Here is a 56535-nt window from a genome sequence, read left to right as displayed (position 1 = left end):
GGGCAGGCGCAGGCGGGTCAGCAATTCCCGCCGATAGGCGGAGCTTGAGGCAAGTAACAGAGGCAGCATGCGGTTCTCCTGAAGAAGGCCGTCGATTCTAGTCGGCTCTCCTGCTGACGGACAGGGCCTAATTTCCTTTGACAGTGGCGGGGGGCATCCCTAGAATGCTGCGCCTATGTTGAATGACCCGATTCCACCTCACGTTGACCCGCGCAAATTGGCTGATCGTGGCACCACCCTTCAAGGTGAACTGCTGCTGGCCGATTTGGAGAGACTCTGCGACTCGCTTTCCGACACTGTCGGTACGGTGCAGGCTAAATTCGTTTTTGAACGAGATGAACGTAAAACTGTGACGATTCACAGCTTTATCGACACCGAAGTCAAAATGGTTTGCCAGCGTTGTCTTGAGCTGGTCACCCTGCCGATCCACAGCGAATGCAGTTACGCTGTGGTGAAGGAGGGTGCGAATACCCAGTCGTTACCGAAAGGTTATGACGTGCTGGAACTGGGCGAAGATCCTTTGGATCTGCAGGCATTGATCGAGGAAGAGCTTCTGCTCGCCTTGCCCATTGTGCCTGCTCATCATCCGGAAGAATGCCAGCAGCCGGCGGGGCTCGATGAGCCCGAACCGAGCGAGGACGAGGTAACGCGGTCCAACCCGTTCAGTGTATTGGCGCAGTTAAAGCGTGACCCAAACGTTTAGGAGTTAATCAATTATGGCTGTTCAGCAGAACAAAAAATCCCGCTCTGCCCGTGACATGCGTCGTTCCCACGATGCTCTCGAGGCTAGCACCCTGTCCGTGGAAAAGACCACCGGTGAAGTTCACCTGCGTCACCACGTATCGCCAGAAGGCGTATACCGTGGCCGTAAAGTGATCGACAAGGGCGCTGACGAGTAAATCTTGTCCGCTCAGATCATCGCGATCGACGCAATGGGCGGGGACTTCGGTCCCCGCAGCATTGTCCAGGCCAGTATTGCCTGCCTGTCCGCCACGCCCTCGCTGCACCTGACCCTTGTCGGTCAACCTTCCCAGCTTGAACCCCTGATCGCCAGCCATCCGGCTGTGGATCGCGCGCGCCTGACCATTACCCCTGCCGCCGAAGTCATCACCATGGACGAGCGTCCGTCCCAGGCCCTGCGTGGCAAGCCGGATTCGTCGATGCGCGTGGCTTTGCAGTTGCTGCGTGATGGCAAGGTCCAGGCCTGTGTCAGTGCCGGCAATACCGGAGCCTTGATGGCCTTGTCGCGGTATGTGCTCAAGACGTTGCCGGGGATCGATCGTCCGGCCATGGTCGCGGCCATTCCGACCCAGCGTGGCTATTGCCAGTTGCTGGACCTGGGGGCGAATGTCGATTGCAGTGCCGAGCACCTGTTCCAGTTCGCCGTGATGGGCGCGGTGGCCGCCGAGGCCCTCGGCGTGGTGCGGCCCCGGGTCGCCTTGCTCAATGTCGGCACCGAGGACATCAAGGGCAACCAGCAGGTCAAGCTGGCGGCGAATCTGTTGCAACAGGCGCGGGGGCTGAACTACATCGGCTTCATCGAGGGTGACGGGCTGTATCGCGGCGAGGCCGATGTGGTGGTGTGCGACGGTTTTGTCGGCAACATCCTGCTCAAGTCCAGCGAAGGCCTGGCGACCATGATCGCCGCGCGGATCGAGACGCTGTTCCGGCGGAACCTGGCTTCGCGGCTGGTCGGCGCCCTGGCCTTGCCGTTGTTCAAGCGCCTCAAGGCCGATCTCACTCCGGCGCGGCACAACGGTGCGAGTTTTCTCGGCCTGCAGGGGATTGTCATCAAGAGCCACGGCTCCGCCGGGGCCGAGGGCTTCCAGAGTGCGATTGCCCGGGCCTTGATCGAGATCCAGGAAAACCTCCCTGAGCGCCTTCACGGTCGCCTGGAGGATCTATTGCTTTAGGCGTTTTCCCGTGGGAATGCTTAAATGTGACCGCTCAGTTCGATCAGCCATCCAAACTGACAGTTTCTTGCGTCCGCCAAGGCGGGACGTCAATTTTTCGACGACAAGATCATTAGGGGCTTGTTACATGTCTACATCCCTCGCATTCGTCTTTCCAGGGCAGGGCTCGCAGTCCCTCGGCATGCTGGCCGAGTTGGGCGCGCAATACCCGCTGATCCTGGAGACCTTCAAAGAAGCCTCCGATGCCCTGGGCTATGACCTCTGGGCACTGACCCAGCAGGGGCCGGAAGAGCAGCTCAACCAGACTGACAAGACCCAGCCGGCCATCCTCACGGCCTCCATTGCCTTGTGGCGCCTGTGGCTGGCCGAGGGCGGTGCGCGTCCGGCCTATGTCGCCGGGCACAGCCTGGGCGAGTACAGCGCGCTGGTCGCCGCCGGCAGCCTGAGCCTGGGCGATGCGGTGAAGCTGGTGGAGCGTCGTGGCCAGTTGATGCAGGAAGCGGTGCCGGCCGGGCAGGGCGCCATGGCGGCGATCCTCGGGCTGGACGATGCCGATGTGGTTGCCGCCTGCGCCGACTCCGCCCAGGGCGAGGTGGTGAGCGCGGTGAACTTCAACTCGCCGGGCCAGGTGGTGATCGCCGGCGCCAAGGCGGCCGTCGAGCGCGCCATGGAAGCCTGCAAGGCCAAGGGCGCCAAGCGTGCCCTGCCGCTGCCGGTCAGCGTACCGTCCCATTGCGAGCTGATGCGTCCGGCCGCCGAGCGCTTTGCCGAGTCCATCGCCGCCATCGACTGGCAGGCCCCGCAGATCCCGCTGGTACAGAACGTCAGCGCCCAGGTGGCCGCCGACCTCGCGACCCTCAAGCGCGACCTGCTGGAACAACTCTACAAGCCGGTGCGCTGGGTCGAGTCGGTCCAGTGCCTGGCGGCCAACGGCGCCACCGAACTGGTCGAGTGCGGCCCTGGCAAGGTGCTGGCCGGCCTGAACAAGCGTTGCGCCGATGGCGTCAACACGTCCAACCTCAATACCCCGGATGCCTTCGCCGCCACGCGCGCGGCGCGGGCCTGAATCAGGAGAAGCCTGCATGAGTCTGCAAGGTAAAGTTGCACTGGTCACCGGCGCCAGCCGTGGCATCGGCCAAGCCATCGCCCTCGAGCTGGGGCGTCTCGGCGCCGTGGTCGTCGGCACCGCGACCTCGGCCTCGGGCGCCGAGCGTATTGCCGCAACCCTCAAGGAGCACGGGATTCAGGGCACCGGCCTGGAACTTAATGTAACCAGCGATGAATCCGTTGCCGCGGTACTGGCCAGCATCACCGAGCAGTTCGGTGCGCCGGCGATCCTGGTCAATAATGCCGGTATCACCCGCGATAACCTGATGATGCGGATGAAAGACGACGAGTGGTACGACGTGGTCGATACCAACCTCAACAGCCTGTTCCGCCTGTCCAAGGGCGTTCTGCGCGGCATGACCAAGGCGCGTTGGGGGCGAATCGTCAATATTGGTTCGGTTGTGGGTGCCATGGGCAACGCAGGCCAAGTAAACTACGCGGCAGCCAAGGCCGGCCTCGAAGGTTTCAGCCGCGCGCTGGCGCGTGAAGTCGGTTCGCGCTCGATTACGGTAAACTCGGTGGCCCCAGGGTTCATCGACACCGATATGACCCGCGAATTGCCCGAGGCGCAGCGTGAAGCCTTGCTGACGCAGATTCCGCTGGGCCGTCTGGGCCAGGCTCAAGAGATCGCGCAAGTGGTCGCTTTTCTGGCCTCGGACGGTGCGGCTTACGTGACTGGGGCTACAATCCCGGTGAACGGCGGGATGTACATGTGATTCAAATGTGACGGATTGCTTCAAAAAAATGTCATACGAGCGGTCTAAAATCCGTTATAAAGCTGCAACTTATTGACGGGCAGGGGGCAAAGGGGGGACGAAGGCTGAAGCTTTCGGTTGAAAAGCTGAAAAGCCTTTCTATACACTTACCCACCGGCCAGCTGCCTGAATTTTTCCATTAGGAGTGAAAACAAGGTATGAGCACCATCGAAGAACGCGTCAAGAAAATCGTTGCCGAGCAACTGGGCGTCAAGGAAGAAGAAGTGGTCAACACTGCTTCGTTCGTTGAAGACCTGGGTGCCGACTCCCTTGACACCGTTGAGCTTGTGATGGCTCTGGAAGAGGAATTCGAGACCGAAATCCCTGACGAAGAAGCTGAAAAAATCACCACCGTACAAGCCGCTATCGATTACGTTAACAGCCATCAGGCTTAATCGTTTGTAATCGTTGCCTGCTGTCATGGAAAAACCGCACTGCCATTACGGCGTGCGGTTTTTTCTTTAGGTGTGAGGCAAAGTGTCGTCAACAGGATAAAGGAGAGTGCTGTGTCGCGTAGACGCGTCGTAGTCACCGGTATGGGGATGCTGTCGCCATTGGGTACCGATGTTCCGAGTACCTGGCAAGGCATTCTGGCTGGCCGCAGTGGCATTGGTCTGATCGAACACACGGACCTTTCTGCCTATACCACCCGTTTTGGCGGCTCGGTAAAAGGCTTCAACGTCGAAGAATACTTGTCGGCCAAAGAAGCCCGCAAACTCGACCTGTTCATTCAATACGGCCTGGCAGCCGGTTTCCAGGCGGTGCGCAACGCCGGCCTCGAAGTCACCGATGCCAACCGTGAGCGCATCGGCGTGGCCATGGGTTCGGGTATTGGCGGTCTGACCAATATCGAGCAAACCTGCCGCACGCTGCACGACCAGGGGCCACGGCGCATTTCGCCGTTCTTCGTCCCCGGTTCGATCATCAATATGATTTCCGGTTTCCTGTCCATCCACCTGGGTGCCCAGGGGCCGAACTATGCCATTGCGACGGCGTGCACCACCGGCACCCATTGCATCGGCATGGCCGCGCGCAACATTGCCTACGATGAAGCCGATGTGATGATTGCCGGCGGTGCCGAAATGGCTGCCTGCGGCCTCGGCATGGGTGGTTTCGGCGCATCCCGTGCGTTGTCCACGCGCAACGACGAGCCAACCCGTGCCAGCCGTCCCTGGGACCAGGGTCGTGACGGCTTCGTGCTGTCCGACGGTGCCGGTGCCCTGGTGCTCGAAGAGCTGGAGCATGCCAAGGCCCGTGGCGCCACCATCTACGCCGAGCTGATCGGCTTCGGCATGAGCGGCGACGCCTACCACATGACCTCGCCACCCGAGGACGGCGCCGGCGCCGCGCGCTGCATTGCCAACGCGATGCGCGATGCGAAGCTGAACCTGGACCAGGTGCAGTACATCAATGCCCATGGCACTTCGACTCCGGCCGGCGACCTGGCCGAAGCCCAGGCGATCAAGCAGGTGTTCGGCGAGCACGCCTACAAGCTGGCGGTCAGCTCCACCAAATCGATGACCGGCCACCTGTTGGGCGCCGCCGGTGCCGTCGAGGCGATTTTCAGTGTGCTGGCCATTGCCGACCAGGTGGCGCCGCCGACCATCAACCTCGACGAGCCCGGTGAAGGCTGCGACCTGGATTTCGTGCCCCACGAAGCCCGGCGCATGCCCATCGACGTGGTGCTGTCCAACTCCTTCGGCTTTGGCGGTACCAACGGCTCCCTGGTGTTCCGCCGGTTCGCCGAGTGATGGACAGCTGGGTCGACGGCCAGCCGGGCGATTCGTTGTCCATCAAGGACCGTGGCCTGGCCTACGGCGACGGTCTGTTCGAGACCCTCGCCGTGAAAGCCGGCCAGCCGGTGCTGCTGGAGCGGCACCTGCAACGCCTGGCGGACGGCTGTCGGCGCCTGGGCATCGTGGCGGATCACCTGCTGATTCGCCGTGAGCTGCTCGCCTACAGCGCCGCATTGGGGGAGGGCGTGCTCAAGCTGATCCTCACCCGTGGCGATAGTCAGCGTGGCTACGCGGCGTCGGCGGATGCCTCGGCGCGGCGTATCCTGCAAGGCAACCCGCCGTCCAGTTATCCACAGGCGTACCAGCAGCAAGGTATCCGCCTTTTCCCCTGCGCCACGCGTTTGTCCGAACAGCCCTTGCTGGCCGGGCTCAAGCATCTCAATCGCCTGGAGCAGGTCCTGGCCCGTGCCGAGTGGCAGGATGCCGAGCATGCCGAAGGCTTGATGCTCGACACCTCGGGTCGGGTGATCGAAGGGGTGTTCAGCAATCTGTTCCTGGTGCATCAGGGTGTGCTCTTCACCGCCGATCTGAGTCGTTGCGGCGTGGCGGGGGTGATGCGCGCGCAACTGCTGGAAGAAGCGAAAGCGCTGGCGATCCCTGTCGATATTTCCGACATCAGCCTGGAGCAACTCCGGCAAGCTGATGAAGTCTTTCTCTGTAACAGCGTCTATGGCGTCTGGCCCGTCCGGGCTTTTGCCGACCTGAGCTGGTCGGTTGGCCCGCTCACCCGTAAACTGCAAAGTATTGCCCGCGCGCTATTGGAAGTTTGAATTGAGACGTAAATTCTTGGTGCTGCTGCAATCCGTTCTGGTGCTGGGCGGTTTGTCGCTGGGCGGTTCTGCCTGGAAACTGCATTCGGCGCTGGAGCAACCCCTCAACCTGGCGCAGGAACAACTGCTGGACGTACCGGCCGGTGCGACACCGAGCGGTACCTTCAATCGCCTTGAGGCCGACGGCCTGCTCAAGGACGCCTTCTGGCTGCGCCTCTACTGGCGCTTCAATTCGGCCGGCGTGCCGTTCCACAGCGGCGAGTATCGACTCACGCCGGGCATGGACGTGCGTGGGTTGTTGGCCCTGTGGCAGCGTGGTGAAGTGGTGCAGTACAGCCTGACCCTGGTCGAAGGCTGGAATTTCCGCCAGGTACGCAGTGCCCTGGCCAAGACCGAAAAGCTCCAGCAGACCCTGACCGGTCTCAGTGACAGCGAAGTCATGACCAAGCTGGGGCACAAGGATGTCTTCGCCGAAGGCCGCTTCTTCCCGGACACCTACCGCTTCGTGCGCGGCATGACCGACGCCGAGCTGCTGGAGAAGGCCTACGAGCGCCTGGATAGTGTCCTGGCCCAGGAGTGGCAGAAACGTTCCGCCGATGCGCCCTATACCGAGCCTTACCAGGCCCTGATCATGGCCTCGCTGGTGGAGAAGGAAACCGGCGTGCCCCAGGAGCGTGGGTTGATTGCCGGGGTGTTTGTCCGGCGGATGCAGCAGGGCATGCTGTTGCAGACCGACCCGACGGTGATCTATGGCCTGGGCGAGCGCTACACCGGCAAGCTCACCCGTGCCCACCTGCGTGAAGCAACGCCCTACAATACTTATGTGAACGCCGGCCTGCCGCCGACCCCGATTGCCATGGTCGGGCGCGAGTCGATCCATGCCGCGTTGAACCCGGTGCCGGGCAACAGCCTGTACTTTGTCGCGCGCGGCGACGGCAGCCATGTCTTCTCCGACGACCTGGACTCGCATAACAACGCCGTGCGCGAGTTCCAGCTCAAGCGCCGGGCCGACTACCGCTCCAGCCCCGCGCCGACGGCAGCTCCAGCGGCTACACCGGCTCCGGCGGCTGCCTCTGCACCTGGCCCGGCGCCGGTGCAGACCCCGGCTGTCGGCGTGCCCGAGACGGCGCCTGCACCCGCCGCCGCACCGGCCCCGGAGCCGACCGTCGCACCTGCACCCGCGGCACCGGCGCCAACCGACGCCGAGGCGAAAGACTCGCAATGAACCTGAATAAGGACTGCCCGTGACTGGCTTGTTTATCACCCTGGAAGGCCCGGAAGGCGCCGGCAAAAGCACCAACCGCGACTACCTGGCCGAGTGCCTGCGGGCTCGCGGCATCGATGTGCTGCTGACCCGCGAGCCCGGCGGCACGCCGCTGGCCGAGCGGATCCGCGAACTGCTGCTGGCGACCAGCGATGAAACCATGTGTGCCGACACCGAGCTGCTGCTGGTCTTTGCCGCACGGGCCCAGCATCTGGCCACGGTGATCCGCCCGGCCCTGGCCCGTGGCGCCGTGGTGCTGTGCGACCGTTTTACCGATGCCACCTATGCCTACCAGGGCGGCGGTCGCGGCCTGTCCGGGGAGCGTATCGCCACCCTGGAAAACTTTGTCCAGGGCGAACTGCGTCCGGACCTGACCCTGGTCTTCGACCTGCCGGTGGAAGTCGGTCTGTCCCGGGCCAGCGCCCGTGGGCGGCTGGATCGTTTCGAGCAGGAAGGCCGGGTGTTCTTCGACGCCGTGCGCAGCACCTACCTCAAGCGCGCCGAAGCCGATCCGTCGCGCTATCGCCTGGTGGATGCGGCCCAGCCGTTGGCCCAGGTGCAACAGTCCCTCGACCGCCTGCTGCCGGAAATCCTGGAGCGGCACCGTGGCTGAAGCCTATCCCTGGCAGGACGGCCTCTGGCAGCAACTGGCCGGGCGCACCCAGCATGCCCACGCCTACCTGCTCCATGGGCCGGCGGGCATCGGCAAGCGCGCCCTGGCCGAACGGCTGATGGCCCTGCTGCTGTGCAAGAGCCCGGAACACCTCGAGGCCTGTGGGCACTGCAAGTCCTGTCTGTTGCTGGCCGCGGGCAGCCATCCGGACAACTACATCCTGGAGCCGGAAGAGGCCGACAAGGCGATCAAGGTCGACCAGGTGCGCGATCTGGTCGGCTTCGTGGTCCAGACCGCGCAACTGGGCGGGCGCAAGGTGGTGCTCATCGAGCCGGTGGAGTCGATGAACATCAACGCCGCCAACGCCTTGCTCAAGAGCCTCGAGGAGCCTTCCGGCGATACCGTCCTGTTGCTGGTCAGCCATCAGTCCAGCCGTTTGCTACCGACCATCCGCAGCCGTTGCGTGCAACAGGCCTGTCCGCTGCCGAGCGAGGCCATGAGCCTGCAATGGCTGGCCGGTGCCTTGCCGGACAGCAGCGAAGAAGAACGTGTCGAATTGCTGACCCTGGCGGCGGGCTCGCCCCTGGCCGCGGTCAGTCTCAAGGAACAGGGTGTTCTCGAACAGCGGGCGCAGGTGGTCGATGGGGTGAAGAAATTGCTCAAGCAGCAGCAATCGGCCACCCAACTGGCAGAGGGCTGGAATGCCATCCCGTTGCTGTTGCTGTTCGACTGGTTCTGCGATTGGTCGAATTTGATCCTGCGCTATCAACTGACCGAGGACGAGGCCGGCCTGGGTCTGGGCGACATGCGCAAAGTGGTGCAATACCTGGCGCAGAAAACCGCCCGGGACAAGGTCCTGTCGATCCAGGACTGGATTCTCGCCCAGCGCCAGAAGGTGCTGGGCAAGGCCAACCTCAACCGGGTGCTGTTGCTCGAGGCGCTGTTGGTGCAATGGGCAGCTTTACCTACCCAACACTGAGGCGATGGGCCTAGAATCGGCTATCTGCATGACCGGAGCGAGTATGAACGAACCCATTGGTCCCGGCCCGCGCAACGGCATCCTGTCCCTGACCATCAAGGACAAGTCCGTGCTGTATGCGGCCTATATGCCCTTTATCAAGAATGGTGGCCTGTTCATCCCCACCTCCAAAAGCTACAAGCTGGGCGACGAGGTGTTCATGTTGCTCAACCTGATGGACGAGCCGGAAAAGATCCCGGTCGCCGGCAGGGTCGCCTGGATCACGCCGAAGGGGGCCCAGGGCAACCGCGCGGCGGGTGTCGGCGTGCAATTCAACGAAGGCGACAACACCGCCCGCAGCAAGATCGAAACCCACCTGGCCGGCGCCCTGAAGTCCGACCGTCCCACCCATACGATGTAGTTGTTGCCTTTTTATGCTTGTAGATTCCCATTGCCACCTCGACCGTCTTGATCTCGCCGAACATTCGGGTTCCCTGGATGCGGCACTCGACGCGGCGCGCCAGCGCGGTGTCGGGCACTTCCTGTGTATCGGGGTGAGTGCCGACAATGCCGCCGAGGTGAAGGCCCTGGCCGAGCGTTATGCCGATGTCGATTGTTCGGTCGGCGTCCATCCGCTGGACATCAAGCCCGACGCCGCGCCGGCCCTCGACTGGTTGCTGCGCGAGCTCGAGCATCCAAAGGTCGTGGCCATCGGTGAAACCGGCCTGGACTACCACTACGAGCCTGAGGCGGCGGAACTGCAGCAGGCGTCCTTCCGCCTGCACCTGCAAGCGGCCGGGCAGACCGGCAAGCCGGTGATCGTCCACACCCGGGGGGCGCGCGCCGATACCCTGGCGCTGCTGCGCGAGGCACAACTGCCCCAGGCCGGGGTGCTGCATTGTTTCACCGAGGACTGGGAGATGGCCAAGGCCGCGCTGGACCTGGGTTTCTATATTTCCCTGTCGGGCATCGTGACCTTCCGCAATGCCGACGCCTTGCGCGATGTGGCCCGGCAAGTGCCGGCCGATCGCCTGCTGGTGGAAACCGACTCGCCGTACCTGGCGCCGATTCCCCATCGCGGCAAGCCGAACCTGCCGCAGTACGTACGCGATGTCGCCGATTACCTGGCGATGTTGCGCGGGGTGCCGTACGAGCAGTTCGCCGAACAGACCACCGAGAACTTCAAGCGCCTGTTTCCGCTGGCCCACGTACGCGGCGCCTGAGCTGACGGGGCAAATAGCGGTCAAAAAAAACCCGGGTTCTGGGGGGGGAATCCGGGTTAAGACCATTAGGAGTAAAACAAAGGCACACGGTCCTTCGGTACCTTTATCGGCGCGCCACTTGGGGGAGATGTCACGCCGACAGTTCAAGTATTGGTCAGGATTGCCCGACGTCCAGTCACCACTGCTCATTTTTTAAACAGATTTGGAATACAAGCGCTTCTGTTGAGTTCTCATCGCGCCCGGGTGCTTTTCGCGGCCGTCTACTGCGACGATCCGTGACTTGAACGAAGTCTTTCTGACCGGCGCGGGCTGATTCGTCGTCAGTGAAAACGAAAGGCCTCGGATGATTCGTGCAATTTGGCGCGAGTCAGGCATAATGCATGGCTTCGATTTTGCCCCTACAGACCTTTTCTTATGCACAAAGAACCCCGTAAGGTCCGTGAGTTTCGTCGCCGCGAGCAAGAAATTCTCGATACCGCGCTAAAGCTGTTCCTCGAACAGGGTGAAGACAGTGTCACCGTCGAGATGATCGCGGATGCCGTCGGTATCGGCAAAGGCACCATCTACAAGCATTTCAAATCCAAGGCGGAGATCTACCTGCGCCTGATGCTCGACTACGAGCGTGACTTGAACGAGCTGCTGCACTCGGCCGATGTCGACAAGGACAAGGAAGCCCTGTCCCGCGCCTACTTCGAATTCCGCATGCGCGACCCCCAGCGCTACCGCCTGTTCGATCGCCTGGAAGAGAAGGTGGTCAAGGGCCACCAGGTGCCGGAGATGGTCGAGGAACTGCACAAGATCCGCGCCTCCAACTTCGAACGCCTGACCCTGCTGATCAAGGGACGCATCAGCGAAGGCAAGCTCGAGGACGTGCCGCCGTACTTCCACTACTGTGCCGCCTGGGCCTTGGTGCATGGCGCCGTCGCGCTGTACCACTCGCCGTTCTGGAGCAATGTGCTGGAGGACCAGGAAGGATTCTTCCAGTTCCTGATGGACATCGGCGTGCGCATGGGCAACAAGCGCAAGCGCGACCCCGAGACGCCCGCCAGTTAAGACATTCGGCATCCTGATTGCGCCATACCCGCTATATGGCGCAGGGCCCCCGGGCCTATACTCAGGAATAGGGCTTGTCAAAACTTGATTTATGGGTCAAGTTTTGCCTGTTCCACAGTCCATCGCCGGAGTGTTCCATGATCGTTGATCGTCAAGGCAGGCGTTTTCGCAACCTGCGCATCAGCCTGACATCTGCTTGCAACTATGCCTGTACCTACTGCGTGCCCAATGGCAAGCGGCTGGTGGCTGCCCAGGACGAGCTGTCGGCGCAAGCCATGGCGCGCGGCGTGGCCTACCTGATCGAGGCGGCGGGGATCGAGCGCCTGCGCATTACCGGTGGCGAGCCGCTGGTCAGTCCCAAGCTGGAAGCCTTCATGGGCGCGGTCGGCAAGATGGGCCTGGAAGACATCAGCCTGACCACCAATGGCCAGCTGCTGGCGCGCAAGTTGCCCTTGCTGGTGGACGCCGGGATTCGGCGGATCAACGTTTCCCTCGATACCCTGGATGCCGGTGCGTTTCGCACTATCGCCCGCGGTGGCGACCTGGCCAGCGTGCTCGACGGCATGCAGCAGGCGCGGGCGGCGGGGCTGAAAATCAAGGTCAATATGGTGCCGTTGCGCGGACAGAACCTCGACCAGGTGATGCCGCTGCTGGATTACTGCCTTGAGCACGGCTACGAACTGCGCTTCATCGAGCTGATGCGCATGGGCCACCTGGCCAGCGACGCCAATGCCTTTCTCCAGCAGTTCGTCAGCCTCCGGCAGTTGCTGGACCTGATCGGCGAGCGCTACGAATACCAGCAGGCCGATGCGCCGGTGGATGCCACCGCCGTGCGTTATGCGATTCCGGGGCGGGGTCACTTTGGGGTGATCGCCAATGAAAGCGTGCCGTTCTGCCGGACCTGCTCGCGCTTGCGGCTGTCGTCCACCGGCTGGCTGCATGGCTGCCTGTCGTCGAGCAACCGGCATTATGTCGGCGACCTGCTGGAAAAACCCCGTCATGAAGCGCTGCCGGCCTTGCAGCGGCTGCTGGTCAAGGCCCTGGGCGACAAGCAGGAAGTGGCCTTCTCGGGCGGCGCGACGGTGATGAAAATCATCGGCGGCTGATCTGGCGCGGAAGCTGCATCTACGCGACTATTCGCCGGTTTTCCGTCACCGGCCTCTGGAGGATAGGATGCGTAGCCTGGTTGTGCTGCTGGCGTTTTTAGCGCTGGGCGGCTGCATGAAAGTCAGTGATATGGGAGAAGCTGCCCGCTATCAGATGAGTGATGTGGGGCTGCTCGACCATAGCGATACGCGCCGGATCCACTCGTTCCGCCTCCAGCCGGACTCCTTTATCTACATTGCCCAAGGCTCCTTCACGCCGCCCGGCAGCGCCTACCCGCGTCCCAACGTGGTGGCCGAGGAAGCCTTCAACGGCTTCATCGAATATTTCCCCATGGTGCGCCGCGCCCGCGCGCCCCTCGGTCTCGACCAGGCCATGGCCGAAGCCCGTTCCGCCGGCGCGCACTACCTGCTGTACACCCGCTTCGCCAAGGCCGACCAACGCATCAACAATTATGACGCGTGGGCCGACCAGCAGGCCGTCGACCGCCTGGGGGTGGACACCGGGGTGATCCAGATCATGCTGATCGAAACCGGTAGCCAGTACCTGATCGACTCCGCGCGGATCAAGAGCCGTGGCGGCTTGCTGACGCTCCACAACAACAAGCCCGAAGACCAGATTGCCGCCCCCTTGGCCGAATATGCGCGTAGTCTGTTAGGCATAGGCGAGAAGTGGATGTCGGATTGAGCATGAGTGAGTCGGGCAAGGCCAGCGACCTGTTGGCGCAAATTCCCAAGACGGAGAAGGGGCTACCGCCGGTTCACCTGTGGAACCCGCCTTTCTGCGGCGATATCGACATGCGCATCGCCCGTGACGGCACCTGGTATTACCTGGGTACGCCGATCGGTCGCAAGCCGATGGTCAAGTTGTTCTCCACCATTATCCGGCGCGACGGCGATGATTATTTCCTGATCACGCCGGTGGAAAAGGTCGGGATCAAGGTCGACGACGCGCCCTTTGTCGCGGTGACCCTGGAGGTCGAAGGGCAGGGCGAGGCGCAGCAGTTGCGCTTTACCACCTACGTCGACGAACAGGTGACGGCCGGTGCCGAGCATCCGATCCGGGTGGTGATCGATCCGATCAGCCAGGAACCGGCGCCCTATGTGCACGTGCGCAGCAATCTTGAAGCACTGATTCACCGCAATGTGTTCTACCAGCTGGTGGAGCTGGCCGTGACCCGGCAGATCGACGGCCAATCCTGGCTGGGCGTGTGGAGCGGCGGCGAGTTTTTCCCGATCGGCCTCGAGCCCTGAGTTGTTTCCGCCTGCCGGCGGATCGCCAGCAAGCCGGCTCCTACAGGTTCGGGCCACCACTGAAATATCGCCATGCCCGGATCCCTTGTAGGAGCCAGCTTGCTGGCGATGGCGTCCTGAAGAACACCACCATTCATCCCTCCGAAAAATAAATCCCTTGCACCCCCGAGCCTGTTTCGGTTATCAATTTGTACATGATTAGACATGTTCGATTTGACAAGAAAAAACGGGTGGTCGATGAGCTGATCCGGCGCATCGAAAGCGGTCTTCTCGAAGACGGCTTGCTATTGCCGGGTGAGCATCAGTTGGCCGAAGAATTCTCGGTGAGCCGTGGCACGCTGCGCGAGGCCCTGGCCGAGCTCAAGCGGCGCAACTACATCGCGACCCAGAGCGGCGTGGGTTCCATCGTCACCTACGATGGCATCCCCCTCGACCAGCGTGCCGGTTGGGCCCAGGCCCTGGCGGACAGCGGGGCACTGATCAACACCGAGGTGTTGCGCCTGGAAGCGGTGGTGCGGCCGGACCTGTTCAGTCGCTACGGCACCGAGCAGTTCATCGCCCTCGATCGGCGCCGGCGCAATACCGAAGGCACCGTCGTCTCCCTCGAACACTCCCTGATGCCGGCCAGCGGCGGCCTGGAAGGCCTGCCCGATGTCGGCCTGATCGACAACTCCCTGACCATTACCCTGGCGGCCTATGGCTTCGTCGGCGATCGCGGCGATCAATGGATCGGCGCCGAACCCTTGTCCGCGGAAGATGCCGAACTGCTCGGTCGCCCGCAGGGCACGGTCTTTCTCAAGGCCCTGCGCACCACCTACGACAAGCAGGGACGTTTCATGGAGCAGGTCGAAAGCCTGCTCGATCCTCTGCATTTCCGCCTGCACCTGGTGTTTGGAAATCCGACATGACCCCGACTCATCGCGCCCTTGGTGCCTTCTACGGTCTCGCCCTGGGCGACGCCCTGGGCATGCCGACCCAATCCCTGAGCCGCGCCGAGATCCAGTCCCGTTTCGGCAGCATCACCACGCTGGTCGACGCCGGCCCCGACCAGCCGATCGCGCCGAACATGCCCGCCGGTTCCATCACCGACGATACCGAACAGGCGATCCTGGTCGCGCAGTTGCTGATCGACGGCAATGGCCGCATCGAACCGGCCCTGCTGGCCGAGCGGCTGATTGCCTGGGAGGCGGTGATGCAGGCCAAGGGCTCGCAGGACCTGCTCGGCCCGTCCACCAAGCGCGCCATTGAAATGATCCTGGCCGGTCGCAGTCCCGAGGAAGCCGGGCGCTACGGCACCACCAACGGCGCGGCCATGCGCATCACGCCGGTGGGCATCGCCGCCGATATTGCCCAGCCACGACGCTTTCTCGAAGCGGTGATCCAGGCCTGCCAGGTCACCCACAACACCAGCCTGGGGATCTCCAGCGCCGCCGCCGTCGCCGCGGTGATTTCCTGCGGGATCAACCGCCAGAGCCTGGCGCAGGCGCTGGAGATCGGCACCGAGATGGCCTTTACCGCCGAGCAGCATGGCCACTGGGTCGCCGGCGGGCGCCTGGGGCCGCGCATTCGCTGGGCCCGCGAGCTCAGCCGCGATTGCCCGGACGGCGAATTGGCGGACTTGCTGTATGACGTGATCGGCACCTCGGTGGCGTCCCAGGAGTCGGTGGTGGTGGCTTTCGCCTTGGCCCAACGGGTCGCGCTCGGCAAGCTCGGCGCCTTTGACGCGCTCTGCCTGGCCGCCAGCATCGGCGGCGACACCGACACCATCGCCGGCATCCTTGGCGCCATGCTCGGCGCCTGCGACGGGCTGGACTGCTGGCCCGCCGAACTGATCGCCCAGGTCATCGAAGTCAATGCGCTGGAACTGGTGCCACTGGTCCAGGGGCTGATCGCCCTGCGCAACGCCTGACACACAACAACACGCAATGGACTGCAGACGAAGGGGGCCCGGAAGTGGCCCAGGGTTTTCCACACCTTCCGCACTGCCCAACAACCACAACAATTGGCATCAGGAGCTGAACACCATGACCTCATCAAACGCCGGGCAAAGTGCCGGCCAACTGGAAACCCGCGGCATAGAACCGGTCCCGGAAGCCGAGTGCAACGGCCATCCGCTGCAACTGTTCTGGGTCTGGTTCGCGGCCAACATCAGCATTCTCGGCCTGCCGCTGGGGGCGACCCTGGTGGCCTTTCGCGGGCTGGCGATCTGGCAGGCGATCATCGTCGCCATTCTCGGCGCGGCGGGTTCCTTTGCCGTGGTGGGGATCATCTCCATTGCCGGGCGTCGCGGACACGCCCCCAGCCTGACCTTGTCGCGGGCGATCTTCGGCGTGCGCGGCAACATCGGTCCGACCATCGTTTCGCTGATGTCGCGCCTGGGTTGGGAAACGGTCAACACCACCACGGCGGCGTTCGTGCTGCTGTCCCTGTGTTCGATCCTGTTCCACTCGCCGGTCGAGGCCAAGAGTGCCCCGGTGCTGACGCTGCTGTTCATTGCCATCTTCGTGCTGCTGACCCTGTCGGTCTCGGGCCTGGGCCATGCCACCTTGCTGGTGATCCAGAAGTGGGCAACCTATGTCTTCGGTGGCCTGAACCTCCTGGTGGGCGGTTTCCTCTGCGCCACCATCGACTGGAGCGCGGTGTTCAACGCCACCCCGGCCCCGATGAGCGCGATGCTCATCGGCATCGGCACCATGGCGGCGGGCACCGGGATCGGTTGGGCCAACGCCGGCGCCGACATGTCGCGCTACCAGCACAAGAGCGTCAAGGCGGTCCGGCTGGTGGCCTCGGCGGCTTTCGGCGCGGGTATCCCGCTGGTACTGCTGATCACCCTCGGCGGCCTGCTGTCGGTGGGCAACCATGATCTGGCCCAGGCGACCGACCCGATCATCGCGATCCGCGACATGCTGCCGACCTGGATGGCCGTGCCTTACCTGATCACCGCGTTCGGCGGGCTGCTGCTGTCGAACAACCTGTCGGTGTACTCGGCGGGCCTGACCACCCTGACCCTGGGCCTGAAGGTCAAGCGCGTGTACGCGGTGGTGGTCGATATCGTGGCGATCTTCTGCGGTTCCATCTACTTCATGCTGATCGCCGACAGCTTCTACGGTCCGTTCATCACCTTCATCTCGCTGCTGGCCGTGCCGATCACCGCCTGGGTCGGGATCTTCGTGGTCGACCTGGTGCATCGCCAGTACTACAGCGCCAAGGACCTGCTGGACGTCAGCCCGACCAGTGCCTACTGGTATCGCGGCGGCATCGAGTGGCGCGCCTTCGGTGCCTGGGCCGTGGCCATTGTCCTGGGCTTCAGCTTCACCACCATCGGTACCACCGCCGAGAACATCTGGTTCCGCGGTTTCCTGTCCGACTCCTGGCTGGGTCATAACGGCCTGGGCTGGATCGTCACCTTCCTGGTTGCGGGCGGTATTTACGCCTTGCTCGGTGGTGCGGCGGATCGCCGTGCGGCCTTTGTGGATGTAGAAAATGCCTAGATTGCTGCATACCGGCCAGGTCATGGTTGACCTGGTCATGTCCCTCGACCAACTGCCGGCGACCGGTGGCGACGTGCTGGCGAACGCCGCCAGCTTTGAGGTCGGCGCCGGCTTCAATGTCATGGCCGCGGCCCGGCGCAACGGTTTGCCGGTGGTCTACCTCGGGCGCCACGGTAACGGTCGCTTCGGCGACCTGGCCCGCCAGACGATGGCCGCGGAGGGGGTCGAGATCGCCCTCGACCGCGATGGCGAGAAGGACACCGGGCTCTGCGTGTCCCTGACCGAAGCCAGCGCCGAGCGCACCTTCATTTCCTATATCGGCGCGGAAGGCGGCGTCTCGGCGCAGGAACTGGCGCGGGTGGCGGTGCGGCTCGACGACTACGTCTATGTCAGCGGCTACAGCCTGCAATACCCGGACAAGGCGCCGGCGCTGCTGGAGTGGCTGCTGGCCTTGCCGAAGGCGGTGACCGTGGTGTTCGATCCGGGACCGCTGGTGAACTCGCCGGACGCCGCACCCATGGCGGCCTTGCTGCCACGCATCGATATCTGGACCAGCAACAGTGTCGAATCCCTGCGCTTTACCGGTGCGATGGATATTGCCGGCTCCCTCGATCGTCTGGCCGGGCAGTTGGCCGACGGCGCGTTGCTGGTGGTGCGCGACGGGCCGAACGGTTGCTGGGTCAGCCGGGGCGGGGAGCACCAGCACATCCCCGGTTTCAAGGTGCGGGCGGTGGACAGCAACGGCGCGGGCGATGCCCATTCCGGCGTGTTCCTGGCCGGGCTGGCGGCGGGGCTCGATGCCGCTCGGGCAGCCCGTCGCGCCAACGCGGCGGCGGCCCTGGCGGTCTCGCGCTGGGGGCCTGCGACCTCGCCCGGGACGCAAGAAGTGGACGCTCTGCTGGCGGGAGGTTGATGTCCGGCAGACGAAACACTGGAAACCCATACGCCAGCTGTTCTACCCTAGTGCGTTGGCTACCTTTGCGACGCCTGGACCCCGGCCTGTGTGCACCGGGTCACCGGGTGCAGGTAAGGGTAGCGTGTCCTTTCGACTTCTGTGACGACGCCTGTGAAACTCATCATCATTGCTGTTTACGTCTTGTCCATCGCGTACGTACACCTGCGCGGCAAGGTCCGGCACAAGCTGGGCCGGCAATTGAGCGACCACTCGACCTTCCTGGCCCCGGTCAACTGCTTCCTCTACCTGTTCTCCAAGGTGCCAAGCCGGCCTTACCTGGACCCGGCTGGTTTCCCCGAGCTCAAGCCGTTGCAGGACAACTGGGAGGAAATCCGCACCGAAGCCCTGGCCCTGTTGCACGCCGGTGAGATCAAGAAATCCGAGCAGCCCAACGACGTCGGCTTCAACTCCTTCTTCAAGACCGGCTGGAAGCGTTTCTACCTCAAGTGGTACGGCGACAACCATCCCTCCGCCATCGAGCTGTGCCCGCGCACCACGGAACTGCTCAACAGCATCGGCACCGTCAAGGCCGCCATGTTCGCCGAGCTGCCGCCGGGTTCGCGCCTGGTCCGCCACCGCGACCCCTATGCCGGCTCCCTGCGCTACCACCTGGGCCTGCAGACGCCGAACGATCCGGGCTGCTACATCAACGTCGACGGCGAGGAATACCACTGGCGCGATGGCGAGCCGGTGATGTTCGACGAGACCTTCATCCACTATGCGCAAAACAAGACCGACCAGAACCGCGTGATCCTGTTCTGCGATGTCGAGCGTCCGCTGAAGTATCGCTGGGCAACGGCGTTCAACCGCTGGTTCAGCCGCAATGTGATGTCCGCCGCCGCGTCGCCGAATGACGCGAACGACAAGACCGGTGGGATCAACAAGTTCTTCACCAAGATCTATGGCATTCGCCTGCGTGGCAAGGAACTGAAGAAGCGCAACCGCACGCGCTATTACCTGGAAAAGTGGGCGATCTTCGGTGGCTTGCTGGCGCTGTTCCTGCTGGTCTAGCGCTGCTTCGTCAATCGCTCTATTGAATCGGCCGGGCTCCTTGTGGGAGCCCGGCCGATTTGTTTCAGGGGGCGTTCAGATCGCTGTGCGGCTTAGAGGCCATCCTGCGGGTGCAGCGTGCGCTTGGCCAGGTCCTCGGCGCTCTTTTGCTGCCATTCCTTCCAGTATTCCGCGCGTTTCTCTTCGACGCTGCTCTTGTTGCTCTCGAACCAGGCCAGGGAGCGGGGCGAGTTGCCAACCAGTTCGGTGTCCTTGACCCAGCTGGCGAAGTCCTTGCCGGTGCTGGTGTATTCGGCCTTGGGGTCGGTGCTGACCGGCCACAGGGAGAAACGGGCTTTCCAGACGCCCATGCGTGGGGTGACCAAGCTGTAGTAGGTCTTGCCCGGGCTCAGGTCGGCTTCGAGGAAGTCAGCGGCTTCCGAGACCACCATGAAGGTGTGTTTACCCGGTGTGGTCGGATAGTTGACCTTGTTGCCGTTGGCCATGATGCCGATGAATTTGGTTTGCCCACCGGTCACGTCATACAGCGAAGCGTCAATCATCTTGCCGACGAACGAGGAACGCATAAAGACCACCTGGGCGCTCTCCGGCCCGGCGGCAGGGATGGTTTGCGTGGGGGATACTTGCATGGGATTGCCGGCGCAACCGCCCAGCAACGCGGCCGCGGCCAATACCCACAGATACATGAAACGCATCGATCTCTCCTTGGTTTGAATTTAAGTTTCCCTACTCGGGGCACAGCGGCGAAAACCTGTCCGCCGCTGCGGACATCTTTCAGGCTCGCCTTTAAACCATGAAGGCATTTTGCTATCAAGTATTTATTCAGCCCGCCGTGATCGGCTAGCGCTCCAATACCCCGCAAAACGCCGCACTCAGCACCCGCAACGTCTCCTGCGAACGGGCATCCGTGGGCCGGGCATGCAGGATGATTTCGGTGACCGGCAGCGCCGGGAGAGCCTGAACGCCCCGGGTATTCATCTGCTCGGACTGGGTGTCGGTGCGGGACTGATCCTCGGCTTGATGCTGCTGATCTGCCTGTTGACGGTGAATTTTCGTTGAAGTGATTCAAGCCGTCGCACAATCCGCATAGCATGGGCGACTTCATCGACTCTGGAAGCGCCCATGTCCCTCGAAATACGCGAAGCCCGGCCCAGCGATGCGCCACAGATCCTGGCCTTTATCACCGAGCTTGCCGAGTACGAGCGCGCCCGCCACGAGGTGATCGCCAGCGTGGTGGACATCGAACGCAGCCTGTTCGGCGAGGGGGCCACGGCCCACGGCCTGATCTGCCTGCGTGACGGGGAGCCCGTCGGTTTCGCGGTGTTTTTCTTCAGTTACTCCACTTGGCTGGGGCGTAACGGCCTGTACCTAGAGGACCTCTACGTTTCACCGCAACAACGTGGTGCCGGTGCGGGCAAGAAGCTGTTGCGACATCTGGCGCAGATCGCCTGCGCCAATGATTGTGGGCGCCTGGAGTGGAGCGTGCTGGACTGGAACGAGCCGGCGATTCGCTTCTACGAATCCATCGGCGCCCAGCCGCAAAGCGAGTGGGTGCGTTATCGGATGGATGGCGAAGTGTTGAAGAACTTCGCCTATTCGCAGGACTGACAAGGATCTTGAAAACCACGCGAAACCTGTAGGAGCTGGCTTGCCAGCGATAGCGGTGGTGAATGTTACATCGCAATCGCCAGCAAGCCGGCTCCTACAGGTGACCGTGTCCTGCCTGAACGGGTCGATTGCCCGCAGACGATGCTTCGGGCAATCACCCGCGGCGGTTTACTTGAACCACTGCCACAACAACAGCGTGCCGATCAGCCCGACCACCGAAACGATGGTCTGCAACACCGACCAGACCCAGATGGTCTGCTTGAGCTGCAGGCCGAAGTATTCGCGCACCATCCAGAAGCCGGCGTCGTTGACGTGGCAGAAGAACACCGAGCCGGCACCGATGGCCAGGGCCACCAGCGAGCTCTGGGTGCTTGCCAGTCCCGCCATCATCGGCGCGAGGATCCCCGCCGTGGTGGTGGTGGCGACGGTGGCCGAACCGGTGGCCTGGCGCAGCGCCACGGCGATCAGCCAGGCCAGCAGGATGTAGGACATATTCGCGCCGGTGGCGACCTTGCTGATGGTGTCGCTGATACCGGCTTCCAGCAGGGTCTGTTTCAGCCCGCCGCCGGCGCCGATGGTCAGCAGCAGCACGGCAATCGGCCCCAGGCTCTTGCGCAGCACGCTGCCCACCTGGTCACGGGCCATGCCGATCGACCAGCCCAGGCAGATCACCGCCGCGATCACCGCGATGCCCAGGGCCACCAGCGGTTCGCCGAGGAATTTCAGGATCATGGCGAGGGTACTTTGCGGCGCCATGGCGACCTTGGCCAACGTACTGCCGAGCATCAACAGCACCGGTAGCAGGATGATCAACAGCGAGATGGCGAAACTCGGTTGGCGCCGGGTCTGGACCTTGGCGGTGAACAGGGCGCCGATTTCGGCCGGCTCCTGCACGTCCAGGCGCTTGGACAGCCAGATGCCGTAGAGGGGGCCGGCGAGGATCACAGCCGGCACCGCGATGCAGAAGCCCAGCAACATGGTCATGCCCAGGTCGGCGTGCAAGGCGCTGACGGCGATCAACGGGCCCGGATGGGGTGGCATCAGCGCGTGCAGCGTGGTCATGCCTGCCAGGGCCGGGATCGCCACCTTGAGCAGCGGTTGGCCGGACTGGCGGGCGATGACGAAGATCACCGGCACCATCAGCACGAGGCCGACTTCGAAGAACAGCGGCAGGCCGATGATCATCGCCACCATGGCGATGACCCAGGGCAGGGCCTTGCCCCGCGCATGGCGCAGGAGGGTCGAGGCGATGCGGTCGGCGGCCCCGGATTCGGCCATCAGCGCGCCGAGCATGGCGCCCAGGGAAATGATGATCCCGGCCTCGCCGAGCAGGCTGCCGGCACCCTTGCTGAACGCCTTGGCCACTTCTTCCGGGGGCAGCGCGGCGCCGATCCCGGCGACGAAGGTACCGACCAGGATGGACAGGAAGGGCGGCAGTTTGATCAGGCTGATCAGCACGATGATGGTGGTGATTGCCAGCAGGCAGCAGACGATCAGGCGGGTGTCGTGGGCAAGCCACGCGGCGTGTGAAAGATCCAACGGAAACCCCTTCTTGTAATATTTTGTCACGAGCTTCGAAGGAATATACCTGATGGATTCATATAGATGACTACATGAGGAAGGTTTTTTTTACGAACGGCAGTATGAAAGCCCGGGCCGATTGATGCTGTCCGGCGGCAATGCCCGGGCGGGCTCAGTTCATCAGCATCGGCGGTAAGGTGCCCAGCAGCGATACCGCGAGAACCGCCCCCAGCCCGAGCAGCCATTCGACCGTCACACTGGTGCGCAAGACGCTGAAACGTCCGCGACGGCTCATCAGCAGATTGAACAGCGCCAGCCCCAGCATCAGCGCGACCATCAGCACCTTGATCAGCAGGATCAGCGCGAAGCCGCTGAACAGCGGTGTCGGCCAGGGGGCGCCGGTGAGTACGCGGACATTGATCAGGCCGGTCAGGATGATGATCGCCACCAATCCATAACCCAGGTTGCTGAAGCGCCGCAGGAGGCGGTCGAGGTCATGCCCGGCCGGTCGGGCCAATACCCGCAGGAGCAGCAGTAGGCCCCCGACCCAGGCGCCGACGCCGCTCAGGTGGACGAACTGGTTGAGCATCAGCAGGCGACCGTCGAGGCCATCGAGCATGGCGCCGTGGCCGACCGGGGCGAGGGTCGCCAGCAGCAGGAAACCGAGCAGCAGGTTGACGGCCGGGCGGGCGTTGGCCAGCAGGCTGAACAACAGCAGCAGGCACAACCCCAGGTGCCAGCTCCAGACCTGGCCGAAAAAGGTCTTGCCCAGGACCAACTGGAGGGTGGCGGGGTTCAGCGCGTCCGACCAGTCGCCGGTCATGGTGGCGGTGGTCAGCGACAGCCAGGCCCCGGCACTGAGCAGTGCCAGCAGCGCCAGCCAGCGCTTGAGCCTGAGCAGGCCCGGGTCGAGTGCTGCGTTGGGCGCGCTGCCGATCAGCCATGGCCTGAACAGGCAGGTCCCGAACAATGACAACACCACGGCGAAATGCAGGAAACGGCACAGGACCATGGCGCTTTGCATAGAGTCAGTTGCCCACCTTGAAGCGGTAGTGGCCTTCGCTCTTGTGGGTATCGACCGACACGGCGTGCCATTCGACCTTGTACTCGCCGGCGGGGAGCGGCGCATTCGGGGTGACGATCAGGATTTTCTTGTCGGCCGGATCGGTGGCGATGCTTTTCAGCGTGACCTTGCTAGCGGCGCTGCTGACGTCGACCTTGGTCAGCGCGGCCTCGACTCCTTCGCTGAACACCAGGCGCAATTCACCCGGGGCACTGACGGTGGAGTCCTTGGCCGGGGTTTCGCTTTTCAGGTGGGCATGGGCGAACGCGGCATTCGCGCCGGCCAAGCCTGCCAACAGGAGCAGGGCGCCGAGGGTTCTCTTGAACAGGGCTGCAGGCATCGATCAGTTCCTCGTGGGATGCAATGAGCTGACTATACTAGCTCGCTCTGCAGCCGAACGTCGCATGTAAGCCTTTGTTCGCTTGAGCGATACTTGCAATTCGGGCCGAGCGACTACCCGGTATGTTGAGCCACGACACGGACTGCCTTTCGGAACACACCCTTATGCCGACGCGTTTGAGCTTTGTTTGCCATGCCCGCACCGAGGCCCAGCGCCTGGGACGTTTCCCGCTGGACGAACCGGTGGAGCCCAAGGGGTTGCTCAAGGCCGCCGAACTGGCGCTGCGCCTGAAGAAACCGGTGCGCATCCTCAGTGCCCCGGAAACCCGTGCCTGGCAGACCGCCGAGGCCCTGGGCGGCGAGATCGAAATCGTCCCTGAGTTGGGTGACCTCGATTTTGGCGAATGGCAGGGTGTCGCTTTGGCGGACTTGCAGGAGAGCGAGCCGGAACTGCTGGCAGCCTGGATCCTGGACCCGACACAGGCGCCGCCGGCGGGTGAGTCGGTGGCGGCGTTGTGTGCCCGGGTCGGGGCCTGGCTCGAGGGTTTTTACGAGGTGGGGCATTTTGTGGTGGTGACCCATCCCTTCGTGATCCGCGCGGCGATTCTCCATGCCCTGGAGGCCGGCACTGCCTCCTTCAACGCGATCGATATCGAGCCCTTGTCCGTGGTCGACCTGCGTCTTAACGGGCGCTGGAGGTTGCGCTTCTGAGGGAAAATGGACAGGGTGGCATCACACGGAAGGAGAAACACCCATGCAAGCAGAAAAAGCACAGCGTTCGGCGCTGTTGATCATCGATATGCAGGTCGGTCTGTTCCACGGCCCCGAGAAACCCTGGGAAGGGCAGCGGGTGCTGGAGAATATCAATCACCTGATTGGCGCGGCTCGGCAGGCGGAAGCGCCGATTTTCGCGGTCAGGCATACCGGCCCTGACGGCTCGCCGATTGCGGCAGGGAGCGGGCTGTGGCAACTGGTGCCGGAGTTGCAGGTTGATCCCGCGGTGGATCGTTTGGTCGACAAGACGCGCCCCAGTTGTTTCTTCAATACCGGGTTGGCCGAGCAACTGGACGATGCCGGTATCGGACGCTTGGTGATTGTCGGGATGAAGACCCAGTATTGCGTCGACAGTACTTGCCGCTTGGCTCGGGATTTGGGTTTCGAGGCGGTCCTGGTGGGCGATGCCCATACCTGCATGGACACGCCCGGGTTGTCGGCCCGGGCGATTGTCGAACATCACAACGCGACCTTGAACGGGGCGTTTGTGCAGGTGCTGAGTACGGCTGACGTGCGGTTCTGAATGGCGACCGCTGCGCGGTCATCGCTGGCAAGCCAGCTCCTACAGGTTTTTCCGTCGCACGCAGGATTTCGGTACGACGCGGACATTGTAGGAGCCGGCTTGCCGGCGATAGCGGGTCATCAGAAAAATGCGTTCCAAAGGCAAAACCTGTTATTTCTGACAGTATCCGCCATCTGCAATAGGGTGTTAAATCATTCGCAAGCCGTCATTGGCTAAAGAACATGTTCGAAGTGTCCGCGGTCTGTTGTCTCGATCAGGTTGCTGAATTTTATTCACGGCCATGATGTGTTTGTTCATGGCTGCACATGAACCGGGACAAGAGCGAGAACACGTGATGACAACGGTTACTAGAACTCGGCAAGGACAAGAAGCCCGTCGTGCTTATGGCAAGCTTTTAGCCAAGCGTAATGCCAACAGGGAAATGACACGCCCCACCGTCGTCGATGCGTTGGATAGCGACGGGTTGATTCCGGCAGCAAAACTCCTGTCGCCCATAAAGGTTGAGATTCCCCAGTTTGACCTCGGGCCACCGAATGCTGGTTTTCACAGTGAACTGACGCTGGAGTGGAAACGAGTAAACGAAGATGAATTCCGTCCGGTCAGCCGCATGGAGCGAATCGAGAACGATGGAACCATAACGTTTCCTTTGGAGCGTGTAATCGAGAGGACCTATTCTGACGGGCAGGAAGGTCAGTTCCTCCTCCGATACCACGTCGTACTGTGGAATGAAAACGACGATTGGTCAGATGAAACAAGGCTTCGGATCCGCAGAACGGCACCCTACCGTGACCGGCCATACCCTGACGATACACCGCCGTTCGCAATTGTCACAACGCCGGTCACTGAGGCGACGTTAACCGCTGACGGTGGCGTTGAGTGTGAAATTCCAGATTTTACGGACCCTGATAGAGATCGTATCATCGTCGCGATAGGATGGTCGGATGTTCTACCCAATCCTAATGATCCTGTCATCCCGGTAATCACCGTACCCCTGCCTCCTGACCGAATGGTGACGATTCCCCGGCCGACGATCGAGCCCCTTAGATCCGGCCTCTACTATCTCAGCTATGTACTGGTGGACCCCGCTGGCAATGTAAGCAATTTGGCGCGGGTGTTGGATGTTCCTGTTGCCTTGGGTCGTCTGCCCATCAATCCACACCCGCACTCTGTGCCTCTGGCGGCCGATGGACTGATCAATCGTGCTGATGCTTTTTTTGGCGTCACTGTTGATATACCTCGCTACGATGACCACGAGTCGACAGACAAGATTTTTGTCAAATGGGGCAACTCGGAGTTGCAGTCTGTAGAGGTTGGAGAAGTACCGCCGAGCGTTATTTCTGTCCCTGTTTCCTGGCAGCGCCTCACCAGTCAGTACAATTACACGGCGGGGGGGGTACAAATCACGCCGGTGTCTTATTGGGTCGAGCGCGCGCCGACGGTTGACTTCAGACCTACACCGCCGAGTATCAACGTCAACGTCGATTTCTCCGCGAGCGGTCCCATCGATGATGATGATCCGAATCCGGTCACCCCTGCTTTGGACGAAGTGCTGGTCACCAGTTTCTCCGGCCTTGAAAATAAGCTGGGGGCAGTTGTTGATTTCGGAAAAGATGCAACGGCCACATTCGACTTGCCCGATCCGGTGGTTGAAGGCGATACATTCACGTTGTATTGGAATGGTGTTGCAATTGCTGATAACTACGTTGCCGATAGCGATTCCGCCCCGGGGGATCCAGTCAGTCTGGACATACTCTGGAGCGAGATCCTGATTGGCGGCCCCAGTGATGCATTGCCCGTGTACTATGCATTGAGCAATGACGACTTCCCTAATAATGATCTGGAATCAGTCACTACTCCGGTACTGGTTGAGGCGATTCCAATTGTTCCGAACCCGCCGGTCTTTACTGACTTGACCGGTAACCTTCTTAATTGTTCCGTTTTGCGCAGAATAGGGACGGCTATTGGTTACCGAGTAAACGTCCCCCTATCGTCCTACCTGGTGCCGGGTGAACAGATCACGCTGCACTGGAGGGCTTTTGAAAGTAACGGAACTACCCCGGTCCCTGGCACGAATAAAGACTCGCCAATTACGCTTCCAGATCCGATACCAACAACGGGTATCGACTGGTTCGTCGAGCCCTATGCCACTCATATTCTGCCGATCGACCCAGGATCGGGTATCCGCTCCGGTTGGGCGGAAATCTATTACACCGTGCAGGTATCAGGAACACCCAGGGATTCAGAAAAGACCCGAAAGGTAGTCTCCATTTCACTGGGAAGCCCTGGCGACACTTGCGATTTGGCCGATGTGCCAACGCCTTGAAACTGGGTTATGAGGGGGAGCCAGCCCAAGACACAACAAGGAGAGTGTCTTGGGCATTGTTGGTTGATTAGGTGTGAGGATTGGGTCGACAAAACAGGAAAATCTCCCTGGTTCATAGGAAAAATCCTACATAGAAGGGAAGGTTTCATCGGTAGTCTTCGGTGCCGCTCCTGCCTGGTATCGCACTTAATTGTCGGAAGTTACCTCTGTTGTTCGGGCGCTAAATCGGAACTTTCTCAACGGTATTTTTATGAAACCTGTAAAGCCTTTCCCATTACGCCCTCTGGCCCAGGCGTTGAAACTGTTATCCATTGCCCCGTTTCTGATGCTCAGTGAGCAGGCGTTTGCGAGAATCATTGATGGCGGCCGCCCGGTGGTGATTGATGGCTCCGTCGCGCCAGAGGCCTATACGCTGCTCAACGACGCCCAGCTTACGGCCAATGGCGCCAATACCAACGAGATACTCGTCCAGACCGGCTCCCATGTTTCGCTGAATGGCTCGACTGTCACTGCGAGGGGGACCAGCGACGGTGTCAGGCTGTCGCAGAGCAGCGCGGACATTGATCGCACCACCATTACCAGCAGTGGCACCGGGTTGTCGTTGTTGTACAACCTCAGCACCGGGGTCGCGTCGCAGGCCACGGTCACTGACAGCACCATCAGGGGGGGAGACCGGGGGGTGGGGGTCGGCAGCCTCGGCCAGCTCGACCTGACGCGAACCACTGTTGTCGGTAGTGGCCCCAACGGTGTGGGTATTCAAATGGGCAACGCTTCGGTCACGGCCCAGGGAAGCACGATTGTCGGCGGTTTGTACGGTATCAATATGATTGCCAGTGGCGATGCTACACAGCCGCGAAACCTGACGCTCGACGGCACGGTCGTCCAGGGGCAAAGCGGCTCGGCGATCGTGGTGAACGATTTTGGCACGCCCACTTCAGCGGCGGATATTCTGATCGGCAACGGCTCGACGTTGGTCGGTGGCAATGGTGTGATGCTGGAGGTCAAGGGGGGCGCCACCGCCAATATGACCGCAGATAACAGCCACCTGGTCGGTGATGTGACCGCCGAAGCCGGCAGCACCGCCAAGGTCACCCTCGAGAACTCCGCCACCCTGACCGGGCGCCTGCAAAACGTCGATACCCTGACGCTCAACGGCCAGGGCAAGTGGACCATGGTCGAAGACAGCCAGGTGACGAACCTGGCCATGGGCGGTGGTTCGGTGCAGTTTGGCCAGCCCGGGAATTTCTACACCTTGTCGGTGGGAAACCTCAGCGGCAATGGCAACTTCATCATGCATACCGACTTTTCCACCGGCCAGACCGATTTTATCAACGTGACCGGCACCGCCACCGGCAGCCATACCCTGGATATTGCCAGCAGCGGCGCGGACCCGTTGTCCAACAAGCAGATCCATGTGGTGCACACCGCCAGCGGCGATGCGGCGTTCTCGCTGCTCAACGGCCGGGTGGACCTGGGGACCTATTCCTATGACCTGCTCCAGGTCGGGTCCAATGACTGGTACCTGGATGCCGCGAGCAAGATCATCAGCCCGGGAACGGACTCGGTCCTGGCGTTGTTCGATGCTGCGCGCAGCGTCTGGTACGGCGAGTTGAGCACCCTGCGCAGCCGCATGGGCGAAGTGCGGATGAACAGCGGCCAGACCGGCGGCTGGATGCGCGCCTATGGCAACCGTTATGACGTGTCCGCCAACTCGGGCATGGCCTACAAGCAAAACCAGCAGGGCCTGTCCTTTGGTGTGGATACGCCGTTGCCGTCGGTCGGCGACGGGCAGTGGGTGTTCGGCCTGTTGGGCGGCTACAGCCACTCCAACCTGGACATGAAATACGGCACCACGGGTGAGGTCGATAGTTTCTATGTCGGTTCCTACGCCACCTGGCTCGACGCCGACAGTGGTTACTACTTCGATGGCGTGGTCAAGTTGAACCGCTTCCAGAATGAGTCCGATGTCAGCCTCAGTGACGGCACCAAGGCCAAGGGCAGCTACAACACCAACGGCCTGGGCACGACCCTGGAATTCGGTCGGCATATCAAGCTGGACGATGGCTACTTCGTCGAGCCTTATGTTCAGGCGGCCGCGTTGACGGTGCAGGGCAAGTCCTATTCCCTGGACAACGGCATGACCGCCGATGGCGACCGGAGCCGTTCCCTGCTGGGCACGGTCGGTTCGACCGTGGGGCGTGATATCGACCTGGGTGGCGGTCAGATCCTCCAGCCGTACCTGAAAGCGGCCCTGGTGCATGAGTTCGCCAAGGGCAATGACGTGCGGGTCAACGACACCGTCTTCAACAACGACCTGTCCGGCTCCCGCCTGGCCCTGGGTGGTGGTGCGTCGATGAAGGTGACGGACAAGGTACAGATGCATGCCGATCTCGATTACAGCCATAGCAGCAAGATCAAGCAGCCATGGGGGGTGAATGTCGGGGTTGAGTACAAGTGGTGATACGCTGATGCAATGACAGAGGGCTGGATATTTCCAGCCCTCTGTCGTTTTCGGCTCTGTTAGCTGTGGGGTTGGAATATTGAATAACGAATTCGCTCTATTTATTGTGTTTGTCAACCTAGCAGATCTACCAGTACCCAAGTCGCCGGGTGCGGTGTTAAATGTTCTTTATTGGATCGTGGGCAATGGATCAAATTGACCCTCCATTGCCGTGGCTTTCCTTATTTGAAGGAGCACCGCAATGCCTGATATCAACTCCGCCCATCGGCTCCTGAACGAACCGATAGTAAATGTATTATTGCCTGACAGTCCCGATTGGGATGAAATCGGACTATTGCCGGCTGATCAGGCGAACAAACCTTTGTCTGTTGAGATTCCACCTTGGGAAGATGCACCGACTCCTGATGAGGGGGATACGTCAGTTTTACGGGTGTATTGGAATACGATAAACCTGGTCTATCAAAAAGAATGGAAGAGGGACGAATGGAGTGGTAATAGTCCGCCGACTGCGGATTTATTTTTTGATATTGAGGCACGGTATATAACGCATGGTGTGCATGAACTGAGATATGAAGTGACTTTATTCAATGGCAATTATGACCCCTCACGCCCCTTGACGGTCACCATTGATGAAGTGCCACCGCAGCTGAACAGCAACTCTACGCTGATCTTCGACACCGATCATGTCACCGAGCAGTACCTGATCGACAACGGCGACAAGGTACAGGCCGCTGTCCCGCCTTATGGCAGCTCGGCGCCCGGCGATACCATCACCTGGTATTGGACAAAGAATCCGTTTGCGGTGGTGGACGCCGATATGGTCGCGACGAGAACACTTTATCGCGGCGAAAACGGCCAGCCGCAGCCCCTGGATTTCCCGGGTGACATGATCCTGCGCCGGGGCGATGGCGATTTCTATGGGCTGTACCGTTTGCACGATCGCGCGGGTAACCCCAGCCCCTATTCAACCGCCTATCCAGTGCGGGTCGATGTTCAACCACAACCGCGCGATCTACCGGCGCCCCGGGTCAGCGAAGCCTCGGGCAGCCCGGGGAGCGAGCAAAGTACCTTGAAGGCCCTCGACGGCGTCTCCGGGGTGACCGTGGTCATTCCCGACGAGGCGGCCTTCAAGCCCGGGGATACCCGCTCGGTACAATGGGGCGTGCCGGGGACTGTGGGAAGCCTGCATGTCACGGTTGCAGAGGACGCCGAGGGGTTGCGCTACAAGATCCCCTCCACCCATATCGCCCAGCATATGGGCAAGACCATTCCCGTCTATTACCAGGTGGTCGGTGTACCGCCCAATGGCGATGCCGACTCCAGGCTGCAAAACCTGACCGTCCAGGCGGCCGATAACTGGCGCACCATCCAGTGTACGGTGCCTGCCGGCTCGGCCAGCCAGATCAGCCTGGCCAAGGTCGTCCAATCCGGCAAGGCGGTTTTTTCCTTGCCACGCTGGGCGTTCATGGCCGTCGGCCAGTTGGTCACCATCATCCTTTCGGGGGTCGATGCCAGTACGGGATCGCAGCTGGATCTGACGGTGCGCGAGCGACTGCCGGTGACGGCGACAGAGCTGGGGGCGAATGCGGCGACCGTGGACGTTGCGGTCGCCGTGATCCAGCGTTTTGCGATCAACACGGCGTTGACGGTCAAGGTGCAGGTCAGTTTTGACACGGCCGCCTCCTGGCTCGATTTTCCCAGCCTCAATTCAAGGCTGGTGGCGTAATCCACGCCGCAGCCGCAGCAAAGCCCCCGCACGCAGGGGCTTTGCTTGATCAATGGAAGCTGACGGTAAAGTTCAACGAACCTTTCACCAGCCCCGCATCGACCTTTGGACCGGTCTGATAAAGACGCGCGCTCAGATCCAGCACCGTGGTGCCCGGGGCAATGGCCGCCAAGGGCACTTCGTTTTGCAGCGCCACCGGGGTCAGGCGATCGGCCTTGAGGATCTGGATCCCCACGCCACCGGCCGTTGACCCCGAACCCAGGGTAAAGCCACCTTCCACGCCGGGAATCGGCACCGAGCCATTGGTGGGCTCCAGGCGAATATTGGCCCAGGCGATATTGATATCGCCGGGGTCGGCGTCGCAGTTGCCCAGGGTGATATTGAAGGGTACCGCGGGCGTGGCGCCGTCCGCGGCAAAGTCCGAGGTGCGCCAGTCACCCAGCGGCACCGGGTTGGCGCTGACGGTCGAGAGGCCGCACTGGGCCTGCAGCACGGTGCCGCCCAACTGGAAGTCGAAACCGTTGCCAATCATCGAGAAACGACTGCCGAACAAGGCCGTGTCGAAGGTATGCGGCCCGGGGGCGATAGGTCCGGTCTTGATCAGGGTGAGCTTGCCCCGCAAATTGCTGATACGCAGCGGCGCCGTATTCGGCACCGCGGCGTGCAGCAAGGCATTGAACGGCACCGTCGGCTCGCCGATCGGCACAAAGGCATCGGCGGCCACCCCATCGAACGGATGCTGCAACTTGATCCGCGCGCCGATGCCATCGATCCCGGTCTGGAAAACCTTGCCATTCACATCTTCGCCATTAACCGGCGGCAAGGTGCCGGGGAACAGCGCTGCGTTGGCCACCGCGTTGAAGGTCAGGACCGAGCCGAGGTCATTCTCGCAGTGGATGATCTGCCCCTCGGCGCTGGGCAGCGAAAAGCTCCGGTCGAACTCCCCGATCACATGCCCCGCTGCCGCATCCCTGGGCACGTAGACGGTGCCCGCGTCGAGGCGAAAGGTCATGCTGCTGGCGGAGGTCACCCAGCGGCAGAAACTGGCGGCCGAGGCCATTTCGACCTGGCAGACCGCCAGCAATGCCAATAGCCCAGCCAGTAGTCGTGGTGATGATTTCATTGCTCGTATCCTGAATGAGCAGGGCGCGCGCAAGGGTGCGCCGCCCTGCAAAGGCGTTAAGGCGCGGCGGGTTCAAGGCAGGTCAGGCTCTGCAAGCGGTAGCCTTGCGCCGGTTCGATGCTCTGCGGCGTGATCGGCAACTGGCAGTGTTGCCCGGCCTCCTTGCCCCAGCGCACATCCAGCGTCTGCGCTTCGGCGGAGGTGGTGAGCAGGACTTGCCCGGCCTGGCCGACCACACCGAGTCGTTCACCCCGGGCATCGCTGACCTGGGCACCGAACGGCAACGGCTGGCCGTCTGCCGTGTACCCCGTGAGCACCAGGCGGTTGACCTTGCGCGCGCTGAAGGTGGCCTTGACCACGGCGCCGCGGCGGGGCACCACGTGGGTCACGCCGTTGTCGATCTCCACCTCCGGGTCCAGTTGGTCGGTTTGCAGCACCACCTGATTCTGCCGATAAGGGCGCAGGTGCGGGGCCAGGGCATAACCCTGGGCATTGGTGCGCACGCCGGTGGTATTCTCGATGCCGACGCCCGGGGTATCGGGCACCCGCACCAGGCCCATGGTCTCGCCCAGATAGGGGCCCAGTTCCAGGCCGTCGCCGTGCAGCAACAGCGCGCCGCTGGCATTCAGCGACAGGCTGCGATAACCGTTGCCTTCGGTGTAGCCGCCGCCCACGCTGCCAAACGGCGCCTGATAGCCGAGGGCCAGGGTGGCGGCACGTTGATTGTCGTCGCTGTTGCTCAAGGCGGCGCTGTAGTTGAGCCGGTTCTGATCGGTGCTGCCGCTCAGGCGCGCGGTCTGGCTGTAGCGTCCGGCGTTGTCCTGGAAACCCAGGGTGGCGCTGTTCGAATGACCAAAGTCGAGTGGAAAGGAAAGACTCAGGCCGACCTGGCGACGGCTGCCGTTGTGTTCATCGCTCAGCGACTGCGAGGCAAACAGGTTGTAGCTGACCTTGCGGTGTTGGGTACTCAGGTTGAACTGGAACTGGCGCTGCGGCTGCTGGCGGTTCCAGTACTCGTCCTGCGACAGGGTCAGGTTGACCGAGCTGGAGCGCCCGAGGTCCTGGAACAGCGCGGCCTCCAGGCGGCTGCGCCGGCTACCGGGGAATTGGCCGTCGCGGCTGCGTTCACGCACGCTTTCATCGAAGTCCCGGTAGCCCTCGGTGGAGTAGCGATAACCGGCGAAACGCAAGCTGGTGCTGGTCTGGAAGGCCTTGCTGTATTTCAAGGCATAACTCATGCCCTGCACAGCGCTGCCCACTCCAGGGTCCGGCTCGGCGCTGGAATGGGTGACATCCAGGGCCAAGGCGCCCAGGCCACCCCAGTCGCGTGCCACGCCGAGGTTACCGGCACGGTAGAAATCGCTGCCCATCAGCCCGCCATACAGGGTGGTGTTCCAGGCGCTGCCCATGGCCAGGGTACCTTGCCAGAGCAGCGGGTCCTCCAGCTCGCGGGCGGCCGCGTAGCGCCCCAGGGTGGTGCTGTAGCGCCAGACCCCTTCGCGCAACAGATTGCCGAGGCTGGCATAAGGCTGGATAAAGCGCTGCACCTGGCCATCGTCCGCGGTCAGCACCACCTCCAGTTCACCGTTGCCGCCGGCGGTGCTCAGGTCATCGATCACATAGGGGCCGGCACTGACATAGGTGGAGTAGATCGGGTAGCCGTTCTGCTTGATCTCGAGCTTGGAACGCGCCTGGGCCACGCCGCGCACGATCGGCGCATAGCTCTGCTGCAGGTCAGGCAGCATGCCCATGTCGGAGGCCACCACCAGGCCCTTGATCGGCAGGCTGCGGAACACCTCGCCACCGGTAAAGGTCTTGCCCAGGGTCAGGTTGGCCCGGGTGCCGGGCAGATCGCGCTGGGCGTAGGTGTAGGCCTGGGTCCATTCGCGCTTGCCGTCGGGGTTGTGGTGCAGCGCATGGTTGCTGCGCAAGCGCCAGGCGCCGAGGTTGAGGCCGCTGTTCAGATACAGGTCGTCGCTGTTGGTGGCGCCGCTGAAGCGACTGGAACCTTGTTGGGCAGACAACTGATAGTTGACGAAGGCGGCATTGATGCCGGTATCCCAGTGTTGCGGGTCAACCTGCCCGATCCTGTCGCGGCGCATGGCGATCTGCGGCACCGAGAGCGACAACAGCAACTTGCCGCTGTCGAACTCGACCTTGGCCTCGGCGATCAAGGCCGACAGATCGAGGCAGCTCGCGGCGGCGACCTCGGGCGTGGCGAAGCTTTCCAGCTTGATCCCCAATTGCTCCAGCAGCTCGGCCCCCAGGCAGGGCGATAGGGTGTTCTGGTCCGGGCCGAGGCTGAAGTCCAGCTCCCGCTCACCGAAGTAATGGCGATTGATCTGGATATCGACCCGGTAACGCCCCGGGCCGAGCGCCTGGCCGTGGCCCAGGGCTTCGAGCGCGAGGGCACCGGCGGTGTCGCCCTGACGCATGAAACCGGACTGGAATTCGAGCGGCTGGGTGGCGAAAGCCGGTCTGGCTTCGATCAAGCCGACAGCGCCGCCAATGACAAACAGGGGCGCGAGCCGCAGGCGCGAGGGCCGGCGGCGTGCAAGTGCATGGATCATGGTGGTCTTCCAGCGATAAAGGCGCGCGGGGGCGTGTCAGGGAAGCGGTTGAATCGCGACGGGCGGCGGGGTGACACGCGCGCCATAGTCGTCAACCGCCGAGAAACTCACCTGCAGTCCGGCGGCCGGCTTGCTTCCATCGACCTTGAGTGCATCCAGCTTGTACGACTGGCTGGACAGCGGGTAGGCCATGGCCGGGCTGTTGAAGATCTGTTGCCGACCATTGCCCTTGACCTCGATGCGCAGGAAGGACACATGAAAAGGCGTCGGATTGTGCACGGCCAGATGCGCCTGGCCGTCGATCTGCCGGATCGACCATTGCAGGTCCTGCAGGCGCTGCCTCGGGTTGTCCTTGAGCCCCGCGGGGCGATGGAACAGCTTGATCCGCGTGCGCAGGGCGATACTCAGGACATCGGCCTCCTGCGTTTCGACTTGCGGGATCTCCTGGACATTGAAGAAGAACAGCGATTCGCGGTCCTGGGGCAAGTCATTCGGCAGGCGATTGATCTGCACCTGCTGCTCCTTGCCCGGATCCAGGCGGAACAGCGGTGGCGAGGCGATAAAGGGTACGGCGGTGGTGGTGTCGTCGCGTTCGGTATTGATCCAGGTCTGTACGGCATAGGTCTGCTGGCTGGGATTGCTGACGACCAGCGCGACGCTGCGCTGGTCGCCGGCAAAGACCACGCGCGTGCCATTGATGCTCAAGGCCGCCTGGCTGGCTGGTATCTGGGCGAACAGCCCAAGCATCAACAGGCCGGTGGCGAACGCTTTGGAAAGGACGGGGGAGGTGTTCAGGCTGTGCATAAAACGGATACCTTGGGCCTGGGCCCCCCGAGGGGCGCCCAGGCGCTTGCCGAGGCCCCCGGCAGGCGCCGGGGGATTGCAGATCAGGTGATATTGACGACAAAGGCCACTTCAACCTGGGCGGCACCGGTGCCGACCGCCGGCAGGGTGGATTTGTAGGCGGCGGTAAAGAGCATATCGGTAGGGTCGTTTTCATCCAGCGCGTACTCGGCGGATTCCACGCCATAGCCGATCAGCGCGCCCTTGTTGTCCTTGATCGCCAAGCCCAGACCACTGGCATAGCCGCCGCCCGAACGCAGGGCGTGTAGGGTGTTGCCGGTGCCGGTGGAGCCATGGACGCCGGTGAACTTGACGGTGGCCTTGGTCGGCGCGGTGCAGCCGGTGCCCGGGGTGACGCGCATGGCGAAATCACGATGCCCGCCTTCGTCGCCCACGGCCGCGAACAGGCTTTTGGAAACCCGCCCCAGACGTACCAGGTTGCCCGGAGCGCCGGTTTCCGGGTTGATGATTTCAATCGGGCAGGTGATGTCGGTGATCATCCCCTCGAAGTTGATGGTGCCGGTGGTGGCAAAGGCCGAAGTGGCGGCCATGCCGAGCAGCAGGCCAAGGGGAAGTGCCAAAAGGGATTGCTTCATGGAAAGGTTGAACCTGTAAGAGGAAGTAAGATTTTTCTTGCCGGGCAGTCTGTGTTTGCTGCACTGCCTGCAAGCGCTTTGTAAAGCCTGCTGTCCGCTTTGGGGCCAGCTTGAGCAGGTTTTGGCGGGCAAATCCGGGACATAGGGTTTTTTACTGAAGTCCCGAAGAATTGCGGGGCAGACTTTAAGGATTTCTCTTACAGGTCGGATATGGGAGTAAAAGACTTGTATTGTGGGAAGTTTCGCCGCTGTCGGTAGGATGAGCGTTTGCAGTGGCGGGCATAACCATCTCGGCGGTTCTCTGGCAGGCGGAAGTGAAGAGTAAGTGTGTTTTGTCGGAGGGGAGCGGTGACGTGGGGCCTTTTCAGGCGGCACGTCACCGGGGTGATACGGGATAGGTTTATGTTTCTCTTACGGATGTAACTTTCACGGCTGCGTTGCCGGTGCCGTAATTTACGGGCGAACGGTTATTGGTCAGTGACGCGTGATCTGGGATTACCGTTGGCCATTTTTTGACTTTACTACTCGCTGTCGTTGTTTCTCCAGCGGTCGTTTCAAACACTTTGGCAGGGATAGTTTTTACTTCAGCTGGCTTGGGGTTAACTATTGGTACACTTGCGCCTATGGCATCTCCCCCCGGGCTTATTGGGCGGGTGGGATTGATAGGCGAAACAGGAACAAGCTCTGGGGCCAGAGGTGTTTTGGGGCGCGGTCCAGTAGAAGGCTCCCAGGGTAAGGGCATCTGCCACTTTGTCTTTATCCTGGGCCCAGGCCGCTTAAGTATCACGTCACTCGATCGAGGCTGTACTATCGGGCGGACTGCTTTCCCCCCTCCGAAACCGCTGCCGATGCCTGTCACCGCCGATAGGCCGCCAAATGCATCGGAGAGTCTTCGCGCGGGAGCCTGGCCAGTGGCGGTACTGAGGACGTTGAGGGCACCGGAAGCCGCTTCGGCGGCAAACGAGACGGCTGACAAGGCGTTGATGGTAGCCACCGAACCGGCCCCCGCAACAATCAGCAAAACAGCGGCCATCAGTATCGCCTTCTCGACATCATGTCGCGGTTCACGCCAGTCGACCAAGCCGACGCTATGCCCCGTGGGGTCGCTGAAGGCGATCGGATTGCCCAGGCAATAGCTATAGGGATTGATACCGCCGCTGTCGAACGGGCTGAGCGAATCCGGGCTGTGAAAACGCATAAGCTGCGGGTTGTAGGCCCGATAGCCGTTGCCCAGCAGGTACCAACCCGTGCCGCCGTCACATGCCTCGCCGTTGAACGCCAGCGGGCTCTGCAACGTATCGCCGCTGGGCAGGCCATAGGCGCTGTAGACGGCACTGCGCAGGGTGTCTTGCTGGCTTTCGGCAATGACGCTCTGGTTGGCGTTGGTCATCAACAACAGGGTCTTCGAGGCGTCCCCGGCCTGCTGCTGGCCCAGGGGTTGCGGCCCATAGAGGAATTGGGTCTTTATCGCGCCTTGCACGGTGTTGCTCAGTTGGGTGCCCTGGTAGAACCGCAAGGTTTCCGGGTCCGTACCCGCGGTGTCGCTGACCAGGTGATCATGCCCATCGTAATGATATTCACGTGGTCCGCTACCGTCGGCCTCCTCATATTTGCGCAGACGGCCCTGGCTGTCATAGAAAAGCCGGCGGTTCCGTTCATCGTTGAGCATATTGCCATCGTCGTCATAGGTGAAGCTGACGCTGCCAGGATAGGCGGGGTGGGTGTGTGTTGCGCGGGTCAGCAGGAACGGTGCGTCCGCTGCGTCATAGATAAAGCGGGCCTCATCCGTGCTGGTGTCGGCGAAGGTGGTCAGGCAGCGGGTCATATTGTCCAGCGCATCGAACCTGAACTGCTGGCGGACAATGCCCTGGGCATAGGCATCCATCGGCAGGTCGCTGCCCGCGCAATCATGCTGGACCAGGCGGCCGCGTGGATCATAGATGAAGGTTTCGTGCAGCAGGCTCCGGCCGTCCATTTGCAGATGACGACTGCACAACTGGTCGTCGGCTTGCCACTCCTGGCTGATGGTGCGGGTCGGATGGCCGCTGAGCTTGAGGGTGCGCAGCGTTTCGCGACCATGATCGTCATAGGTCAGTTGGCTTTCCAACTGGCGGCCGGTGGCGAGATCCTCGCTCACGGTGCGCTGTGGTCGGGAGAGCGCATCGTAGTAGAAGTGACTCTGTACATTGCCCTGGATCACCTGTCGCAGTCGGCCTGCCTGGTCATGCTCGGATTGGGTGGCGATACCGCTGACTTCCAGGCGATGCAGTTGACGACCGCGCAGCGAGTTCCGATAGGTGGTTGTCCAGGTCTTGCCATTGGCAATCCAGTGTTCCGTCTTCAGTTGGCGATTGCCGTCGTAGTGGTACTCACGTCGACCCAGATTATTTGTGGAGGCGGTCAAGCGCGCGTTCTTGCGGTCGTAGTCAAAGTTCGCCTGCTCATCCGGCGCGACGCTGCTGATGGGCGACTCCACCAGATTGGGCGCGTACTCGTAGTGAAGGGTATGACCCCTGGCGGTCAGCCGGTCGCTGACCTGTGACTGACTGCCCTGATAGGTATAGTGTTCCTGTCGCGTGCCGACCTTGAAGCGGGTCAGGCGGCCCAGGCCGTCGAACTGCTGTTCACCCGCCCGAACCTGCGGGGATGCCTGGTTGAACGGCTGGATATCCAGGGTTTCAGGCCATTCCTCGCTGCTGTGCAGGGCGTAGCCGCGCAGAATCTGGTCACCGCCCGGCAGGGTGCTTTCGAGCATCCGGTCAAAGGCATCGTAACGGTACGACGTACTGTGCCCCAGGGCATCGATCTCCTCGACCGTACGACCCAGGCCATCATAATGATAGAGCTGCTCGCTGATCGATTGGCCCTGCGTCGTCAGGCGAATGATCTTGTCCGGTTTCTCGAACAGGTTCAGGTGCGTGACGCTGTGGCCATATTTCAGGGGGGCGAGGGCACTGGTTTGTTGCCAAGTGCTGTAGGTCGGCAAAAAACGGCCATCGGGTAGCCGTTGGCCAATCGGGTCGGCCTCTGTCACCGTGACCACCCCATCGGGCGTGGTTTCGCTGCGCTGCTGACCCCAGTCGTCGTAGCCAAAACGGGTGGTCAGGGCCAGGTCCCGGTCTTCCAGCCAGTCGTATTCGGTTTCACTGAGCAACTGCCCGCGCCCGTCGTATTCGGCCGCGTAGGTCTGGCGAAACGCACCGGCCCGGCTCGGGTTATCGACATCCTGGCGTTCTTCATACACTGGTCGGTTAAGGCCGTCGAACTCGGTGCGGGTCTGCACCTGCTTGACGTCGGTCAGCAGTTGCGCGGCCTTTTGCCGGGTCCCGGCCGGCTGCGGCTGGGACACCAGGAAGTAGCTGTAGTGGCGCGTGGCTTCATAGTCCGGGTCGCCCGGGGCCACGGTTTCGCTGAGCGTCCGGCCGAGCACATCGTAGGTGCTGCGGATCTGTACATCGTTGTCGTCGTTGCTCAGTAGAAGCTGGCCATTGAGCAGCGAGCTCTCTTCGACGATGACTTTGCTGACCTTATCAAAGCTGGTGCTCAGGGTCTGGGTGGTTCGCAGCACGGTTTCGCCGACCAGGGGGCTGGGCAGGCGCGCATAGGTGTAATCGGTGTGGGTGCTCCGCCCATTGAGGGTCACGCTTTCCCGTAGCGGACGGCCATATTGCACGCGATCGCTCGACAGCTCATGGTAGGTGAAGGTCGTGACCTGCACGCTACGCTCGTTGCTGCCCTCCAACTGCAACAGGGTTTCATCCAGCAGCGCCATCCACGGATTGAGCAGCGTCTCCTCCGCCGCCGCCGCCTCCTCCCGGCATGATGGACAACTTCGACCCGGACAGCCCGCCGCCCCATCCGCATCGTCCGCCCCGCCCCTGGTTTGGCGGACCGCTGGTGCCGCTGACGTTCCAGATGATTTCCCTGGTGATTGCCGCCTGGTATGGCGCCAAGTTGCTGTCCCGGCCGATCCAGCGCCTGAGCGACGCCGCCGAACGCCTGAGCGAAGACCTCAACAGCCCCCCGCTGGATGAGACCGGCCCGCGTGAAGCACGGCAGGCAGCCAACACCTTCAACCTGATGCAGCAACGCATCCGCGAACAGGTGCAACAACGCGGGCGCATGCTCGGGGCCGTGTCCCACGACCTGCGTACCCCGCTGTCGCGCCTCAAGCTGCGCCTCGAACAGATCGACGACCTGAAGCTCCAGGGCCAGATGCGCCAGGACCTGAATGACATGATCGCAATGCTCGACGCCACCCTCAGCTACCTGCATGAGCAGCGCACCAGCGAGGCGATGCAATGGATGGACGTCCAGGCACTGGTGGAGTCGCTGTGCGAAAACGCCCAGGACCTGGGCTCGCGGGTCTTGGCCAGCGGCCATTGCGCACCCTTGCTGGTGCAACCCATGGCGCTGCGCTCGTGCCTGAACAACCTGCTGGACAACGCCCTGCGCTATGCCGGGGACGCCCTGATCACCCTGGAAGACAGCCGCCGGCAACTGCTGATCCGGGTCATCGACCATGGTCCGGGGATTGCCGCGGAGAAGCGCGAGGCGGTGTTCGAACCCTTCTATCGCCTGGAAGGCTCGCGCAACCGCAACTCCGGCGGCGTCGGCCTGGGCATGACCATTGCCCGGGAAGCGGCCCAGCGCCTGGGCGGCGAACTGACCCTGGAAGAAACCCCGGGCGGCGGCCTGACCGCCGTGGTCTGCCTGCCCCGGGCCTGAGTGCTCTGTGTAACAACCGGTACAAAACCCACATACCCACGACACCTGGGCCTTGGAGGCTGCACAGGCCGATGCACCGCCATCGGTTTTGCCAACACTTAGGGAGTGTGCACATGAGCACGATCAGTAGCGTCAGCAACTACTCGAGCTATACCGGTTACAACACCAGCAGCACGACGGCGACGCAACGCCAGCAACAATTCCAGAAGCAGCTGCTCGCCAAGCTCGACACCGATGGTGACGGCTCCATCAGCAAGGATGAACTGAAGGCGGCCCTGTCAAAGAACAGCGACAGCAAACTGCTCAATAACCTGAGCCAGAACTTCGACTCGCTGGACACCGACGGCAGCGGCACCCTCAGCCTGAGCGAACTGTCGGCGATGAAGCCGCCCGCCCATGGCGACCAGGCGCCCGACACTAAACTGGCCGATGCCCTGCTCAAGGCCCTGGACACCGACGGTGACGGTTCCGTAAGCAGCAGCGAACTGGCTGCCGGGCTGACCAACGCCGGCATCACCACCGACAGCGCCTCGCTGTTCAGCGCCCTGGACACCGACAACAGCGGCAGCATCAGCACCAGCGAACTGGCCTCCGCCCTGTCCGCGAATCAACCGCCACCACCGCCACCCTCGATATCCGCCAGTGACCTGTTCAGCCAACTGGACACCAATGGCGACGGCAGCATCAGCCTGGCCGAATTGACCAGCGCCTTGCAGGGCAGCTCGACCAGCAGCTCCACCACTGGCACCACCGCCAGCACCAGCAGTACCAGCAGCACCGATAGTACAAGCAGCACCAGCAGCAGCCTCAACGCCACGACGCTGCTGCTCCAGGCCCTGGCCAGTGCCAGCAGCACCAGCAACACCGGTACGGGCACGGGTTCGGGCAGCAACAGCCAGACCGCCCAGGAGAACATCGCCGAGGCGTTGAGTCGGTTGATGGTCAGCCTCAATAGCCAGACCGCAGACCAGAGCAGCACCAGCACCAGCACCAGCAGCGTCACCGCCGCAGCGGCCTGATCCACCCTCCTGTAGGAGCCGGCTTGCTGGCGATGACGTCTGGATAGACGCTACAAGGCTCAAGGGCCTCATCGCCGGCAAGCCGGCTCCTACAGGTTCGGTCGCGTTTTCAAGATCGAACGAAGATCAGGGTTTCTCCTCGCGCCGCGACTGGCTCGCACTCCAGTCGATCAACAAGCTGTAGGCCACCGCCAGCAAGGTCGGGCCGATAAACAGACCGATAAAGCCAAAGGCGATCAAGCCGCCGAACACCCCCAGCAACACGATCACCAGCGGCAGGTTGCCGCCGCGGCTGATCAGGTACGGCTTGAGCACGTTGTCCACACCACTGATGATGAAGGTGCCCCAGATTCCGAGAAACACCGCCATTCCATACTCGCCTTTCCAGGCCAGCCAGGCCGTGGCGGGAATCCATACCAGCGGTGGCCCCATGGGAATCAGGCTGAGCAGGAAGGTCGCGATCCCCAGCACCAACGCGCCGGGGATACCGGCAATCAGGAAACCGATCAGGGCCAGCAGGGCCTGGGCCGCCGCCGTGCCGATCACACCGTTGACCACCCGTTGCACCGTGCCCGCCACCAGTTCCTGGTAGTAATCGGCCCGTTCGCCGATCAGCCGCTCCAGCAGGCCGTGGATAAAGGCCGCCAGCCGCGGACCGTCGCGATAGAAAAAGAACACGAAGACGATACTCAGGGTCAGCTCGAGTATCCCGCCGCCGATCTGCGCACTGCGCGCCAGCAACCAGTTGCCGACCTGCCCCAGATAAGGCTTGATCGCCACCAGCATGGCCGCGCCCTGCTGGTCGATGGTGTTCCAGATGCCCACCAGCCGTTCGCCGACGATGGGCAAGGTACCCAGCCAGGCCGGTGCCGCGGGCAACCCGTCGACCTGGACATCCTTGATGAAGGTCACCGCATCGCGCACATGGTCCGCCAGGTTGAGCCCCAGCCACACCAGCGGGCCGGCCACCAGCAACATCCAGCCCAGGGTCAGCAGCCCGGCCGCCAGGGACTCGCGATTCCCCGTTACACGGGTCAACAGGCGCATCAGCGGCCAACTGGCAAACGCCAGCACGGCGCCCCAGAACAGCGCCGACCAGAACGGCGCCAGCACCCACAGGGTGGCACCGAACAGCACAAGGAGCAGTATCTGCACCAGCAGACGATCATTATTGGGCATGGGTATTCCAGACAAAGAAGGGCAATGAAAGCTTAGGCCAAGCCAGGGTCAGACGTTTACCGACAGACGATCCGGCGCAACCGGAAAACCGCATGATCGTCTCTCGGAGGCGCTTCGTACAGGCCACTACCGCAGTAATTCGATGTGCAAGCCGCTGGAGTTGACGTTCCCCACTTCCAGGCGTGCCGCCCTCACCCCCTGGGCCATCAACACCTGACGCCAGGCCTCGGCAGACGCCCCCGAGAGGCTGACCCGCAAGCTCGTGTCCAGGTTCAGGCCCCGGGAAATCAGGGTGACCCAGGTGGCCTGGGGATCGCCGGCCAACTTCGGCAAGTCGAGCTTGCCGGTATCGCGCAGTTCACGCAGCAAGGTGGCGGAGGTGGGCAGCAACTCCCCCAGCGGCGAGGCGGACGCGAACTGCTCCACATGCAGGTAGGCCCGGCGGTTGCCCCGGGTGATGCTATACAAGGCCACCAGCGAATTGTCCGCCGGAGCCGCCAGGCGCAGCAACAGGTAAGCCTGCTGGTCGTCCGCGCCGGACAAGGTGGCATTGCCGAACACTTCATTGGCCCACAGGCTGTTTTCCCCGCAATCGCGGGCCTGGCACCAGAACAGCAACTGCGCACCCTGCTTCTGCAAGGCCTCGCGCGCTGCGGTGAAGGCCTCGTCGGCACCGTGTTCGGGCGGCAGCTCGTAGGTCACCGAGGTCATCTGCCCACGGGCACTGACCTGGGCATCGCTGCGCAGGCGGTTGCTGATCTTGCGGATCGCACTCTGTGGATAAATCCGCTCCAGCTCGGCCGGCGCCCGATAATCGACGATCTGCGCATCGGCCAGGCGCGGCACCAGCGCCAGATCGTGGCTGCCCGGCACATCGGCGGCGAAAAGCGATGAACTGGAACAGGCCATCCCCATGGCACAGGCCAGGGCTGTGGATAACTTCATCATCGGATAGACAGGGCCTGAACGGTAAGCACGATGACCGGAACAGGACGTGCCGGAACAGGACGACTCAAGGTCGCGTGGAGGTCGAGGTCTGGCATGGTTGTCTCCCTTTCAACCCGCCAAGCCTCGACAGTTGCAGGTGACAAGTCAAGGCATGGAGAAAAAGCGATTGAAACAGTCTGCAACAAGGGTCGCCCCGGCCTCATCGTTCAGGTGCAGATGATGCCCGCCCGGCAGGTGCTCCAGGTTGAAGGGTAGACGATCGAGCAAGTCCTTGTGCTGGGCCAACATGCCTTGCTCGGCCACCACCAGTTGGGCCGGGCAGGCGATGCGGCGGATGAAGGCCATGGCCTGCTCCTCGGTCAGGCGCAACGGCGACGGCAGGGTCAGGCGGTTGTCGCTGCGCCAGGTGTAACCACCGGGCACCGGCATCAGGCCGCGTTGGGCCAGCAGCTCGGCGGCTTCGCGGCTGACCGCCACCAGGCCCTTCATGCGCGCCTCGATGGCCCGGTCCAGGGTCGGGTGCACCGACTTGCGCTTGTCCTGCAACTCAAGCTGCGCCTGCAAGGCCATGCCCAGGCGCTCGGCGGCGTTTTCGCCACTGCCGGTGGGTGGAATCACCCCGTCGATCAGGGCCAGACGCGTCACCCGTTCCGGCAAGGCGCCGGCCAGCACGATCGAAACAATCGCCCCCAGGGAATGCCCCAACAGGCTGAAGCGCTTCCAACCCAACTGCTCGGCGACCCGCAGGACGTCGTAAACGTAATCCCACAGCGCGTACCCCGCCCCCACCGGTCGATGCCCGGAATGCCCGTGCCCGGCCATGTCCAGGGCGACGATGCGCAGGCCGTGCAGTTTCGGCGCCAGGCGCGCGAAGCTGTTGGCATTGTCCAGCCAACCGTGCAGGGCAATCACCGGCTGCCCGTCCTCGGGGCCGAACAGATGGGCCGCCAGCTCGATATGCGGCAGGCTCAGGCGCACCTCTTCCACCGGATGGCTCATGCGCAACGTCCCTGCCCGGCTTGGCGCTCCCAGCGGGCGAAAATGGTCTTGAGCAACTGCGCGGTGTCCTGGGGACGCTGCAGGGGAAACATGTGGCCGCCGGGCATGCTCAGGGATTCGCCATGGGGCAGGCGATCGACACTGCGGGTGTGATGCGGCATGACCACGCGACTCTGCCGACCGCGCACCACCGCCAGCGGCACCTTCAGATGCCGGGCCAGACCCGGACTGGTATGGGGGACCCCGCGATAGATGCTGATTTCCGTCGCCGGGTCGAAGCTCAGGCGCAGGCGGTCACCGTCCCGGCGCAGACCGTGTTGCAGATAAGCGTCGAAACACTCCGGATCGAAGCCGCGAAACAGGGTCTTGCCGGCAAAGTACTGGCGGGCCGTGTCGAGGTCGGCGAATTCTTCACGTCGCCCCAGGGTCCGCCCGGCCGGCGTCAGGCGGTCGATAAAGCCCAGGCGCTTGGCCGCACGGATCACCCACTGGTCGGCGCGGGTCAGCACCGGCGAATCGAGCATCACCACGCCCTTGTACAACTGCGGGCAACGCAGCGCCGCGTGCAGGTGCAGGACACCGCCCAGGGAATGGCCGACGCCCCAGACCGGCTCGGGCTGCTGCTCCAGGTGATGGATCAGTTCGTCGACCAGGTTGCGCCAGTTGTCGTCCACCGGGAAACGCGGGTCGTGGGCATGCTGTTGCAGATGCGCAACCTGATACTCCGGCGACAGGGCGGCGAACAATTTACCGTAGGTCCCCGAAGGAAAACCGTTGGCGTGGGCGAAGAACACATGCTTCGACATACCGGACACATCTCGAAAAAAACCAGTGTTCATTGTCGGCAGGAGCCGGCCCCCCGGCAATGACCGTAACTGCCAGGAAAGGTGACAGTCCGGCCATGGCTCGACTCAGCGGCTTGGTGGAGTCTGCCCCAGCGGCACCACGGCCATGGTCAGGCGCGACACGCAACTGGCCTTGCCCTCGTCGCTGCTCAGGCGGATATCCCAGACATGGGTGGTGCGACCGATATGGATGGCTTTGGCCACGGCCGTTACCCGCCCGCTGCGCAGGCCTCGCAGGTGGTTGGCATTGATTTCCAGGCCCACGCAATAGAACTGGCTCGGGTCGATGCAGAGGAAACTGGCCATGGAGCCGACGCTTTCGGCCAACACCACCGAGGCGCCGCCGTGCAGCAGACCGTAGGGTTGATGGGTGCGGTGATCGATGACCATGCTGGCCGTCAGCGACTCGTCATCAAAGGCTTCGAAGCGGATATCCAGCAGTTCGCCGATGGTGTTTTTCTGCAAGGCATTGAGTTGTTCGAGATTCGGTGCGGTGCGCCACAAGGCCATGGTGGATTCCCCTACTGTGGTTATTCGTCATGCCTGCGGCCAGGGGCCCGGCCCGCGCTCGCGCCGGGCGCCGACACGGATAGGCCCCGGCAAACCAAGCAGGCGCTCGGTTGACTATTCCACGGAAGAACAGAAGGTCGCAAGCTGAAAAAGGTCTTGCGGGGCGCAGGAGGCAACAGCCTGCGCCGGGAAAGCCGGGCGGAATCTGATAGTCGCCGCGGTGCATATCGCGTCGAATTTCCGCCCCCAGCCCTTGCAAGAGATCTCCATGGCAACGATAGGCCGTCTTCTTCGCCGCTTCATGCCCGTGGGCAACGCCCAGGCCCCAGCTCCCTCGCCACACGCCGGCCCGGTCGAGATTCACGGCGGCGCGCTCCTTGCGGCGACAGCCGACGATGGCTCACAGCTCGAACGGGACCTGACCCTGTTGGGCCTGAAGGATTCGCTGGCCCAGGCGCGGCTTTTCCTCGGCAGCGCGCCGTCCCTGCACCAGTACCCGTTGGCCGACCTGCTAGAGCTGATGGTGGCCGCCGCCGCGCGCTTTACCGGGATCCTGAACAGTTGGGACGGTGTCCACCTGGACGGTGGCGGGAGGGTTTCCCTGCATGTGCAGAAGAAACTGTTCGACTTGCGGGTGCCGCCCGCCCTTTCCCCGCAACTGACCCATGCCCTGAAGCGCTGCGCCCTGAACATCGTCGCCGAGGACCGGCAGGCGATCCAGCACCTGCCGTTCCAGGACGACGAGACCCGCAGCGCCTTCAGGTACTGGAGCAAGGCGTCCATCTGCCAGGCCTTGCGGACCTTGCAGGTGACCAACGTCAACATGATCGGCGTTGACCTGAGCGGGGGCGATTTAAGGGGGGTGAGGTTTTTCGGGCAATACCAGGAGGCCGACTTCAGGGCAGCCAACCTCAACGGAGCGCTGCTGTCGAGTGGCTTCAAAAGCAACGATTTCAGCCATTGCGACCTGCGCAACACCGTGTTGTCCGGTCACTTCGAGGCCTGCCTGTTCAAGGGCGCCAAGGTCAACGCCGCGACCCTGAAAAACACCAGGACCGACCTGCTCGGTGCGGTGCTGAGCCACTGAACCTCAGGGGTGGCGGATGCCCAAGAGCGTCATCCCGCCGTCCAGCGGCAACTCCCCTTCCAGCTCGGCCAGGCTGGCCGTCCCCATGGGTTCCGGCTGATACACATGCCCGTGCTGCAGCAGGCTGAGCAGATTGCTCACCAGCGGCTGATGGCTGACCAGCAACAGGTCCTGGCCAGCGGCGTCGAGCCGCAGGCTGACATCCCGCGCAGGGGTATCGGGGGTCAGCCAGGGCACGGTGATGATCTCGGCCTCGAAGCCCAGCACCTCACGCACCAGTTCGGCGGTTTGTTGCGCCCTCACATAGGGGCTGGCGTAGATCGCCGACAACGGTTGGCCGATCAGGTGGGCGGCACTGTGCAGGACCTGCTTGCGCCCGTGGGCCGTCAGCGCCCGTTCGGCATCGCTACGGGTCTGGGGCTCGGCTTCGCCATGGCGCAGGACCCAGACCTTCACAGCTTGGGCTCCTCGTCACGGGCCGGATGCGGCGCCGGCGGCACCACATGCGGCGCTTCTCCCTCCGGAGCCCGCGGCGCCGGCCAGTCGGCGAACGGCCAGGGCTTCTGTTCGGTATGAAAGCTGCCGAACCGGCCGATCTGGGCCAGGAACTGGCTCAGGCTGTCGCCGAAGCTCATCAGGTTGCCACTCGGCGCGCCATAGACCAGCCGATAGACCAACTGCACCAGCACCAGCCCCCCGAGAAGGAGCTGGGCGACCTGCCAGACCAGCAGGAACACCAGCATCCAGACAATGCGCAACACAATGGATTCGTACTTGGACTCGTTCATGACTCGCTCCCGTGGCGCTGAATTTCAGTTGAAACCGCTGGTGGAAATGAAATCGACATCGGTTTTCGGCTCGCCGCGCATCAGCAGCTCGATCACCTGGTTCAGGGTACGCCCTTCAAACAGAATGGCATGCAAACCGGCCACCAGGGGCATATAGACACCCACTTCCTGCGCCTTGACCTTCAACACCTTGAGGGTATTGACCCCTTCGGCGACCTCGCCCAGGCGGGCGACGGCGTCTTCCAGGCTCAACCCCTGGCCCAGGGCGAAACCGACCTGATAGTTGCGGCTCTTGGGCGAGGAGCAGGTGACGATCAAGTCGCCCACCCCGGCCAGTCCCAGGAAGGTCATGGGGTTGGCCCCCTGGCTGACGGCAAAGCGGGTCATTTCCGCCAGGGCCCGGGTAATCAGCATGCTCTTGGTGTTCTCGCCCATGCCCAGTGCCACCGCCATGCCGGCAATGATCGCGTAGACATTCTTCAAGGCACCGCCCAGCTCGACACCAAAACGGTCGGCGCTGGCATACACGCGGAAGGTCCGCCCATGCAGCGCGGCCTGGACACGGCTGCAGAGTTCCTCGTCCTCACTGGCCACCACCGTGGCGGTCAAGGCGTGCTCGGCCACTTCACGGGCCAGGTTCGGCCCGGACAACACGCCGATCCGTGCTTGCGGCGCGATATCTTCGAGGATCTCGCTCATCAGCTTGAAGGTCTGCGCCTCGATGCCTTTGGTCAGGCTCACCAGCAACTTGCCGCCCAGGCGCTCGGCATGGGGGGCCAGCGCACTGCGCAAGGCGCTGGAGGGCAAGGCGACAAAAAACAGTTCGCAGTCGTCGAGGGTCGCGCTCAGGTCCGTCACCGGCTCGACCGCCGGATGCACCTGGATGCCCTTGAGGTAACGCGGATTCTCGCGATTGACGCGAATGGCCTCGGCCTGCTCGGGGTCGCGCATCCATTGGCGCACGCGGTGGCCGTTCTCGGCCAGCAGATTGGCGATGGCGGTCCCGAAACTTCCGCCACCCAGAACCGCGATTGGGTACTGTTCAGTCATATGTAACCCGTCTATCCCTACCAATGGCGATGGTTGCATTATACGGAGCCCGTCATCGGCAGCCAGCCCCAATACGCCCCCACTGGCCGGACGAGCCTTGTGGGGCCTGACCGATTCAACCTATACAATGACGGCCAAACGCCATGGCAAAGCCGCCAAGCTCGGTTAACATGCACGGCTATTCTTTTCCTCAAGGCTGTGCCGTGTCTTTTGGCCCTCCCACCGCTCGCTCCTCCGTCGCCCTGGCCCTGCTGTTCAGCGGCCCGTTGCTGGCTGACGACCTGTTCCTGGAAAACCAGCCCCTGCCCGAGGTGCTGACGGCCACCCGCCTGAAACAATCGCCGGCCGCCGTGCCCGGCAGCATGACGGTGATCGACAACGAACTGATCAAGGCCAGCGGCGCCCGGGATATCAGCGAGCTGCTGCGCCTGGTGCCGGGCATGATGGTCGGCTACACCAACGGCAACCAGGCCAGCATCAACTACCACGGCACCGACGCCGCCAACGCCCGGCGCATGCAGGTCCTGATCGATGGCCGCTCGGTCTATCGCGCGGGCCTGGCGACCGTGGACTGGAGCGATATCCCGGTGGCCCTGGAGGATATCGAGCGCATCGAGGTCTTTCGTGGCCCCAATACCGTCAGCTACGGCGCCAACGCGCTGATGGCTGTGGTCAACATCCTCACCAAGTCACCGGGCAGTACCCACGGTTCGCAACTGAAGGTCACCCGCGGCGATCGCGGCATCAATGACTGGTACGCCAGCCAGGGCACGGGCTGGGGGACTGGCGACCTGCGCCTGTCGATGTCCGGCCAGGAAGACGAAGGTTTCCAGAGTGACCACCTGGGCGCGGACTACCGCGACGGCCGGCGCATCACCCGGGTCAACCTCTCGGCCAGCCAGACGCTCGATGAACGACAGAGCATCGATTGGCAATTGAACGTCAAGGACGGCACCAACCAGCGGCCCTACACCTACAGGGCGGTGTTTCCCGGCATCACCGCGGCCGGCGACAATTCCGACGTGGTCGCCAAGGACTATGCCGGCTCGCTGCGCTGGAACCTCGACCTCAATCCCCAGCACAGCCTGTATATCCAGGGCTCGGCCCAGCATTGGGATCGCCAGCAGGTCTGGCGCGCCTGCGATGCCAAGATCTCGTTCAGTCCGCAACTGACCCAGTTGTGGCAGTTGAATCCCAACTATGCCGAAACCCTGGCACGCAATATAACGAGTTACTCCCCTGGCAGCCCGCCGGCGGGCAGTGCCGCCGAACAGGCGCTGGCCAACCAGGTCCTCGGCCAATGGGCCGGCGGTGCCAGCCAGACCGTCTGCGGCGATATCGACCAAAGCACCCGCGAGACCCGCTACGATCTCGAACTGCAGGACACCCTAAGCCTGTCGGACGGCCTGCGCCTGGTCAGCGGCATGAACTATCGTTATGACCGGGCAGACTCCGAGACCTATTTCAATGGCACCGCCGACGACACCACCTGGCGCCTGTTCGGCCAGCTCGAATGGCGCGCCAGCGAACACTGGCTGGTACAGGGCGGCGCCATGTACGAAGACACGCAACTGACCGGCAGCTCCCTGACCCCGCGCTTTGCGGTGAACTACCTGATCAATCCCCGGCATGGTCTGCGCGCGGTCTATTCCGAAGCCATTCGCTCGCCGGACATGTTCGAGAACAACGTCAACTGGAGCTATCGGGTCACCAATCTGGATTCCCCTACCTACGGTCAGAACAGCGGCCAGTATTTCGTCCGGACCCGTGGCCCGGGAAACCTGGACAAGGAGCGCATGCGCTCGCGCGAACTGGGCTATAACGGTTTCTTCACCGAGATCGGCCTGAGCCTCGACGTGAAGCTGTTCTACGACGAAATCAGCGACATGATCAGTACGCCGCTGCGCAACAACCAGTTCATCGCCAGCAACGCCAACAGCTCACGCTTTACCGGCAGCGAAGCCCAGTTCGACTGGCGCCTGGACAGCGCCGACCGCCTGCGCCTGACCTATGCCTATGTCGATGTCCAGGCCAGCAACCCGGTCGACGAGCACTTCACCGCGCGCAACAGCGGCTCGGCCGGCTGGATGCGCGACTGGGGCGCCGGCTGGTCCAGTTCGGTCTTCTACTATGGCGACGACGCCATCAACCAATATCGCTTCGAACGGGTCGACCTGCGCCTCGCCAAACGCATTCCCTTGGGCAGGGCCAGCCTGGAACTGGCCGGGATGCTGCAGCAACGTCTCGACGACCAGCCCATCACCTGGATCGACAACAATTACAACCAGCGTCGTGCCGTCTACTTCAGCGCAGAGCTGGAGTTCTGACAATGAGCACCTTTGGGTCAAGGATGACATCCGGATGGGGCCGCTGCCTGAGGACGCTGGGGCTGACCCTGCTGGTGCTGTTGCCGAGCCTACCGGCGCGGGCGGCCGAAGTGCTGTTGACCGGCGTCGAGGACAGCCCCGGGGTCCAGGCCTTCACCGCCGCGCTGGCGCAACAGCGCCCGAACGACCGGATACGCTTCGTGCCCCTGGCGCAGATGCCCGAGCCCAACCGACTGCCGCCGGCCACCCGGCTGATCCTGCTGGACCCGCCCAGCCTCGACTGGCGACTGAAGGATAAACAAGGCCCCGCGACCCTGGTCCTGCGCATCAGCCGCCTGCAAGCGATGCAGCGCCTGGAAAACGGCCCGCCGGCCAATCTCAGCCTGCTGTGGAGCGACCCGCCCCTGCCCCGCCAGTTGCGCCTGATCCGCGAGGTCATGCCCCAGGCCCGCCGGATCGGTGTGCTCTATACCCGCAGCAGCGAGTTCCTGCTGGCCGAGCTGGACCAGGCGGCCCGCCCCCTGGGACTGGAGATCGTCCCCCAGCGCTGGGACGACACCGGCGACAGTCGCCCCCTGCAGACCCTGCTCAAGAGCAGCGACGTCCTGCTGGGGCTGGACGATCCGACCCTGTATAACCCCAGGACCGCGAAGAACCTGTTGCTCAGCAGCTATGCCCGGCAACTGGCGCTGATCGGTCCCAACGCCGGCTTCGTCAAGGCCGGCAGCCTGGCCAGCACCTACAGCGACCAGAGCGACTGGCTGGCGATCCTCGACGAGTTGCTCGAGCGGCCCCCGTCCGGCTGGCCGGGCAGCCTGTATCCGCAACGGTTCAAGGTCCTGAGCAACCCGCAGGTCGCCCGTTCCCTGGGTATCGAACCGATCGACGAAGCCTCGCTCGCCCACCGGCTGGCCGAAGGAGAGACCCGCCCATGACCCTGCGACGGTATTGGGGCATCAGCGCCCGGACCCAGATGATCAGCCTCGGCCCCGCGCTGTTGCTGACCTTGCTGCTGATCAGTTTCTTCACCTTCGTGCGGATCCAGGACCTGCGCCAGGAACTCGACCGCACCGGTCAGCTGATCGCCAATCAGTTGGCCCCGGCCACCGAATACGGGGTAATTTCCGGCAACAACGAAGTCCTGGAAAGCCTGATGCGGGCGACCCTGGCCACACCCCACGTGCGCTTCCTCGAGGTCCAGGACCGCAGCAACAACATCCTGGTGTATGTCGAGCAATCCGCGCTGGAGCATGCCCGGCCCCAGTCGACCAAACTGTTCCAGGCACCGGTGCGCCTGCAACGCATTCGGTTGGACAACGACTTCCTGCAGGAACACAGCAGCGCGGGCGTGGCGACCAACGAGGACTATCTGGGGCGGGTGATTGTCGGCATGTCCAACGACGCCTTCAGCCAACGACAACAGGAAATCCTGCTCAAGGCCGGCATCCTGGCGCTGTTCGCCCTGCTGTTCACCTTTCTCCTGGCCCGGCGGCTGGCGGCCAGCCTGTCGCAACCGATCAGCGCCATGGGCCACGCGGTCAAGGCGATTCAACAGGGCGACTACAAGACCCAGCTGCCGGTGGTGGACGACACCGAGCTCGGCGCCCTGTCGCGACATATCAACAACCTCGCCGGCGCCCTGGACCAGGCCAGCCGCGAACAGCACCAGGCCATTGCCCAGTTGATCCAGACCCGCGAGGAAGCGGAACGGGCCAACAATGCCAAGTCGGACTTCCTGGCCATGATGAGCCACGAACTGCGCACGCCGATGAACGGTGTACTGGGCATGCTGCAACTGCTCGAAACCACCGAGATGACCGAGGAACAGAGCGAATACGCGGCCCTGGCCTCGGAGTCCACCGAACACTTGCTCAAGGTGATCAACGATATCCTCGACTTCTCGCGGATCGAGCGTTCGGCCCTGGAGCTGGAACACATTCCGTTCCGCCTTGCCGAACTGATCAACAGCTGCGCCCAGGCTTTCCAGCACAACGCGAGCCAACGCGGGCTGCGCCTGGACCTGCAGATCCCGGCGGACATGCAGGCCTTGCAGGTCAAGGGCGACCCGACGCGGATCCGCCAGATCCTAGTCAACCTGATCGGCAATGCGCTGAAATTCACCGAGCACGGCAGCGTCGGCATCGAACCGCACTGGCAGGCGCTGGACGACGACGTGCTGTGGTTCACCTGCACGGTCCGCGACAGCGGCATCGGCATTTCCAGCGAACGCCTGGAACTGATGTTCGATGCCTTCCAGCAGGCCGACAGTTCGATCTCCCGGCGCTACGGCGGCACCGGCCTGGGGCTGCCCATTGCACGGACCCTGGCCGAGCGCATGGGCGGCACCCTGCACGCCCGCAGCGAAGAGGGCCAGGGCTCGGTCTTCACCCTGGAAATCCCCCTGGCCCTGCATCATCCGGCCGAGCCGGTCGCCTTGCCGTCAGCGCCCGCCGACCATGGTGAAGGGCGCAAGGTGCTGCTGGTGGAAGACAACCCGGTCAACCAGACCGTCATCAACGCCATGCTGCGCGGCCTGGGTTTCGACGTCAGCCTCGCCACCGACGGCGCCCAGGCCATCGACAGCGCGAAAAAAGGCCTGTTCGCGGCTATCCTGATGGACTGCCGGCTACCGATAGTCGACGGCTACGAAGCCACCCGGCAAATCCGCCAACTGCCCGAGTACGCCCAGGTGCCGATCATCGCCCTGACCGCCAACGCCTTGCAGGGCGACCGCGAGAACTGCCTGCGGGCCGGGATGAACGACTACCTGGCCAAGCCCTTCAAACGCATGGATCTGCAGCAGATTCTCCAGCATTGGCTGCCTTGAATACCATGTGTGACTGGCGTGAAAGACGAAAGTGCGGCAGTCTTAGGCACCCGAATGAGCTGGAAAACCGGCTTGAATAAAAATTTCAGTGCACAAGTGTACTTTCATGCCCTTGGCGCTGTGACTTTCACCACAACGCAATAGTCTATGAGTAGGCTGTCGAATCGAGGCGTGAACGCTTCGATCGGCCGGGAAGATTTGCCCCACCTGCCGCATGGGACTATTGAGGAGCTCGCATGACCAAACAAAACGCCTTTACCCGGGAAGACCTGCTGCGCTGCAGTCGCGGTGAGCTGTTCGGCCCAGGTAACGCGCAACTGCCCGCCCCGAACATGCTGATGGTGGATCGCATCACCCATATCAGCGAAGAGGGCGGCAAGTACGGCAAAGGTGAATTGGTCGCCGAGCTGGATATCAATCCGGACCTGTGGTTCTTCGCCTGCCATTTCGAAGGCGATCCGGTGATGCCGGGCTGCCTGGGCCTCGACGCCATGTGGCAACTGGTCGGTTTCTTCCTCGGCTGGCAGGGTCTGCCGGGCCGTGGTCGTGCGCTGGGTTCGGGCGAAGTGAAATTCTTCGGCCAGGTCCTTCCGACCGCCAAGAAAGTGACCTACAACATTCATATCAAGCGCGTCCTCAAAGGCAAGCTGAACCTGGCCATCGCCGACGGTTCGGTGACGGTCGACGGTCGCGAGATCTACACCGCCGAAGGCCTCCGGGTCGGCGTTTTCACCTCCACTGACAACTTCTAAGGGTTATTCGCATGCGCCGCGTCGTTATCACTGGTCTGGGCATCGTTTCGTGCCTGGGCAATGACAAAGAGACCGTCTCCGCTAACCTGCGTGCAAGCCGCCCTGGCATCCGCTTCAACCCGGAATATGCCGAAATGGGTCTGCGTAGCCAGGTTTCCGGCTCCATCGACCTCAATCTCGAAGAACTGATCGATCGCAAGATCTATCGCTTCGTCGGCCACGCGGCGGCTTACGCCTACCTGGCCATGAAAGACGCCATCGTCGACGCCGGCCTGAGCGAAGAGCAGGTGTCCAACCCGCGCACCGGCCTGGTGGCCGGCTCCGGCGGCGCCTCGACCCTGAACCAGATGGAAGCGCTGGATATCCTGCGCGAAAAGGGCGTGAAGCGCGTCGGTCCGTACCGCGTGACCCGCACCATGGGCAGCACCGTTTCCGCGTGCCTGGCCACGCCGTTCAAGATCAAGGGCCTGAACTACTCGATCTCCTCCGCCTGCGCCACCAGTGCTCACTGCATCGGTACCGCCATGGAGCAGATCCAGATGGGCAAGCAGGACATCGTCTTCGCCGGTGGCGGTGAAGAAGAGCACTGGAGCCAGTCGTTCCTGTTCGACGCCATGGGCGCCCTCTCCACCCAGTACAACGAAACCCCGGAGAAGGCCTCGCGTGCCTACGACGCCAAGCGTGACGGTTTCGTCATCGCCGGCGGTGGCGGCATGGTGGTGGTCGAGGAGCTGGAACAC

At 62.7% G+C, this 56535-nt stretch carries 54 protein-coding genes and 2 pseudogenes (2 of these 56 running past the window's edge); 37 read left to right on the top strand and 19 right to left on the bottom strand.

The annotated features are described in order from the left end of the window. Nucleotides 1–69 carry the 5' portion of a Maf family protein gene (locus tag UCMB321_RS08605; protein WP_040065404.1) on the bottom strand. 510 nt of this gene lie to the left of the window's left edge, so only the first 69 of its 579 coding nucleotides appear in the window; its start codon is at nucleotides 67–69; the stop codon falls past the left edge of the window. Nucleotides 70–175: 106 nt separating this feature from the next. On the opposite strand from UCMB321_RS08605, the gene UCMB321_RS08600 reads away from it, so the two are divergent. The 22 genes from UCMB321_RS08600 to lpxO all read left to right on the top strand — a co-directional run bounded on the left by UCMB321_RS08600 (nucleotide 176) and on the right by lpxO (nucleotide 19266). Beyond that, nucleotides 176–703, top strand: a complete 528-nt coding sequence (locus UCMB321_RS08600; RefSeq protein WP_040065402.1) for a YceD family protein — start codon at nucleotides 176–178, stop codon at nucleotides 701–703. Between the two features lie 13 nt (nucleotides 704–716). After that, entirely contained in the window at nucleotides 717–899 is a 183-nt protein-coding gene (gene rpmF, locus UCMB321_RS08595; protein ID WP_003179396.1) for a 50S ribosomal protein L32, read from the top strand. 3 nt (nucleotides 900–902) lie between these two features. Continuing rightward, a complete protein-coding gene (gene plsX, locus UCMB321_RS08590) occupies nucleotides 903–1913 on the top strand; it encodes a phosphate acyltransferase PlsX (protein ID WP_084614840.1) in 1011 nt (336 codons plus the stop codon). A 127-nt stretch (nucleotides 1914–2040) separates the two neighbouring features. Next, nucleotides 2041–2979 (top strand): ACP S-malonyltransferase, encoded by a 939-nt coding sequence (fabD, locus tag UCMB321_RS08585; protein WP_040065399.1) that lies wholly within the window; start codon nucleotides 2041–2043, stop codon nucleotides 2977–2979. Between the two features lie 16 nt (nucleotides 2980–2995). Then, nucleotides 2996–3736, top strand: coding sequence for a 3-oxoacyl-ACP reductase FabG (gene fabG, locus UCMB321_RS08580; protein ID WP_040065397.1), 741 nt, complete (start codon nucleotides 2996–2998; stop codon nucleotides 3734–3736). A gap of 197 nt (nucleotides 3737–3933) precedes the next feature. Next, entirely contained in the window at nucleotides 3934–4170 is a 237-nt protein-coding gene (gene acpP / locus UCMB321_RS08575) for an acyl carrier protein (RefSeq protein ID WP_004884578.1), read from the top strand. Between the two features lie 111 nt (nucleotides 4171–4281). After that, nucleotides 4282–5526 (top strand): beta-ketoacyl-ACP synthase II, encoded by a 1245-nt coding sequence (gene fabF / locus UCMB321_RS08570; protein WP_040065393.1) that lies wholly within the window; start codon nucleotides 4282–4284, stop codon nucleotides 5524–5526. Beyond that, nucleotides 5526–6341 (top strand): aminodeoxychorismate lyase, encoded by an 816-nt coding sequence (pabC, locus tag UCMB321_RS08565; protein ID WP_040065391.1) that lies wholly within the window; start codon nucleotides 5526–5528, stop codon nucleotides 6339–6341. The genes fabF and pabC overlap by 1 nt, the downstream gene beginning before the upstream one ends. A gap of 1 nt (nucleotide 6342) precedes the next feature. Further along, entirely contained in the window at nucleotides 6343–7566 is a 1224-nt protein-coding gene (gene mltG, locus UCMB321_RS08560) for an endolytic transglycosylase MltG (RefSeq protein WP_040065389.1), read from the top strand. Between the two features lie 19 nt (nucleotides 7567–7585). Continuing rightward, nucleotides 7586–8218 (top strand): dTMP kinase, encoded by a 633-nt coding sequence (gene tmk, locus UCMB321_RS08555; RefSeq protein ID WP_040065387.1) that lies wholly within the window; start codon nucleotides 7586–7588, stop codon nucleotides 8216–8218. After that, on the top strand, nucleotides 8211–9197 hold the full coding sequence (locus UCMB321_RS08550; RefSeq protein ID WP_040065385.1) for a DNA polymerase III subunit delta': 987 nt from the start codon (nucleotides 8211–8213) through the stop codon (nucleotides 9195–9197). The genes tmk and UCMB321_RS08550 overlap by 8 nt, the downstream gene beginning before the upstream one ends. Nucleotides 9198–9240: 43 nt before the next feature. Further along, entirely contained in the window at nucleotides 9241–9597 is a 357-nt protein-coding gene (locus tag UCMB321_RS08545) for a PilZ domain-containing protein (protein ID WP_040065383.1), read from the top strand. 13 nt (nucleotides 9598–9610) lie between these two features. Next, entirely contained in the window at nucleotides 9611–10399 is a 789-nt protein-coding gene (locus tag UCMB321_RS08540) for a TatD family hydrolase (RefSeq protein ID WP_040065381.1), read from the top strand. A 414-nt stretch (nucleotides 10400–10813) separates the two neighbouring features. Then, on the top strand, nucleotides 10814–11452 hold the full coding sequence (locus UCMB321_RS08535; protein ID WP_040065377.1) for a TetR/AcrR family transcriptional regulator: 639 nt from the start codon (nucleotides 10814–10816) through the stop codon (nucleotides 11450–11452). 137 nt (nucleotides 11453–11589) lie between these two features. Next, the gene (locus UCMB321_RS08530; RefSeq protein WP_040065376.1) at nucleotides 11590–12558 is read left to right on the top strand and encodes a GTP 3',8-cyclase MoaA; all 969 of its coding nucleotides are present in this window, start codon (nucleotides 11590–11592) and stop codon (nucleotides 12556–12558) included. A 67-nt stretch (nucleotides 12559–12625) separates the two neighbouring features. After that, complete coding sequence (locus tag UCMB321_RS08525) at nucleotides 12626–13243, top strand: DUF4823 domain-containing protein (RefSeq protein ID WP_040065374.1); 618 nt, start codon at nucleotides 12626–12628, stop codon at nucleotides 13241–13243. Nucleotides 13244–13245: 2 nt separating this feature from the next. Next, entirely contained in the window at nucleotides 13246–13809 is a 564-nt protein-coding gene (locus tag UCMB321_RS08520; RefSeq protein WP_040065372.1) for a DUF1285 domain-containing protein, read from the top strand. A 194-nt stretch (nucleotides 13810–14003) separates the two neighbouring features. After that, on the top strand, nucleotides 14004–14717 hold the full coding sequence (locus UCMB321_RS08515; protein WP_040065370.1) for a GntR family transcriptional regulator: 714 nt from the start codon (nucleotides 14004–14006) through the stop codon (nucleotides 14715–14717). Next, a complete protein-coding gene (locus tag UCMB321_RS08510) occupies nucleotides 14714–15718 on the top strand; it encodes an ADP-ribosylglycohydrolase family protein (protein ID WP_040065368.1) in 1005 nt (334 codons plus the stop codon). Before UCMB321_RS08515 ends, UCMB321_RS08510 begins: the two co-directional genes overlap by 4 nt. A gap of 115 nt (nucleotides 15719–15833) precedes the next feature. Then, complete coding sequence (locus UCMB321_RS08505) at nucleotides 15834–17300, top strand: purine-cytosine permease family protein (RefSeq protein WP_040065366.1); 1467 nt, start codon at nucleotides 15834–15836, stop codon at nucleotides 17298–17300. Further along, nucleotides 17293–18213 carry a PfkB family carbohydrate kinase gene (locus tag UCMB321_RS08500; RefSeq protein WP_040065364.1) on the top strand — a complete coding sequence of 307 codons (921 nt, stop codon included), beginning with the start codon at nucleotides 17293–17295 and terminating at the stop codon, nucleotides 18211–18213. Before UCMB321_RS08505 ends, UCMB321_RS08500 begins: the two co-directional genes overlap by 8 nt. Before the next feature lie 153 nt (nucleotides 18214–18366). After that, nucleotides 18367–19266 (top strand): lipid A hydroxylase LpxO, encoded by a 900-nt coding sequence (gene lpxO, locus UCMB321_RS08495; RefSeq protein ID WP_040065361.1) that lies wholly within the window; start codon nucleotides 18367–18369, stop codon nucleotides 19264–19266. A gap of 92 nt (nucleotides 19267–19358) precedes the next feature. On the opposite strand, the gene UCMB321_RS08490 is transcribed toward lpxO, so the two are convergent. Together UCMB321_RS08490 and UCMB321_RS31650 are read right to left on the bottom strand one after the other, a co-directional pair. Next, complete coding sequence (locus tag UCMB321_RS08490) at nucleotides 19359–19961, bottom strand: hypothetical protein (protein WP_040065359.1); 603 nt, start codon at nucleotides 19959–19961, stop codon at nucleotides 19359–19361. A 145-nt stretch (nucleotides 19962–20106) separates the two neighbouring features. Further along, nucleotides 20107–20220: pseudogene (locus UCMB321_RS31650) on the bottom strand (LysR family transcriptional regulator); the annotation flags it as partial. Between UCMB321_RS31650 and UCMB321_RS31050 the strand changes: the two are divergent. Further along, nucleotides 20185–20325, top strand: a complete 141-nt coding sequence (locus UCMB321_RS31050; RefSeq protein WP_167337428.1) for a hypothetical protein — start codon at nucleotides 20185–20187, stop codon at nucleotides 20323–20325. The pseudogene UCMB321_RS31650 and the gene UCMB321_RS31050 sit on opposite strands and share 36 nt — an antisense overlap. A 63-nt stretch (nucleotides 20326–20388) precedes the next feature. After that, the gene (locus UCMB321_RS08485; protein WP_040065357.1) at nucleotides 20389–20874 is read left to right on the top strand and encodes a GNAT family N-acetyltransferase; all 486 of its coding nucleotides are present in this window, start codon (nucleotides 20389–20391) and stop codon (nucleotides 20872–20874) included. A gap of 168 nt (nucleotides 20875–21042) precedes the next feature. Here UCMB321_RS08485 and UCMB321_RS08480 read toward each other — a convergent pair whose 3' ends face one another. The 3 genes from UCMB321_RS08480 to copC form a co-directional block, all read right to left on the bottom strand. After that, the gene (locus UCMB321_RS08480; RefSeq protein WP_040065355.1) at nucleotides 21043–22413 is read right to left on the bottom strand and encodes a GntT/GntP/DsdX family permease; all 1371 of its coding nucleotides are present in this window, start codon (nucleotides 22411–22413) and stop codon (nucleotides 21043–21045) included. A 154-nt stretch (nucleotides 22414–22567) separates the two neighbouring features. Then, complete coding sequence (gene copD, locus UCMB321_RS08475) at nucleotides 22568–23419, bottom strand: copper homeostasis membrane protein CopD (protein WP_040065354.1); 852 nt, start codon at nucleotides 23417–23419, stop codon at nucleotides 22568–22570. A gap of 4 nt (nucleotides 23420–23423) precedes the next feature. Continuing rightward, complete coding sequence (gene copC, locus UCMB321_RS08470; RefSeq protein ID WP_040065352.1) at nucleotides 23424–23798, bottom strand: copper homeostasis periplasmic binding protein CopC; 375 nt, start codon at nucleotides 23796–23798, stop codon at nucleotides 23424–23426. A 164-nt stretch (nucleotides 23799–23962) separates the two neighbouring features. On the opposite strand from copC, the gene UCMB321_RS08465 reads away from it, so the two are divergent. The 5 genes from UCMB321_RS08465 to UCMB321_RS08445 all read left to right on the top strand — a co-directional run bounded on the left by UCMB321_RS08465 (nucleotide 23963) and on the right by UCMB321_RS08445 (nucleotide 31604). Beyond that, the gene (locus tag UCMB321_RS08465) at nucleotides 23963–24508 is read left to right on the top strand and encodes a histidine phosphatase family protein (RefSeq protein ID WP_040065350.1); all 546 of its coding nucleotides are present in this window, start codon (nucleotides 23963–23965) and stop codon (nucleotides 24506–24508) included. 43 nt (nucleotides 24509–24551) lie between these two features. Next, nucleotides 24552–25094, top strand: coding sequence for a cysteine hydrolase family protein (locus UCMB321_RS08460; RefSeq protein WP_040065348.1), 543 nt, complete (start codon nucleotides 24552–24554; stop codon nucleotides 25092–25094). A gap of 295 nt (nucleotides 25095–25389) precedes the next feature. Beyond that, nucleotides 25390–27417, top strand: coding sequence for a hypothetical protein (locus tag UCMB321_RS08455; RefSeq protein ID WP_157015873.1), 2028 nt, complete (start codon nucleotides 25390–25392; stop codon nucleotides 27415–27417). Between the two features lie 250 nt (nucleotides 27418–27667). Further along, nucleotides 27668–29878 (top strand): autotransporter outer membrane beta-barrel domain-containing protein, encoded by a 2211-nt coding sequence (locus tag UCMB321_RS08450; RefSeq protein ID WP_040065345.1) that lies wholly within the window; start codon nucleotides 27668–27670, stop codon nucleotides 29876–29878. 241 nt (nucleotides 29879–30119) lie between these two features. Then, complete coding sequence (locus tag UCMB321_RS08445; protein WP_157015871.1) at nucleotides 30120–31604, top strand: hypothetical protein; 1485 nt, start codon at nucleotides 30120–30122, stop codon at nucleotides 31602–31604. Nucleotides 31605–31653: 49 nt separating this feature from the next. Here the strand turns inward: UCMB321_RS08445 and UCMB321_RS08440 are convergent, their stop codons facing one another. The 5 genes from UCMB321_RS08440 to UCMB321_RS08420 form a co-directional block, all read right to left on the bottom strand. Further along, entirely contained in the window at nucleotides 31654–32727 is a 1074-nt protein-coding gene (locus UCMB321_RS08440) for a fimbrial protein (protein WP_040065344.1), read from the bottom strand. Between the two features lie 56 nt (nucleotides 32728–32783). Continuing rightward, nucleotides 32784–35297: a fimbria/pilus outer membrane usher protein gene (locus tag UCMB321_RS08435; protein WP_040065343.1), complete on the bottom strand. Its 2514-nt coding sequence runs from the start codon at nucleotides 35295–35297 to the stop codon at nucleotides 32784–32786. Nucleotides 35298–35333: 36 nt separating this feature from the next. After that, the gene (locus UCMB321_RS08430; protein WP_483414361.1) at nucleotides 35334–36101 is read right to left on the bottom strand and encodes a fimbrial biogenesis chaperone; all 768 of its coding nucleotides are present in this window, start codon (nucleotides 36099–36101) and stop codon (nucleotides 35334–35336) included. An 83-nt stretch (nucleotides 36102–36184) separates the two neighbouring features. Further along, entirely contained in the window at nucleotides 36185–36736 is a 552-nt protein-coding gene (locus UCMB321_RS08425) for a fimbrial protein (RefSeq protein ID WP_040065342.1), read from the bottom strand. A gap of 400 nt (nucleotides 36737–37136) precedes the next feature. Then, nucleotides 37137–40508 (bottom strand): RHS repeat domain-containing protein, encoded by a 3372-nt coding sequence (locus UCMB321_RS08420; RefSeq protein WP_052451101.1) that lies wholly within the window; start codon nucleotides 40506–40508, stop codon nucleotides 37137–37139. Between the two features lie 20 nt (nucleotides 40509–40528). On the opposite strand from UCMB321_RS08420, the pseudogene UCMB321_RS08415 reads away from it, so the two are divergent. Both UCMB321_RS08415 and xopAW read left to right on the top strand, forming a co-directional pair. Further along, a pseudogene (locus UCMB321_RS08415) lies at nucleotides 40529–41464 on the top strand (sensor histidine kinase); the annotation flags it as partial. A gap of 113 nt (nucleotides 41465–41577) precedes the next feature. Beyond that, entirely contained in the window at nucleotides 41578–42483 is a 906-nt protein-coding gene (gene xopAW, locus UCMB321_RS08410; RefSeq protein ID WP_040065341.1) for a XopAW family type III secretion system calcium-binding effector, read from the top strand. Between the two features lie 126 nt (nucleotides 42484–42609). On the opposite strand, the gene UCMB321_RS08405 is transcribed toward xopAW, so the two are convergent. The 5 genes from UCMB321_RS08405 to UCMB321_RS08385 form a co-directional block, all read right to left on the bottom strand. After that, nucleotides 42610–43662, bottom strand: coding sequence for an AI-2E family transporter (locus UCMB321_RS08405; protein ID WP_040065338.1), 1053 nt, complete (start codon nucleotides 43660–43662; stop codon nucleotides 42610–42612). Between the two features lie 126 nt (nucleotides 43663–43788). After that, on the bottom strand, nucleotides 43789–44607 hold the full coding sequence (locus UCMB321_RS08400; RefSeq protein ID WP_040065524.1) for a DUF4892 domain-containing protein: 819 nt from the start codon (nucleotides 44605–44607) through the stop codon (nucleotides 43789–43791). 147 nt (nucleotides 44608–44754) lie between these two features. Then, nucleotides 44755–45609 carry an alpha/beta hydrolase gene (locus tag UCMB321_RS08395; RefSeq protein WP_040065336.1) on the bottom strand — a complete coding sequence of 285 codons (855 nt, stop codon included), beginning with the start codon at nucleotides 45607–45609 and terminating at the stop codon, nucleotides 44755–44757. Next, nucleotides 45606–46415: an alpha/beta fold hydrolase gene (locus tag UCMB321_RS08390; RefSeq protein ID WP_040065334.1), complete on the bottom strand. Its 810-nt coding sequence runs from the start codon at nucleotides 46413–46415 to the stop codon at nucleotides 45606–45608. The genes UCMB321_RS08395 and UCMB321_RS08390 overlap by 4 nt, the downstream gene beginning before the upstream one ends. 105 nt (nucleotides 46416–46520) lie before the next feature. Next, complete coding sequence (locus UCMB321_RS08385) at nucleotides 46521–46964, bottom strand: hotdog fold thioesterase (RefSeq protein ID WP_040065333.1); 444 nt, start codon at nucleotides 46962–46964, stop codon at nucleotides 46521–46523. Nucleotides 46965–47232: 268 nt separating this feature from the next. Here UCMB321_RS08385 and UCMB321_RS08380 point away from each other — a divergent pair, with 268 nt between their 5' ends. Continuing rightward, a complete protein-coding gene (locus UCMB321_RS08380; RefSeq protein WP_245220752.1) occupies nucleotides 47233–48051 on the top strand; it encodes a pentapeptide repeat-containing protein in 819 nt (272 codons plus the stop codon). 3 nt (nucleotides 48052–48054) lie between these two features. Here UCMB321_RS08380 and sixA read toward each other — a convergent pair whose 3' ends face one another. From sixA to UCMB321_RS08365, 3 genes are read right to left on the bottom strand one after another with little or no spacing between them, the layout of a single operon-like run. Continuing rightward, complete coding sequence (sixA, locus tag UCMB321_RS08375) at nucleotides 48055–48507, bottom strand: phosphohistidine phosphatase SixA (protein ID WP_040065330.1); 453 nt, start codon at nucleotides 48505–48507, stop codon at nucleotides 48055–48057. Beyond that, on the bottom strand, nucleotides 48504–48839 hold the full coding sequence (locus UCMB321_RS08370) for a DUF4389 domain-containing protein (RefSeq protein WP_040065327.1): 336 nt from the start codon (nucleotides 48837–48839) through the stop codon (nucleotides 48504–48506). Before UCMB321_RS08370 ends, sixA begins: the two co-directional genes overlap by 4 nt. A gap of 24 nt (nucleotides 48840–48863) precedes the next feature. Beyond that, nucleotides 48864–49889 carry an NAD(P)H-dependent glycerol-3-phosphate dehydrogenase gene (locus UCMB321_RS08365; RefSeq protein WP_040065325.1) on the bottom strand — a complete coding sequence of 342 codons (1026 nt, stop codon included), beginning with the start codon at nucleotides 49887–49889 and terminating at the stop codon, nucleotides 48864–48866. A gap of 203 nt (nucleotides 49890–50092) precedes the next feature. Between UCMB321_RS08365 and UCMB321_RS08360 the strand changes: the two genes are divergently transcribed. From UCMB321_RS08360 to fabB, 5 genes are all read left to right on the top strand, one after another. After that, on the top strand, nucleotides 50093–52216 hold the full coding sequence (locus UCMB321_RS08360) for a TonB-dependent receptor plug domain-containing protein (RefSeq protein ID WP_040065323.1): 2124 nt from the start codon (nucleotides 50093–50095) through the stop codon (nucleotides 52214–52216). 2 nt (nucleotides 52217–52218) lie between these two features. Further along, complete coding sequence (locus UCMB321_RS08355; RefSeq protein WP_425338541.1) at nucleotides 52219–53151, top strand: ABC transporter substrate-binding protein; 933 nt, start codon at nucleotides 52219–52221, stop codon at nucleotides 53149–53151. Next, nucleotides 53148–55043, top strand: a complete 1896-nt coding sequence (locus UCMB321_RS08350; protein ID WP_040065321.1) for an ATP-binding protein — start codon at nucleotides 53148–53150, stop codon at nucleotides 55041–55043. Before UCMB321_RS08355 ends, UCMB321_RS08350 begins: the two co-directional genes overlap by 4 nt. Nucleotides 55044–55279: 236 nt before the next feature. Further along, complete coding sequence (gene fabA / locus UCMB321_RS08345) at nucleotides 55280–55795, top strand: 3-hydroxyacyl-[acyl-carrier-protein] dehydratase FabA (protein WP_040065317.1); 516 nt, start codon at nucleotides 55280–55282, stop codon at nucleotides 55793–55795. 11 nt (nucleotides 55796–55806) lie between these two features. Next, a protein-coding gene (gene fabB / locus UCMB321_RS08340; protein WP_040065310.1) for a beta-ketoacyl-ACP synthase I crosses the window boundary here: on the top strand, nucleotides 55807–56535 show its 5' portion. 492 nt of this gene lie beyond the right edge of the window; 729 of the gene's 1221 nt are visible here — the first part of the coding sequence; it begins with the start codon at nucleotides 55807–55809; its stop codon lies beyond the right edge, outside the window.

Source organism: Pseudomonas batumici (assembly GCF_000820515.1).
GTDB lineage: Bacteria > Pseudomonadota > Gammaproteobacteria > Pseudomonadales > Pseudomonadaceae > Aquipseudomonas > Aquipseudomonas batumici.
This window is presented reverse-complemented; position numbering and strand designations above follow the sequence as displayed.

Excerpts from the sequence above, each read along its gene's own strand:
- UCMB321_RS08600 (WP_040065402.1), top strand. The coding sequence starts at position 176 with ATGTTGAATGACCCGATTCCACCTCACGTTGACCCGCGCAAATTGGCT.
- rpmF (WP_003179396.1), top strand. The coding sequence starts at position 717 with ATGGCTGTTCAGCAGAACAAAAAATCCCGCTCTGCCCGTGACATGCGT.
- fabD (WP_040065399.1), top strand. The coding sequence starts at position 2,041 with ATGTCTACATCCCTCGCATTCGTCTTTCCAGGGCAGGGCTCGCAGTCC.
- fabG (WP_040065397.1), top strand. The coding sequence starts at position 2,996 with ATGAGTCTGCAAGGTAAAGTTGCACTGGTCACCGGCGCCAGCCGTGGC.
- acpP (WP_004884578.1), top strand. The coding sequence starts at position 3,934 with ATGAGCACCATCGAAGAACGCGTCAAGAAAATCGTTGCCGAGCAACTG.
- pabC (WP_040065391.1), top strand. The coding sequence starts at position 5,526 with ATGGACAGCTGGGTCGACGGCCAGCCGGGCGATTCGTTGTCCATCAAG.
- UCMB321_RS08545 (WP_040065383.1), top strand. The coding sequence starts at position 9,241 with ATGAACGAACCCATTGGTCCCGGCCCGCGCAACGGCATCCTGTCCCTG.
- UCMB321_RS08540 (WP_040065381.1), top strand. The coding sequence starts at position 9,611 with ATGCTTGTAGATTCCCATTGCCACCTCGACCGTCTTGATCTCGCCGAA.
- UCMB321_RS08535 (WP_040065377.1), top strand. The coding sequence starts at position 10,814 with ATGCACAAAGAACCCCGTAAGGTCCGTGAGTTTCGTCGCCGCGAGCAA.
- UCMB321_RS08530 (WP_040065376.1), top strand. The coding sequence starts at position 11,590 with ATGATCGTTGATCGTCAAGGCAGGCGTTTTCGCAACCTGCGCATCAGC.
- UCMB321_RS08525 (WP_040065374.1), top strand. The coding sequence starts at position 12,626 with ATGCGTAGCCTGGTTGTGCTGCTGGCGTTTTTAGCGCTGGGCGGCTGC.
- UCMB321_RS08520 (WP_040065372.1), top strand. The coding sequence starts at position 13,246 with ATGAGTGAGTCGGGCAAGGCCAGCGACCTGTTGGCGCAAATTCCCAAG.
- UCMB321_RS08515 (WP_040065370.1), top strand. The coding sequence starts at position 14,004 with ATGATTAGACATGTTCGATTTGACAAGAAAAAACGGGTGGTCGATGAG.
- UCMB321_RS08510 (WP_040065368.1), top strand. The coding sequence starts at position 14,714 with ATGACCCCGACTCATCGCGCCCTTGGTGCCTTCTACGGTCTCGCCCTG.
- UCMB321_RS08505 (WP_040065366.1), top strand. The coding sequence starts at position 15,834 with ATGACCTCATCAAACGCCGGGCAAAGTGCCGGCCAACTGGAAACCCGC.
- UCMB321_RS08500 (WP_040065364.1), top strand. The coding sequence starts at position 17,293 with ATGCCTAGATTGCTGCATACCGGCCAGGTCATGGTTGACCTGGTCATG.
- UCMB321_RS08490 (WP_040065359.1), bottom strand. The coding sequence starts at position 19,961 with ATGCGTTTCATGTATCTGTGGGTATTGGCCGCGGCCGCGTTGCTGGGC.
- UCMB321_RS31050 (WP_167337428.1), top strand. The coding sequence starts at position 20,185 with ATGCAGGATGATTTCGGTGACCGGCAGCGCCGGGAGAGCCTGAACGCC.
- UCMB321_RS08485 (WP_040065357.1), top strand. The coding sequence starts at position 20,389 with ATGTCCCTCGAAATACGCGAAGCCCGGCCCAGCGATGCGCCACAGATC.
- copD (WP_040065354.1), bottom strand. The coding sequence starts at position 23,419 with ATGCAAAGCGCCATGGTCCTGTGCCGTTTCCTGCATTTCGCCGTGGTG.
- copC (WP_040065352.1), bottom strand. The coding sequence starts at position 23,798 with ATGCCTGCAGCCCTGTTCAAGAGAACCCTCGGCGCCCTGCTCCTGTTG.
- UCMB321_RS08465 (WP_040065350.1), top strand. The coding sequence starts at position 23,963 with ATGCCGACGCGTTTGAGCTTTGTTTGCCATGCCCGCACCGAGGCCCAG.
- UCMB321_RS08460 (WP_040065348.1), top strand. The coding sequence starts at position 24,552 with ATGCAAGCAGAAAAAGCACAGCGTTCGGCGCTGTTGATCATCGATATG.
- UCMB321_RS08455 (WP_157015873.1), top strand. The coding sequence starts at position 25,390 with ATGGCTGCACATGAACCGGGACAAGAGCGAGAACACGTGATGACAACG.
- UCMB321_RS08450 (WP_040065345.1), top strand. The coding sequence starts at position 27,668 with ATGAAACCTGTAAAGCCTTTCCCATTACGCCCTCTGGCCCAGGCGTTG.
- UCMB321_RS08445 (WP_157015871.1), top strand. The coding sequence starts at position 30,120 with ATGCCTGATATCAACTCCGCCCATCGGCTCCTGAACGAACCGATAGTA.
- UCMB321_RS08440 (WP_040065344.1), bottom strand. The coding sequence starts at position 32,727 with ATGAAATCATCACCACGACTACTGGCTGGGCTATTGGCATTGCTGGCG.
- UCMB321_RS08435 (WP_040065343.1), bottom strand. The coding sequence starts at position 35,297 with ATGATCCATGCACTTGCACGCCGCCGGCCCTCGCGCCTGCGGCTCGCG.
- UCMB321_RS08430 (WP_483414361.1), bottom strand. The coding sequence starts at position 36,101 with ATGCACAGCCTGAACACCTCCCCCGTCCTTTCCAAAGCGTTCGCCACC.
- UCMB321_RS08425 (WP_040065342.1), bottom strand. The coding sequence starts at position 36,736 with ATGAAGCAATCCCTTTTGGCACTTCCCCTTGGCCTGCTGCTCGGCATG.
- UCMB321_RS08420 (WP_052451101.1), bottom strand. The coding sequence starts at position 40,508 with ATGGCGCTGCTGGATGAAACCCTGTTGCAGTTGGAGGGCAGCAACGAG.
- xopAW (WP_040065341.1), top strand. The coding sequence starts at position 41,578 with ATGAGCACGATCAGTAGCGTCAGCAACTACTCGAGCTATACCGGTTAC.
- UCMB321_RS08405 (WP_040065338.1), bottom strand. The coding sequence starts at position 43,662 with ATGCCCAATAATGATCGTCTGCTGGTGCAGATACTGCTCCTTGTGCTG.
- UCMB321_RS08400 (WP_040065524.1), bottom strand. The coding sequence starts at position 44,607 with ATGAAGTTATCCACAGCCCTGGCCTGTGCCATGGGGATGGCCTGTTCC.
- UCMB321_RS08395 (WP_040065336.1), bottom strand. The coding sequence starts at position 45,609 with ATGAGCCATCCGGTGGAAGAGGTGCGCCTGAGCCTGCCGCATATCGAG.
- UCMB321_RS08390 (WP_040065334.1), bottom strand. The coding sequence starts at position 46,415 with ATGTCGAAGCATGTGTTCTTCGCCCACGCCAACGGTTTTCCTTCGGGG.
- UCMB321_RS08385 (WP_040065333.1), bottom strand. The coding sequence starts at position 46,964 with ATGGCCTTGTGGCGCACCGCACCGAATCTCGAACAACTCAATGCCTTG.
- UCMB321_RS08380 (WP_245220752.1), top strand. The coding sequence starts at position 47,233 with ATGGCAACGATAGGCCGTCTTCTTCGCCGCTTCATGCCCGTGGGCAAC.
- UCMB321_RS08370 (WP_040065327.1), bottom strand. The coding sequence starts at position 48,839 with ATGAACGAGTCCAAGTACGAATCCATTGTGTTGCGCATTGTCTGGATG.
- UCMB321_RS08365 (WP_040065325.1), bottom strand. The coding sequence starts at position 49,889 with ATGACTGAACAGTACCCAATCGCGGTTCTGGGTGGCGGAAGTTTCGGG.
- UCMB321_RS08355 (WP_425338541.1), top strand. The coding sequence starts at position 52,219 with ATGAGCACCTTTGGGTCAAGGATGACATCCGGATGGGGCCGCTGCCTG.
- UCMB321_RS08350 (WP_040065321.1), top strand. The coding sequence starts at position 53,148 with ATGACCCTGCGACGGTATTGGGGCATCAGCGCCCGGACCCAGATGATC.
- fabA (WP_040065317.1), top strand. The coding sequence starts at position 55,280 with ATGACCAAACAAAACGCCTTTACCCGGGAAGACCTGCTGCGCTGCAGT.